A 57,671-nucleotide genomic window follows, 5' to 3' on the forward strand; every position below is an offset into this window, starting at 1 on the left:
ACAAAAGCGCCGCGCACGTCGGGTTGGCGGGGCAGAATAGTGGGCATGAGTGAATCTGAAAACAATGAGTCGAATCATGTGAAACCCGCGCTTCCCGAGAACGTGCGCGTGAGGTTCTGCCCGTCGCCAACCGGCATCCCGCACGTGGGCATGGTGCGCACCGCGCTGTTCAACTGGGCGGAGGCGCGGCACACCGGCGGCACGTTCGTGTTCCGCATCGAAGACACCGATGCGCAGCGCGACTCCGAGGAGAGCTTCAACCAGATCATCGAAGCGCTGCAGTGGCTCGGCATCGACTGGGACGAAGGCGTCGGCGTGGGCGGACCGGACGGTCCGTACCGCCAGAGCGAGCGCGGGCAAATCTACGCGGACGTCGCGCAGAAGCTGCTCGACGCAGGCTATGCGTACGAGTCATACTCCACGCCGGAGGAGATCGAGGCGCGCAACGAAGCGGCAGGGCGCCCGAAGGCGTTCGGCTACGACGGCTACGACCGCAATCTGAGCGAGGAACAGAAGGCAGCGTTCCGCGCGGAGGGGCGCAAGCCGGCACTGCGCATCAAGATGCCCGACGAAGACATCACCTTCAACGACCTCATTCGCGGCGAGATCACGTTCAAGGCGGGGTCTGTGCCGGATTACGTGATCGTGCGCCCGAACGGCGACCCGCTGTACACGCTCACGAACCCCGTGGACGACGCGCTCATGCGCATCAATGTCGTGTTGCGCGGCGAGGATCTGCTCAGCTCCACTCCGCGTCAGATTGTGCTCTACCGCTACCTTATGGAACTCGGCATTGCCAAGGAGATGCCGCTGTTCGGCCACTTGCCGTACGTGATGGGTCAGGGCAACAAGAAGCTTTCCAAACGCGACCCGGAGTCGAATCTGTTCCTGCATCGCGAGCATGGCTTCATTAAGGAGGGCCTGCTCAATTATCTGGCGTTGCTGGGCTGGTCGATCGCGCCGGACCGCGATATCTTCTCAATGGACGAGATGGTGGAGAAGTTCGACGTGCGCGATGTGAAGGCGAATCCGGCGCGCTTCGACATTGACAAGGCGATCTCGATCAACGCCGAGCACATTCGCATGCTCGAGCCTGCCGATTTCCTGGAGCGCTCGGTGCCCTACCTGTTCCGCGATGGCGTGGTCTCCGCGGATTCGTGGGATGCGCTGAACGAGCGCGAACGCGACATTCTCGCTGCCGCCGCGCCACTTGTGCAGCCGCGCGTGCGCCTGCTCGGCGAAGTCGCGGGCATGGTCGGCTCGCTGCTTTCGGACGCAGACTACATTCCGCCGGCAGATGATGCGAAGAAGCAGCTCAAGGATTCAGCCGGCGCCGTTCTGGATTTGGCGATTGCCGCGCTGGATTCCGTTCCGGAGTCTTCGTGGCGAACGGATACGCTGCATGAGACACTGAACAAGGCGCTCGTTGAAGATGGTGGCTACAAGCCGCGTCTCGCGTTCGGCCCGGTGCGCGTGGCGATGAGCGGCCGCCGTGTTTCGCCGCCGCTGTTCGAGTCGATGGAGATTGTTGGCAAGAAGATCACGCTGGAGCGCCTGCGTGGTCTGCGCGAGCATCTCGCTGAGATTCAGGGCTGAGCGATGAGGTCCGTTTAGTCGTGAGACCGTTAAGCAATGAAGTCGAGGTGGGAGCCTCGGCTTTTTGCGTTACGGAGTGAACAACCGGCGTTATGGCGTGAACAAGGCAAAAGTTGCAGTTGGTCGAACCACTGATATTCCAAGGAATCTGCGATTGGTGACCTTGACGATGTTCACGCCATAACATCACATTGTTCACGCCGTAGCGCGCGAGGGCGTGCGAGGGCGCGCGGGGGCGTGCAGGCTGGCTGAAAACTGGGGGCATGCGGGTGCGACACGCCGGAGTTGCGCACATTCGGGGTTTCGAGTATATTTTCTATCTGTTGCTTCACGGAAGCGACGAGATGATGCCCCCATCGTCTAGCGGTCTAGGACTACGCCCTCTCACGGCGCCAACACCGGTTCAAATCCGGTTGGGGGTACGAGTTCTTCGGGAAACCGAATGAACATGCCAAATTGGGATGTGGTGTAATTGGCAACACAGCTGATTCTGGTTCAGCCATTCTTGGTTCGAGTCCAGGCATCCCAGCGAATGAACCTCCACTCAGTGTGGAGGTTTTTTGTTTTGTCTGCCGCTTGTGAGCAGGGGTGAAGCAAGACGCGACTGGCGTGCGAACGCGCGGCGGATGGGTTAGAGTAGGCGGTATGAGTGAGCAGTCTGCGGAAATGAGCGAAGCCAAGCCGGTGTCGGTGTCGCGCCGGCTCGGGCGCTTGCAGTTCCACAAATCGGGGAAATTCCGTGTGCTGCAGCTGGCGGACGTGCAAGACGGTCCGAAGATCTCGAAAGACACGATTGCGCTCATCACGGCGGCGATCCGCGATGCGCGGCCCGATCTCGTGGTGTTCTCGGGCAATCAGATCGCAGGTTACGACCCCGCGTTCGCCGCGACGTTCACGAAACGCCGGTGGAAGACGGCGGTGGGTGCGGCGCCCAAATCTGCGGACCTCGCCCACACGCGCGAGCTCGTGCGCGGGCAGATCGAGCAGATGGTGCAGCCGATGGTTGACGCGGGCGTGCCGTGGGCGGTGACGTACGGCAACCACGACTTCCAGTGCGGGCTCACGAACGCGGAGCTCGACGGGATCTTCCGCGAATTCCCGCTGTGTGTGAATCCGTCGACGCGCGCGAAATTCGGTGCGGAGACGTGGTCGCGCGCGCTGCCGAAGGAGCGTGTGATCGCGAGCGGCGAGCCGGGCACGTTCTCGATGCCGGTGTGTGACGAATCTGGAAACACTGTTTTCGGAATAGTTCTTGTCGATTCCGGAGATTATTCGGAAACCGGCGGCTATGGCGCACCGTCGCAGACCGCGCTGCGATTCCTGCGCACCGTGCCGCAGTGGTTTGGCGAAGGCGTGGAATCCATAGTTTTCCAGCATATGCCGTTGCCGCAGTATTACCGTGTGCTGAAACCAGTGCCGAGAACGACGGATCGGTCTGTAGAGGGGTACAGAAATTATTCCGGTTCATACTTTGTGCTGGACGACGCGAAGACCGAGCGCGGCGGATATTTGGGCGAGGGCGTGAGCTGCCCGGACCTCGACTCGGGCGAGTTCGATATTCTGCGCGATTCGCACGCCTACTTCGCGGTGGCGGCCGGTCACGACCACCGTAACGCGTTCGCCGGCGAGTATGCGGGCGTGCAGATGATTGCGACGCCGACGTGCGGATTCGACTCGTACGGGCCGATTCCGGAACGGCGTGCGGCGCGTCTGTTCGAGTTCGACGAGCGGCACCCGTTCTCGCCGCGCACGCAGCTGCTGCAGTTCGGCGAGTTGGTGGGCAAGCCGAGCTCGAAGAAGGCGTATGTGTATGGCATGAGCAGCGCGTCGAAGCCGAAAAGCGAGGGCGTGAACCTGCTGCACAAGCCGAGCACGGTGAGCAGATTGTGGCATTCCGTGGGCAACTGGCTGTTCAATCACTGAGCGCGGAGGTTTTACGGTTTTGGTGTGACACATGCCGTTTTGGTGTGACGATGGCTCGGTGGCCTCGATTTGCAAAACGTTGGAATTCCAACATTGTTATGGTCATGGGTTTGTGGGTGCCGTCACACCAAAGCGGTTTGCGTCACACCAAAACCATGTGAGCGTGGGAGACGTTGCCGGCACGACGTTTGGCTCGTCTTGCCGTCGTCTCGTTGTGTGTTACGGCCTTTTGGCTTACGGGCTGGGATTTTCTGTTACGGGCTAAGGTAGCCGCTACGGGCCAAGATAACGCTTACGGGCTAGGATTTTTGGTTACGGGCTAAAAGGGGCGTTGTATTCGGCAACAACAATCGTTGGAAAATGGCGGTTTTGTGTTTTTGGGGAATTGCTGGATACTTGCCAGGTTGCAGATTTTCGCTAGCCCGTAACCGAAAGGCCTAGCCCGTAAGGAGTTGGCTGGCCCGTAAGGGGCCCCATAGCCCGTAACAGCTGGTGACATCCCGTAACGGATAAGGACATCCCGTAAGAGATTATGACATCCCGTAACAGAAAACCTTAGCCCGTAACGTTGTATGAGACGGAGACGCGAAAAGAGAAAGGCGGCCAACCGTGGGGCTGGCCGCCTACTTGCGGGGTTGCGGAATGTATGTAGGTCGGTTGCCTACTTATGGGGTTGCGGAATGTGCGTAGGTTAGTTGCCTACTTGAACGCGATGATATCGGATGCGTTGCGGTTCCGGGGGCATCGGATGGCCGCCGAAATCGGTCAGCGCGAGATGCTGGCCTTGATCAGCGCATCGGAAAGGTACTTGCCGGCGCCCATGACGAGCGGGGCGAAACGGTGGCCCGGATTCGAGCCCATGCGGCCCGAGGGTCCCGAGATCGAGATCGCGGCGATTACCTGGCCGGAGGCGTTGCGAATCGGCGCGGAGATGGAGCAGACGCCCTCATCGCGCTCGTTGATCGAGTCGGCCCAGCCGCGCTTGCGCACCGTGGCGAGCTTGGCGGCCGAGAACTTCGCGTGACGCAGGCCCTGGTGAAGGAGTTCGGTGTCTTCCCACGCCAGCAGGATCTGGGCCGCGGAACCGGCCTCCATCGAGAGCATGGCGCCGACCGGGATCGAATCGCGCAGTCCGCTCGCGCGCTCGACGGCGGCGATGCACACGCGCTGTTCGCCCTGACGACGGTAAATCTGCGCGCTCTCGCCAGTGCGGTCGAGCAGCGTCTGCAGAATCGGGCCGGCGGCGGCGAGCAAGCGATCCTCACCTGCGGCGGCGGCGAGCTCGGTGAAACGCGAGCCCAGTACGAAGCGGCCGTGCTGGTCGCGCACCACGAAGCGGTGGCGCTCCAGCGCGATCGCCAAGCGGTGCGCGGTCGGGCGCGCGAGGTGCGTCGCCGCGACGAGCTGACCGAGCGTTGCGGGGCCGGACTCGAGCGCATCGAGAATCTTTACGGTCTTGTCGAGCACGCCGACGCCGGAATGAATCTCGTTGTCGTCTGCAGGCACATCGTTGTGATTGGACGGATTGTTTGTGCTCGTCTCAGCAGACGGAGCAGATTTTGCGGCAAGCGTATCTGAAGTCATACTGAGATTATTGCATCTCAGTATTCGAAACGCAAAACGACAAACTGGGCATTTCTGTTGGATTAGTCTGCTTAAGCGCTCAAATTCCGCGGAAAATCAGGTGTTTTACAGTGCGAAAACAATCTGCAACATCTTTGAAAAAACCTTCACATCTCGCATTCTGACATAGTACGCGACCGGCGATTCGCCAACCTTTAGTCTGGACAGACAAGCTCGCGTGTGGTAAGCGAGCGGCGCGGGAAAAGCAAGGGAGAGCGCGCCCCGCACACGCGACAACACTAGGAGGAACAGGTTTATGGGAATGACATTGGCCGAAAAGGTTTGGGCCGATCATTTGGTGCGCAAGGGCAGCGACGGCGCTCCCGACTTGCTGTATATCGACCTCATGCTGATGCACGAAGTGACCAGTCCGCAGGCGTTTGAGGGGCTCCGCCTGGCCGGTCGCACACCGCGGCACCTCGACCAGCTCATCGCCACCGAAGACCACAACACGCCCACGGTCGACATAGACAAGCCGAACCCGGACGAGACGAGCGCCACGCAGCTGACGACGCTCGAGAAGAACTGCCGCGAATTCGGCGTGCGCTTGCACCCGCTCGGCGACGCGGACCAGGGCATCGTGCACGCGTTCGCGCCCATGCTCGGTCTCACGCAGCCCGGCATGACGATTGTGTGCGGCGATTCGCACACCTCCACGCACGGCGCGTTCGGCGCGCTCGCGTTCGGCATAGGCACGTCTGAAGTCGAGCATGTCATGGCAACGCAGACGCTCTCGCTCAAGCCATTCAAGACGATGGCGATCAACATCGAGGGCGACCTGCCGGCAGGTGTGAGCGCGAAAGACATCATTCTCGCGATCATTGCGAAGATCGGCACCGGCGGCGGCCAGGGATACGTGCTCGAATACCGCGGGCGCGCCATTGAGCAGCTGTCGATGGACGCGCGCATGACGATCTGCAACATGTCGATCGAAGCGGGTGCGCGCGCCGGCATGATCGCGCCCGACGAGACGACGTTCGCATACCTGAAGGGGCGGCCGCACGCGCCGAAGGGCGAGATGTGGGATCAAGCGGTTGAGTACTGGAAAACACTGCGCACCGACGACGACGCCGTGTTCGACGCCGAAGTGACGCTGCGCGCGGAAGACCTCGAGCCGTTCGTCACCTGGGGCACGAACCCGGGGCAGGGCGTCGCGATTTCGGGCGTCGTTCCCGCGCCGGACGATTTCGCGGACGCCACCGAACGCTCCGCCGCCGAGCGCGCGCTCGACTACATGGGACTCGAGCCGGGCACGCCGATCCGCGACATTCCGGTGGACACCGTGTTCATTGGCTCCTGCACGAACGGCCGCATTGAAGACCTGCGCATCGCCGCCGAGATTATGAAGGGGCACAAGAAGGCGGATTCGATTCACCGCGTTTTGGTCGTGCCCGCGTCGTCGCGCATTCGCCTGCAGGCCGAGCGCGAGGGGCTGGACCGGATCTTCAAGGATTTCGGCGCGGAATGGCGCAATGCCGGCTGTTCGATGTGCCTGGGCATGAATCCGGACAAACTCGTCGCCCACGAACGCTCGATCTCGACGTCGAACCGCAATTTCGAAGGGCGTCAGGGCAAGGGATCGCGCACGCATCTGGCATCGCCGGCCGTCGCCGCCGCCACTGCGATCCGCGGCACAATCTCGACGCCGGCGGATCTGTGAATCGGGAATCTGAAAACTTACGGAAATAGGGACTGTTATGGAAAAACTTACGACTATTACCGCTACCGGCGTGCCACTTCGCCGCTCGAATGTGGACACGGACCAGATTATCCCCGCCGTGTTCCTGAAGCGCGTAACCCGCACTGGTTTCGACGATGCGCTGTTCTACGCGTGGCGTCGCGACCCGAATTTCGTGCTGAATCAGCCGGAATATCGCGACGGAAGGATTCTTGTGGCCGGGCCCGACTTCGGCATCGGTTCGTCGCGCGAACACGCCGTGTGGGCATTGCATGACTACGGGTTCCGCGTGGTCATCGCGTCGCGTTTTGCGGACATCTTCTATGGCAACACTGCGAAGAACGGCGTGCTGGCTGCGATTATGCCGCAGGAGTCGATCGAGCTGATCTGGAAGATGCTCGAAGAGGAGCCCGGCCGGCAGATGACCGTCGATCTCGAGACGCGCACCGTGACCATCGACGACGTGGTGCTGCCGTTCGAGGTCAATGATTACGTGCGCTGGCGCCTGATGAACGGCTACGATGACATTGACCTCACGTTGCAGCACGAGGACGACATCGCCGCGTATGAGCGCATGCGAGCGGAAAAATTCCCGTTCAAACCGAAGACGCTGCCTGCGATCACGGAGGAGGCTGAAACGGTGGAGTCGGCACGCGAGCCTGAAGCGGTTGAGTGGGCGGGTCCGCTCGCCGATCGCTGAGGCGAGGCGCTCCGCGCGGGCGGCGTGCGGTCGTGCGTCGCGCGGCTTGAGTCGCGTGGCGTGAGTGCGTATGGCCAACATAATCGTTACGGGATGTCACAGTACCTACCGGCCAACAATGCTGTTACGGGATGTCACAGTGCTTATGGCCAGGGTGTTCGTTAGGGTGCTCTGCGTGCATCGCGGCGAGCGGCATGCGTCGGCGCTGCGCGGGGTATCGTTGAAGGAACGGGAAGTTGTTCTAAGGAGCCGAGATGGCAGATGCAATCGTTCTCATTACCACACAAGCCGACAAGGTGAGCGAGGCGGCGAAGAAAATCGTTGAGATTCCGGGCGTCAAGGACGTCTATTCGGTGGCGGGTGACGTCGATTTGGTGGCGATCGTCTCCGCCGACGATTTCGACGACCTCTCGACGATCATTCCCGACGGCATCGCCAAGGTTCCCGGCGTCGCCGGCACGCAGACGTTGATGGCCTTCCGCACTTACTCGCGCGAAGACGATCTCGCCGCATTCGATCTCGGTGGCGACTGAGCTCGCCGGTTTTGTCGTGTATTCCGCTGACGGCTCCTCCGCACGGAGGGGCCGTTTTTCTTTACGCGCCTATTGTCATCTCTTAATCTGCTATCTCTTACGGGCTAAGGTAATAACAGATTCGTGCTTAGGGGTACAGGTCTCTTCCTCGGTGGTACAGGCAGAGTGTTAAGGAGCACGGATTTATCTGTTAACAGATTTCATAAATCTTTGAAAAATAAGGATTTCTTGTAATCTGCATTCTTATAGCCCTGTACCCTCAAAACTCTGCCTGTACCCCCGAGGAAGAGCCTGTGTCAGCGGTGTCCCGATTGTTTCACAGTCGAAACTCACTCTGTACCTCTGAGCAGAAGACCTGTACCCCTGAGAACATCGTGGACCCTAAAGAGGTGGGTTGTGGTTTGACCAGTAAGTGAGATGAGGCGAGTTTAGATGAATGAGTTTGAATGAAAAAGAGTAGGAGAGGGGTTGTCTGCAGAGGTGGGGCTGGCCCGTAGCGTAATGTAGAGCCGAGAGGTATCTTTCCTCGCTTACGGGATGTCGGCAACTGTTGCGGGATGTCGTCATCTGTTGCGGGATGTCATGCATCAAGTAGACCTGTGCGAGAATGTGAACAATTGTATCGTGAATGTTCGCCCAGCCTGTCGTCATGTTTCTATTTGATAAGTTTTGGGCCATTTGAAATTCATGCCGAGAACAATAAAACATCCCGTAACAGGGTATGACATCCCGTAAGAATTGACGACATCCCGTAAGGGAAAGGAGAGGAGGAAGAGGAAGGAAGAGGAAGAGGAAGAAGAAGGGGAAGTGGGGGTCTCCTCTTGGGGTGTCTCCCCTGGAGGAGCTCCTGTTGGGGGGGGGGGGAAGTCCATGCTGGGGGACTCCCCCCCCCAACAGGAGGGCATGCAGGAGTCAGCGCTGCTCGGCGGCGGCCTTTGCGGCGACCGCGCCGACATAGTAGACGGGCTGGTCGAAGTTCGGCTGGAACAGGAAGTCCACGTTCGCCAGCATGTCGATGGTGAACTTCGCCTGAATCGCCACCGAGACCACGTTTGCGGCGCCGGCCACCTCATCGGTGGTCGAGCAGAACTGGGCGCCCTTGACCAGGCGGGTCTGCGGATCCCAGGTGAGCATGCACGAGACCGGCGCGGTGGAGAGCATGAATGCGGGACGGTAATCTTCAAGCAGCTCGGTGGAGCGGATGTCGAGACCGTGGTTGTTCGCGTAGGTCTGCGTCATGCCGGAAGCGGCGAGCGAGAGGTCGTAGAGCTGCACGGCCGACGTGGCCTGCGTGCCCATGTACTTGCGGGTCGGCTTCTCAATGTTCAGGCCGACGAGCTCGCCCTGACGCACCGCATTGGTGGCGAGCGGAATGTAGTCGAGCTTGCCGGTCGGGTTGAACAGCACGGTGGCGGAGTCGCCGGCCGCGAACACATCCGGCACCGAGGCGCGCATGAACTCGTCGACCACGATCGCGCCGTTGTCCAGCGTCTCCACCTGGCCGCGCACCAAGTCGGTGTTCGGGCGGAATCCGACGGCAAGCACCGCGTACGGCGCCGTGTACTCGCCCTTCGTCGTGACCACGGTGATGCTGTCGCCGTTGTCGCGGAACGCCTTGACCGCTTCACCAAGCGCCAGCGTCACGCCATGCTCGCGGTACTTCGCCTCAACCTGATCGGTGATGAACCTGTCGAAATTATTGGCGAGCACGCGGTCGGCGGCGTCGATCAGCGTCACCTGCGTGCCGCGCGTGGAGAACTGCTCGGCGAGCTCGGCGCCAATGTAGCCCGCGCCGATCACGATTACGTTCTTCAGATCGTGCGCGCGCTCCTTGATCTGCACCGCGTCATCCCAGTTCTTGCATAGCTGCACGCGCTTGGAATCGATGCCGGGCAGCGGCGGCACGATCGGGCGCGAACCGGTGGTTACGACGAGCTTGTCGTAGGGCAGGGTCTGGGTGTCGCCGGTCTGCAAATCGCGGAATTCCAACGTTTTCGCGGCAACGTCAACGTCAGTGACGTCGGTGTGCATATGCACGGTCGCGCCCGCCTGCTCGAGCGCTTGAGGGGAGGAGTAGAACATCTTCTTCGGGTCGGAGACGTGGCCGCCCACCCACAGCGCGATGCCGCAGGAGAGGAACGAGACGGTCTCGTTGCGCTCGAACACGTGCACCTGCCAATCAGGGTGTTCGCGAAGAATGGAATTGGCGGCGAAAACGCCGGCGTGGGTGCAGCCGACAACGGCGACAGTGGTGGTCATGATGCTCCTTTGAGTCCCGAAAACACTAGTGCTACCTGAGATGGTAGGTGTGGGGTGCGGGCGGTGGCGCGGGGTTTCGCGAATGGTGAGCGCGGGGGAATCTGCCCATATGAAGAACTACATGGTGTGTGGCAGAATGGTGGGGAATTGCGCTCGCGGGCGGTACCGAGGCGGTGCCGAAATAAAACGCGCGCGGGAACTGTTGGAAGCATTTAGGAATCTCGAATCGTGTGCTTGAAAGAGCTTGAAAGAGGTGGACGTGGAGAAAACTGACGACGTACTGCATGTGGTGGGCGGCAAGCCGCTCAACGGCACGATCAAGGTGCGCGGTGCGAAGAACTTCGTAAGCAAGGCCATGGTGGCGGCTCTGCTCGCGCCGGGGACGTCGGTGCTCAAAAACGTGCCCGAAATACGAGACGTGCATGTGGTTTCGGATCTGCTGCGTCTGCACGGCGTGAACGTGGACGTGAACGGCGACGAGGGCATTGTGACGATCGACGCGAAGAACGTGCAGCTGGCCGACGTGGCCGATGTAGACACGCTCTCCGGCTCGTCGCGCATTCCGATCCTGTTCTCGGGCCCGCTGCTGCACCGGCTGGGCGAGGCGTTCATCCCGGCGCTCGGCGGCTGCAACATTGGCGGCCGGCCGATCGACTTCCATTTGGAGACACTGCGCAAACTCGGCGCCACCGTTGACAAGGAACACAAGGACGGCATTCACATCACCGCGCCGAACGGTCTGCACGGCGCGAAGATCCACCTGCCGTACCCGTCGGTGGGCGCGACCGAGCAGACTCTGCTCGCCGCCGTGCTCGCAGATGGCAAGACCGAGCTGTCCGGCGCGGCGACCGAACCGGAGATCATGGACTTGGTGGCCGTGCTGCAGAAGATGGGCGCGATCATCTCGGTGGACGTGGACCGCACGTTCCGCATCGAGGGCGTGAAGGAGCTGAAGGGCTACACTCACACGGCTCTCACCGACCGCATTGAGGCGGCGTCGTGGGCGTCGGCCGCGCTCGCCACACACGGCGACGTGTTCGTGAAGGGCGCGACGCAGCCGGAGATGATGACGTTCCTCAATGTGTTCCGCAAAATCGGCGGCGAGTTCGACATCACCGACCGCGGCATCCGCTTCTGGCACCCGGGCGGCGACCTGAAGCCGGTGGCGATCGAGACCGACGTGCACCCCGGCTTCATGACCGACTGGCAGCAGCCGCTCGTCGTGGCGCTCACGCAGGCGAACGGGCTGAGCATTGTGCATGAGACCGTGTACGAGAACCGTTTCGGTTTCACGAAGCCGCTGGTGGAGATGGGCGCAACCGTGCAGCTCTACCGCGAATGCCTCGGCTCGTTGCCGTGCCGCTTCCAGCAGCGCAACTACAAGCATTCCGCTGTGATCTTCGGGCCGACGCCGCTCGAAGGGCGCGACATCGACGTGCCGGATCTGCGCGGTGGATTCAGCCACCTGATCGCGGCGCTGGCGGCGAAGGGACCGTCCGACGTGCGCGGCATCAGCCTGATCGACCGCGGGTACGCGGACTTCCGCGGCAAGCTCACGGCGCTCGGCGCGCAGATCGACTAGTTTGCGCCGTTCTGCTTGCTTGAACAGAACGCTTGAAGATGGTCACCCCTGCTGGGGGCGGCCGTCTTTTGCGTTATGGCGCTTCTTTTTCGTTACGGGATGTCGTCAACTCTTACAGGATGTCAGATTCTCGCGCCGCAGTTGATAAACACGACAATATAGCGGGAATTTCAATGTTTTTTGGTACCGATACTTGGGCCGTGACATCCCGTAAGGGTTGACGACATCCCGTAAGGAAATCTGGGCGCCTAGCGCGCGGCCGGTGAGTCCGCGCGTAGGCTGAATCTTGAATCTGCGCAAAAGGGGACATCTACCAGCATGTAGATGTCCCCTTTTACGCAGATTATTGTCGGCAGATTTTTGTTTGCATAATTTGGGACATTTTGGGGCTCTGCTTTGTCTCTTTTTACACAAAGGGGCGCTGGGTGCTGAGGGGGACCGGGGTGCCGAAGGTGCGGCAGAGGCGTGCAGAGGAGGGGGCGTGGCAGAATGGGGGCATGGTATCGAAAGGGAAGCCGTCGCCAAGGCGCGCCGTGAAGCCGCTCAGCGACGCGCAAGTGCGCAAACTCGCCGCAGAATATGCTCTCGTGGACCCGACGCGTCCGTTCCCGATCGGCAGAATGGAGCCGAATCAGCGGGAAATTGATGAGCTCAATCCGAAAATCACGCACCGCTTGGTGGAAGGCGCGGCGAAAGTTCTGCGCGCGAGCTGCAAAGTGCGCGCGTGGGGCTTGGAAAACGTGCCGGTGGAAGGCGCCTACATCACCTGCGCAACGCATGTCACGCAGTTCGACGTGTTCGTGCCCATGGTCGCGATGTTCCAAATGGGCCGTCGTCCGCGGTACATGGCCAAGGCGGAGATGGGCAAATGGCCGGTCATAGGCAAATGGTTCCGCGCGGTGGGCATGCAGCCGGTGCCGCGACGCAGCGGCAAGGCGCGCGAGATCGAGGAAGCGTCGGTACAGATTCTCACGAGCAATCATGCGCTGACGATCTGGCCCGAGGGAACGGTGACGCGCGACCCGAAAAAGTGGCCGATGAGCATGAAGAACGGCGCCGGATTCATCGCGCTCGAGGCGTCGCGCCGCGTCGGTCACCAGATTCCGCTGTTCTGCGCGGTGACGTGGGGTGCGGCGAGCATCAATCATTGGTGGCCGTGGCCGCGCAAGAACGTCGTCATGTGCTACGACACGCAGCTGGATTACTCCGACTTGCTCGCGAACATGGACTCGTGGGGCGACGACCCGCCCACCGAGCTCGCGAACGAACTCGTGCGGCGCGTGCGCGTGCGCATGAAGGAGGTCATGGCGAACATCCGCGGCACTGCGGCGCCCGACACGTTCTACGATTACCGTATCGAGAAGGAAGTGCCGGAAGTGCCGCCGTTCAGCGACCCGCATGAGATTGACAGGCGCGCGGAGGAAGCGGAGGTGCGCGTTGGGGAATCTGTGGAATCTGCAGATTCAGCAAGCTCGCATGCGCGCTAATGCTTACGGGATGTCGTTAATGCTTACGGGATGTCGTTAATGCTTACGGGATGTCATAAGTTCTTGCGGGATATTGGATTGTGACGCTCGCTCGAAAACGTGAAGTTTGAAAAGGGCCATTTTCCAAGGGTTTTGTCGCGTCGGCACTTTGCTTCCTGACCTTTCGTAAAGGTTTGTGACATCCCGTAGCGGTTTATGGCATCCCGTAAGAGATACGGAGAGGATAGAAGAGCGAGAGGGTGAGACGGAGAAATCGGCAAACAGCTCGCCGGATTTGCGCTAGCAACGCAATGCGGGGACGCGACGGCGAAAGCGAGCGACAATCGAGAATAGCTGTCTCAAGTAAGGAGTAGGCATGGCGAATGTCACAGTTTTGGGCGCCGGCGCGTGGGGAACCGCCTTCGGTCAGGTGCTTGCCGATGCGGGCAACGATGTGATGATGTGGGCGATCGAGCCGGAGATCGTGAAGGCAATCCAGACCGAGCACAGGAATCCGGTGCGTCTGCCGAGCGTGGAGAAACTGCCGGACAATATGAAGGCGACCGGCGACCGAGCCGAAGCGGTTGCGCATGCCGACGTGGTCGTCGTGGCCATCGCCGCGCAGTACGCACGCGGCGCGCTCGAGGAATTCAAAGGGCTCATTCCAGATTCCGCACTCATCGTCTCGCTGATGAAGGGCATTGAGAAGAGCACCGGCAAGCGCATGGACCAGGTGGTCTGCGAGGCGCTCGATCTGCCGACCCAGCGATTCGCCGCGGTCTCCGGACCGAATTTGAGCAAGCAGATCGCCGCGCGCCAGCCCGCCGCCACCGTGATCGGCTGCACCGACATCGACAACGCGCGCATGATGGCCAATCTGTGCACCACCGACTATTTCAAGGCGTTCATCACCGCCGACGTGATCGGCTTGGAGCTGTGCGGCTCGCTGAAGAACGTGGTCGCGCTCGCCGTCGGCATGAGCCACGGCGCGGGTTACGGCGAGAACACCGCCGCGATGATCGAGACGCGCGGTCTCGCCGAACTCACCGCCGTGGGCACTGCCGCCGGTGCCCTGCCGGAGACGTTCCACGGACTCGCCGGCGTGGGTGATCTCATCGCCACCTGCGGCTCGCCGCTCTCGCGCAACTACACGTTCGGCTTCAACCTCGGCAAGGGCATGAGTGTTGCCGAGGCGACGAAGGCGAGCGACGGCGTGGCGGAAGGCGTCGCCACGGCCAGCGCGGTCGTCGAGCTCGGCGAGAAGTACCACGTGGACACCCCGCTCGCCAAGGCCGTCACGCGCGTGCTCGACGACGGCATCTCCTTCAGCCAGATGGTCTCCGAGATGTTCCCGCAGGGCATCACCGTGGAGTGACCCGCCCGAATTCGCATATTTTTGTAGATTGGCGCGCCCGCATTTGGTTTGCGGGCGCGCTTTTGCGTTGGGGGCCTTGCCCGTAAGGGGTAGATTGGTCCGTGGCAGGTGACATCCCGTAACAGAAAAGGCTAGCCCGTAAGAAATAGTTTGGCCCGTAAGGGAAATGTTGGCCCGTAACAGTTATCTTGGCCGGTAAGAGCAGCCCGTAAAGTGGCCCGCAAGAGTGGAGGGCGGGGAGAGCGGCTAGTATTCTTGGGAGGCAGCGCGGGCGCCGCGTTCCGTTCATTGCGGAGGCGGCGGCTCACAAGGCATGGAGCAGAATCCCGGGCGCAATATGCCCGGGCATAAGGAGATGGCAATGGCGAAGACACGGGTGGCGGTTCTCTACGGCGGCAAGGCGGACGAACATTCGATTTCCTGCATCTCCGCAGCCTCATTCATGCGCGCGCTCGACCCTGAACTGTTCGAGGCCGTGCCGATCGGCATCACGAAGACCGGCACCTGGTTCGTAGACGGCCAGGATCCGCTCGGTTGGAATCTGGCCGAAGGACTCCCCGAGGCGGTTGAGACGCCCGATTCGCGCGAAGTGGTGCTCACCATTGGCGACGGTGGCGACGGGTTCCACGCCCGCAATGCTGACGGCTCGCTTGATTCGCTCGGTCACATTGATGTGGTGCTGCCCGCACTGCACGGCCCGTTTGGCGAGGATGGCACGATCCAAGGCCTGTTCGAGATGATGGGCGTGCCGTACGTGGGCTGCGGCGTGCTCGCCTCGGCCGCGTGCATGGACAAGCACTACACCAAGGTGCTGTTGCGCGCCGCCGGCATTCCGGTGGCGCCGGGCATCACGCTCGACACCCGTCACTACGACGCCTCCGACGAGTTCGCCACCGACGGCGAGGAATTCCTGCGGCAGGTGAACGAGGCCGGTTTGCAGTACCCGTTGTTCGTCAAACCCAGCCGTGCCGGCTCCAGCTTCGGTGTGACCAAGGTGGAGCAGATTGGCGACGCAGCCGCACTCGCCGCCGCTGTGTTCGAGGCGAGCCGGCATGATTGGCGCGTGCTGGTCGAGCAGGGCATTGACGCGCGCGAAATCGAGTGCGCTGTGGTGCGCATTCACCCGACCGACCCGACCCGTGCCGCGCTACCTGGCGAAGTGGTGCTCGACCGGCGCAGCGAAGGCGACGACCAGTTCTACGATTTCGACAGCAAATACATGGACTCCCAGGCGAGCCACACCGAGATTCCGGCGAAGATTGGCGATGACCTGATCGCGCGCGTCCGCGAGACCGCCGTACGCGCATTCGACGCGGTGGACGGCATGGGACTGAGCCGTGTGGACACCTTCGTGACCGCAGATGGCGATGTGCTTGTCAATGAGATCAACACACTGCCAGGTTGCACTTCGATTTCGATGTTCCCGCAAGCGTGGGAGGCCATGGGCATTCCGTTCCGCACCGTGGTCACCGACCTCATCGAAGGCGCGCTCGCCTGAGCCGCGGATGTACGTTGCCGCCAATCTGACGCAATGCCATGTTCTCAGTGCACTGGTGATGCTGTCGGGAGGCAAGACGATTTACGACAAGACCTCACCGGCAGCGACTAATCCCACCATTCTGAGCATCCACATGCATGGGTGGCGAGAAACAATCTTCAAGCGACACAATCTGAGAAAGCAAACTATAAAAACATGGAATGATTGACTAGACACCAAGTGCGAATTTGATAGGCTGTTGCTGTTTTTCGACAGAGGGAGAATAATGACACAGCCAGAAAATCCGTACACCGGTGGCGAACAGCCAGCACAGCCAATCACGCCGCCGGCGGATCCGTACGGGCTGAATCCGAATGCCAATCCGAACCCATACACGCAGCCGCAGGAACCGGCACAGCCATATGTACAGAACGCAGCGCCAGAGCAGGGGCGCGAGGCATACGGCAACTCGAATTACGGGCATGCCGAATCTGCGCCTCAGTTCACTGGCAACGAGCCGGCACAGCAGCCGTACGGCACCCCGTATGAGCCGGTGGGCACGCAGCCGACGACCCAGATCAACTACGGCGCCCCGCAGAACGCGGCACCGCAGTACGGCGAGCAGCCGGCATACGGAGCGCCCACGGGAGGAGCGCCGGTCTACGGTGAACCGGGTGGCCCCGCATACGGCGGCCCGGCACAGTTCCCGCCGCAGGGTGGCTATGATCAGTACCCGCCGCAGGGTCCCACCGACAAGTACAACACGATGGCAATCGTCGGTCTCATTCTGGCGATTCTGTTCCCGCTCATCGGTCTGATCGTGTCGATCATCGCAATGGTGAACATCAACAAGCACGGCGGCAGCAAAGCGAGCAAGAATCTTTCGCTCGCCGGTACGATTGTGGGCGGCGTGCTCACCGTGGTCTCCATCATCGTGTCGATCATCGTGTTCAACAGTGTTCTGGCGGCGACGAACGAGATCGTCAGCGATTCGAAGTCGCCGAGCGCCACGCATTCGCAGACCCAGAGCACCACGGACCCCGACGAAGACATTGATGAGGACATCGACGAGGATATCGACAACGACATCGACGACATCGGCGGCCAGCTCACCGGCGGCTCGATCACGCTCGAAGAGGCGCTCAAGAACCCGACCGTGAAGAGCGAGCTCGAAAAGCAGATTCAAGGTCTGCCGGACGGCATGAAGGGCAGCGTCTCCGCCGAGGGCAACACACTGATCCTCACCTTCGACCTGGATTCCTCGCTCGCGGAATACTCCGATTCGCTGGCCGAGAGCCTCAATTCGGTGGGCAAATCCGCGGCTTCGCAGCTCAATGAGGACGGCGGCAACACCTACTCGGTGCGCATTGTGATCACGTCGGAGGGCAAGACACTCTACGACAAGACCTCCACCAACGACTGATCCGCGGCAGATTTGCTTGCAGATTCGCGCGACAGGGCGGCATCCGGAATTTCGGGTGCCGCTTTTTCCGTGTTCCTTTACCGCGGCGGCACACTGCCGAGCGGAATCAAGTGCGGTCCACTTGGTTTGTTTCGCAAAACTGGGTAAGAGCGGGCGGATATGGAACAGGAGGACGGCAACAAGGCGGGTTTGGTAATCTGAGGCTATTTCATGGCAGATGAGCGCAAGGAGCACAATGACCGAACCGGGACGCCCGCAGAGTCCGCAACAGAACACACGGGCGGGTGAATTCCAGCAGGCGTGGCAGGGCGAGTTCCAGCAGCCGCAGTATTGGCAGGAACCGCAGCAGAATCCTTGGCAGGAACCGCCGATGAATCAGATGGGCGAACGGAATGCGGTGGAATCCGCGCGCAGGTCTTACTCGCGCATAGGGGCGTCGTTCAGCGTGATGATCGTGGTGTGGATGGCGCTCGTGTTCGTGCTCGGGATCGGCATTAGCATGCTGCACCGCGAAGCCGCGCACTGGATGTGGGTGTCGCTGCTCGTCTCCGACTGCTCGTTTTACCTGGTGGCCGTGCCGCTCGCCTACCTGATGCTCAGGAGCGTGCCCGAGGAGCCCACGCGCAAGTTCGGCATGACCTTCGGCGAACTGTTCGAATGGTTCCTCGTGAGCCTGGCCATCGTGTTCGTGGGCGGACTGCTCGGCAACGCGCTCGCCGCGCTGTTCTCGGGCGGCATGGCACAGAACCGTCTCGACAACATTGTCGGCGGAATCCCGGCATGGCTCAATATTCTCGCCGTGGTGGTCGTGGGCCCGATCGTGGAGGAGTGGCTGTGCCGCAAGCAGATCATCGCGCGCGTGCGCCGCTACGGCGAGCGGTTGGCAATAGTGGTGTCGGCGCTCGTCTTCGCGCTGTTCCACCTGAATCTGTACCAGTTCTTCTACGCGTTCGGACTCGGGCTCGTGCTCGGGTACATCTACATGCGCACAAGCCAGCTCAAATACACGATCGGATTGCACATGGCGATCAATTTCCTGGGCAGCGTGGTCGGTCCGTTCTTCAGTGACTGGAGCGACGCCCATTCCGCCGCGCTCGATGCCGGCGATGTGTCCGGACCGGAACTCGTCGTGGGCGTGGCCGCCATGCTGTACATTCTGCTGTATTTGGTGGCCGTGGTCGCGGGCGTGGTGCTGCTCATTGTGAAATGCCGCAGACTCGAGTTCTACGTCACGCCCGCGCAACTGCCGAAAGGCACTGCCTGCTCGTGCGCGTTCGTCAACGCCGGCATGGGCGTGTTCATCACGCTGACGGTGTTCGGCATGGTGTTGGCGCTTATGAACGTGATGTAGATTTGCCGGTGAGCGCACCGCTTTCGTCAATGCCGACCAATGAGGACGCCGTGAAGTTCAGATTGAGCTTGGAACTGTGCACTGCGCGCGCGATGGCGTCCGACAGCGCGGTGAGCGCGACGCCGTGCTTCGCGTAGGCCACGATGTTGCCGCTCACGCCGTCGCTCGTGAAGCCGGTGTAGCGTACGACCGCCTTGTATTTCGGGTTCATGAGCGAGCGCGCGTGCGTGTTCACCGTGCTCAGCAGATCCTGGGCGAGCTTGGCCGTGTCGACGTCAGGCTTGGCGGTGAACGGGATCGTGACCAGGCACTCGTTCGCCGGGTCGAGCTTCTCCAGCGCGGTGGTGTTGAGCACCGAGTTCGGGATCATCATCAGATTGCCATTGCGCTCGCGGACCACGGTCTGCCGCCAGTTGATGTCTTGCACCACGCCGGTCGTGTCGTTGATGCTCACCGTGTCGCCTGGCTGGATCACATGCGAGAACATGAGCGTGAATCCGCCGATCGTGTTCGCAATGGAGTCCTTCAGGCCGAGTGAGATGGCCAGGCCGCCTATGCCGAGCGCGGTGAACAGACTCGCCGGGCTCACGCCGAACACCGGGTGCAGCACGATGGTGAGCGCGACCACCCAGACGAGCACGCGCGCGATGTTGATGAAGATCGACGCCTGCGGGATCTTGTTGTGCTCGAGCACCTTGCGCAGGCCACGGCTCAGCAAACGCGTCACCACGAATGCTAACGCGATGACGATGGCGAGGAAGATGATCCTCCCACTGTTCGCCTTCAACCAGTCAAGCACATGTTCCATGCGTACCAGCGTAGCGTGCGGTGGTCACCACATGCGGAATCTGCGGACTAGCGCAGGGACTGCACAGGGCGGCGTTGCTCGCTCGAATCGAGTGCGGTGCGCAGATTCGCGGCGACGGTGGCGATGTCGGGATTCGTCAGATCGTTGGGCGACAGACGATGCTCGATGTTCGGCCAATCGCGCAGCACGCCGACGATGCCGCCGACCGTGAAATCGAGCAGGATGCGCGTGCTCAGGTCGATGCGATCGTAATCCAGATCGAAATTGCCGAGCAACGTCAGGCGAATGAAATCACGCAATGCCTCGGTGAGCTCGATCGTGCTATGCGGGCCGGCAAGCAGGGCAAGATGGTCGAACTGCTTGCGCATCTGCGGGTCGTTGAACGCCACGATGCATGTGCGCTGCCATTCCTGCCACAGATTCTCGGCAGTGGTGGCGTGGTCCATGATCGGTATGCTTTCAACGGCATGCATGATCGTGGCATCGGCAAGCTCAGGCAACCCGGAGAAATGGTAGTAGAACGAGTTACGGTTCACACCGGCCTCTCGAACGATGTCGGTCACCGTGATCTTCCCATACGGTCGTTCCCGCAGGAGCGCCCAGAACGCATTCTCCAAACGCTGCTGCGCCGGTAAAACTTCGGGGTCTCGACGCGGCCTTGGCATTAGAACTCCTCACCTATAAGGACATGCACGATATGGTGGTGGAATAATCTGCGCGATGCTCATCAACACTGCATATGTATGCACATCATGTGTACCTTCAGTCTAGTGTTCATGAGCTTCATATGGCCGGAAAATCAGCTTGTGGCAATGCTCTGGAGCACGTTTGGTCGAAGTCAGTGCGTGAAACGCGTCCCGGCCAGGAGCATAATGGCCTGATTTATGTAATGGCGGTCCTCACTGTCGAGCCCGACATAGGAGGAGAACAGCCCCGGAAGCGCTTTCATGCCATCCGTGCGCAGCTGGGTGATGGTGGAGTGTCCGCCGGAGGAGAGCACGCGGAACAGCGCCTCCACGCCATGCTCGCGTTGGCGTTGCGTCATGCCGTTCAGCCAGGTGTTCAACGCGCCGCGGAAATCTCGCGAGCTCTCGGACAGCGCGGGAACCGTGTCGAAGCGGTCGCCGTCCATAAGCCACGTGTAGCAGGAATGCTGCATGAGGCCGTCGGCGTTCGATTTGACGACGATCATATGTTCGCGCGGACTCGACTGCAACAGCATGCCGATGATGGAGAACTCCGGGACGAGCTTGGTGATGCGGTCGACGATCGTGCCGTATTCGTAACTGGAGACGACGTCCTGGTTGAATCCGGGTGAATCGAAAGCGTAGATGCGTTCGATGCGGTCTTTGATCTGGTCGCGCGCGTTCATGGCCGCGTAGATCGCGATATTGCCGCCCTTGGAGTGGCCGGTGAGCATGATGCGCGCGTTCGGCCAGAGTCTGCCCACCTTTTCGAGATAGTCGGCGGCCTGCTTTTGCGCGGGCACCGGGTAGGTGAACGCCATGTTGAAATCCTCGCGCCAGCCGGTGAGCGAATCATCGGTGCCGCGGAACGCGACGAGCAGCGTGCCGTCGGGCAGCTGGAACGTCTCGGCGGCGTACTGGGTCTGCTGCGAGATGTCGAAACGCTCCTCGGCGGCGCTCATGCGGGTGACGGCGAACCGCGGATTGCGTTTGATCGAGCGGTAGAAGCGGTGCGGGGTCTCATCGTCGTCGGAGAAGCCGGAATGATGCTCCCAATAGGGGTGGGTGAGCTCGTATTCGTGCAGTCTTTCCTCCACCTCGCGCAGCGTGGGTCCCGGGAATGGCGTGCGCCACAGTGCGGCGAGCGAACGGCTAGGGTGTTTGAGATTGAAGTTGCGCAGCTTGCTGGAGATGGAACCGAAGCATTCGAGCAGGGAGGAGAGCTGCGGGACCTCCTGCGGGATCTTGTCATAGCTCAGAATCGCGTAGACCAGCGCGTCGGCAACATGGAACGGGTATTCCGAGAAGTCGCGCGTCTCCTGCGCCACGTAGTCGATGATCGTTGCCATATTGCCCTCCGATTGATCACTTCCATAGTAGGCGATGAATAAGTCCGGCCGTATCGTTGCCAGCGCAACCGGGTATGGGAGCACGACATACGGGGCGTATGAGACAGTGAAGGTATGTGGCTTGCAGCAGTGGAAAAAACGTTTGTATGGTTCCTCCTCTACAGTTTCGTCGGATGGGTGTGGGAGACCGGGCTCAACATCGTGATGAAGAGACGGTTCGTGGACCGGGGCATATTGAATGGCCCGATCTGCCCGATCTACGGTTTCGGCGCGGCGCTCGCGATCTTCGTGCTGCACGACGAGCATTCGCTCATCGCCGTGTTCCTGAGCAGCGGCGTGCTCGCCTGCACGTTGGAATACATCACCTCATGGGGCATAGAGAAACTCTTCCACATGCGGCTGTGGGACTATTCGAACAAGCCGTTCAACATCAACGGCCGTGTCTATTTGAACGGCTTCCTGTTCTTCGCCGCGGGCTGCACCGTGGTGAAGGAATGGGTGCAGCCCGCCGTCATGCGCATGCTCGACCGCCTCGACCCGCTCTGGCTCAACATCGTGAGCATCACGCTGTTCGTGATCCTCATGGCGGACGTCGCCGTGACCCTCGCCGGCCTGATCAGCATGAACGGCAAACTCGGGCGTGCCGAGGAATATATCAAATCTGTGAAGAAAGAGCAGATTGCCAAAATGGACGTGCATATCACGGCCGCAGACGAGCGCATCGAACAGATCGAGCAGCATGCGGAAGGCGTGGCGAGCCGTGTGAAGGAATCTGTATACGAGCATGTGGGCGTGCATGTGGACGGCGCGCGCGAGCGGATGCGCGACGGCGAGCTCGCCGAGAAACTGCACGGCACCTTCAACTGGCAGCAGCGCAGGCTCCTCGACGCCTACCCAGAGATGAAACCGGAGCACGGCAGGTCGGTGATCGGCGAAATCCGCGCGCAACTTGCGAAATACGGCAGGAAACATAACGCGTGACGTGGGGGCATAGGATGGGTCTGGGAATCTACGGATAATCTACGGCATAGCGAAAGGCTTGGCATGATCAACGAGAAGTACAAGGCAATGTTGGGTGAGAAGTCGGTGATCCGCATGATCTCGGAGCGGGCGGCGGCGCGGCGCGCGGAGATCGGCGCCGACGAGGTGTTCGACTTCTCAATCGGCAACCCGAGCGTACCGTGCACGCCGGCGTTCACGAACGCGGTGATCGACCTGTACGAGAACGAGGCGCCGAGCGCGCTGCACGGCTATAGCCCGTCGGTGGGCATCACATCGTTCCGCGGCGCCGTGGCGGACTCGCTCAACCGCCGCTTCGGCATGGACTACACCGAGCAGCACATCTTCCCCACGTCGGGCGCCACCGGCTCGCTCGCGCACGCATTCCGCGCGGTGACCAAGCCGGGCGACGAAGTGCTCACGTTCGCGCCGTTCTTCCCCGAATACATCCCGTACGTGGAGGGCACGGGCGCCACACTCACCGTGGTGCCGCCCGACACCACTGCATTCCAGATTGATTTCGAGGCATTCGAGCGTGCGCTCAACCCGAACGTGGCGGTCGTGCTTATCAACACGCCGAACAATCCGTCGGGCGCGGCGTACTCGGCGGCCACGCTGGAGCGTCTGGCCGGCATTCTGCGCGACAAGCAGACCGAATACGGCCACGACATCTTCATCGTGAGCGACGAGCCATACCGCGAGATCATGTTCGACGGTGCTGCGCAGGCATACCCGGCGAAGTTCTACGACAATACGCTCACCTGCTACTCGTTCTCGAAATCACTCTCGCTGCCGGGCGAGCGCATCGGCTACGTGGCGGTGAACCCGCGTGCGACGGACGCGGACGTGCTCGTGCCGATGTTCGCGCAGATCAGCCGCACGATCGGACACAACTGCCCGAGCTCCACGATGCAGCTCGCGGTGGAGCGTGTGATCGACGACACCAGCGACCTCTCCATTTACGAAGCGAATATGAATCTGCTGTACGACGCGCTCGTCGACCTCGGATTCGAAGTGGTGCGGCCGAGCGGCACGTTCTACATATTCCCGAAGGCGCTCGAGGAGGATGCGAACGAGTTCGCACGCAAGGCGATGGAATACGACCTGTTCATGGTGCCGTCGGACTCGTTCGGCATGCCGGGCTATCTGCGCCTCTCGTACTGCGTGGAGACCGAGCATCTGAGAAAGGCGATCGTGCGCCTGCGGCAATTCGTGACGGAGGTGTACGGCGAGCGCGAGTGAGCGCGGATCTCGTGGATCTCGCGGATCTCCCGGATCTTGCGAATCTCGCTGCGTAACCTCTCCGCTGCCTACCACTCCGCTGCGTAATTTGGGACAGATTAGGGGGTGAAGATGTCCCTTTTTACGCAGGGCTACGCCGGGGGATGCGTGCAGGGCATTGGCTCGCTGTGATCCATGTGTTTCATTTGCGTAAAAAGGATCATTTGGGACGCGCGGATGTCCCTTTTTACGCAGGAAGGGGCGCAGATTGGGGATCAGTTGGCGGGACGCTCGGAGGCGAGCACGGCATCCTCGTCGAGCACACCGAAACGCAAGCTCTGGCGCAGTGCACCCAGTCGGTCGTCGTTGCTCAACGCGCCAAGCGCCCACACCGCCTCGTCGGCGGCGAGCGGGAAGCCGGCGTCGACGAGTCTGATCGCCGCCTTGGCGAGCAGCTCAGTCTGTGAGGTCAGCGGCGCCACCGGAATGCCATGCTTGTTGAGCGTGTGCGTCACCGCATCCATATCCGGCAGCGAATCCACGCCCATCTCCTGCATGAGCTCACGCACCTCGACCTCGGCAGCCTCCTCATACTGCGCGTGGAACCCCATGCCCAACATGAACGCGTAGCAGGCGAGCGCCGCCTCGCGATTGTTGGTCTGCCACAGCGAATAGGCAAGACGGTAATACATGAAGTTCACGTCGCCCGGCATCACCGCCACCGCAAGACCGCGGGTGAGCACGTCCGCGCCCTTCGCATGGTCGCCGGCGATGTCCACATAGGTGATCGACTCGTCGACGAACGGCTGCGCGGTGGTGGGCGCGAGCGCGAGCGCCTGCTGCAGCTGGGCGAGCGAACCGTCGAGGTCGCCGGAATCACGGTGGATGCGAGCCAGCGCGATATGCGAGTTGTACAGCGCGTCGGGAGCCTTGACGTAGCGGGTCTGCGGCGTGTGGTCGGGCAGATTCGCGACGAGCAGGCGCATGAGCGGATGCTCGCAGTACAGCGGCTTGCGCTCGCCGAGATCGGGCATCTCGCTTTGCAGTCCCATCAGCGCGGATTCAATCTCCAGCGAGGCGGACATGGGAGAGTCCTCGTTCTGCTCGGCAATCTGGAAAATCTCACCGCCCTTGATGCTCGCGCCGTCGTACATCACATCGAGGTCGCGGCCGAAATCGGCGCCCAGCAGCGCCTTCAGATCGTCGGGCAGCTCGCGGTCATCGCGCCACAGCGGCACACGATGCGCGAGGATCGCCTGTGGGATCGGCAGCGCGGTGATCGGCGTGAGTCCGCGGTCCGGGCCAAAGGAGATGACCTGTGCGGAAGGGCGCAGCATCTGCAGCACGGCAGCCGGGTCGCTGTCGAGCGCGGGATCGTTGAACTGGCCGGCCATGAACGCGGGCACCGTGCCCATCATGAACGGCGTGCGTGTGAACGCGAGCGAGAGCACGGGCGCGCCGGTGACCGATCCGAGCGTGCCGTTCACCGTGAGCGACGTGATGTTCGTGCCCGCGGTGAACGCGGCCTGCGCGATGATGCCGGCGAGCCGCAGCGCGTAGGAGGCGGCCTGGGCGGCGCGCTGCTCGCGAATGCCGACCCAGCCGGAGTCGGTGAGCACGCTGGCGGGCATCATCAGCGACGTGGGAACCGTGAAATTGACGACCATCTCGCCGGTGTCGGGATTCGCATCGCAGCGGTACTCCACGCGGTACGGCAGAATGAGGCGTTCGCAGATGTCTACGAACCGCGACATGACGTCCCACATGCCACCGCGTGCGGCCGTGGCGCCACGCACGGTGAGATTCGAATTGCGGGCGTCGGCGCGCGACTGGATGAACGAGGTGTGCGTGTCCCACTCATGCAACTCGTCGAAGCCGGCGCGGTAATCCTGCGCCTCGGTAAGCGTGGTGACCAAGCCCATGCCGTTGTCATACTTGGCGGCGATACGGCTGGCGGCGGCGAGACGATTCAGCGCGCCCTCCACCGAGAGCACGATGTCACGCTGCAGACCGGTGATCTCGTTGCGGTTGAAACGCATCCAGAACTGGCCGGTGCTGTCGAGTTGCACGACGTCGAGATTGTGCTCGGCGGTGATTTCGCGAATCTGGCCGGCTCCCGCCTCGATGAGCTGGCGTGCGGCGAACCGCTCGAACGGGCTCGCGGTGTTCGAATTCGTGGTGCCGCGCCAGATGATCTCGTCGAGCGCGTCGGCGAGCGGCTTGTTCTGCATATTTTGGAAGATTTCAACGATGCGGCCGGCGCCCATGCCCAGCTGTTCGCCGCGCAGCTTCGGGAAGTGGGCAGCGGCGAGCCAGAATGCGGCGAGCAGCGAATTGAGCGGGTGCCTGGCGGAGCCGGTGTTGGTTGCGTGTGCTGGGGCGGCTGAGTTGGTTGCGGCGGGGCCGTACGGGCCGAGATCGACAGAGGAGGCGGTGGCGATGCCGTTGAGCGAGCCGGTGGAATAGCCGCTACCCGAGAAGTCGAGCTGGAGCTCGCCGATCGTGATGGTGCGGTTCAGACCGTCGTTCGACTGGATGCGCACGGCGCCGAGGTTCTTCTGGTCGGTCCAGGCGTCGAAATGGAGTTCGCCTTCGACGTCGTTGGTGCTCGGGTCGTTGGTGAGCGGCACGGTGGTCGGGTAGACCTTGAGGCTCTTGGAGATCCAGGCGATGATCTGCACCTGTTTGTTGTTCTGCTTGCCGGTGGCGGGATCGTCGGCGAAACGCACGATGTAGCCGAGTCCGTTCTGTGGCTGCGAGACGTCTTTGAGCCGCATGACGATGCCATAGCGCGAATTCGTGGGGTCGCCCGGGATGGGCGCGAGCCTGGAAACCTTCGCCAGGAAGGGGAGCTGGTAGGTTTGCACTGACTGGTTCGTGGGAGCGGATTGCCCTTGGCCGCCGACGGAGACTGGGGTGACCGGCGAGAATGGATCGGTTCCAAGGCCGGCGGCGCTCTGCGCGCTTTGTGTGCTCTCGGGATTCTGGTACGGGTTGCCCAATGGTTCCTGCATGTTCCTCGTGTCCTCCGGCATCAGCGTCGGCATCGCGTGATGTGCTGCGTTTTCGGATTCGGTTTCCGTCGTCTGTGCGATATATCGCGTGATCTGGTGGAATCGTAGCATGTTCGGCACGGCGCATGCCGGATTGTTCCATATCCGTGAGCGTGCGCATTCGTGCGCACATGCCGCCGTCGGTGTGCTGAGTAATTGTGGAGACAATCTGCGTAATTTGGGACAGTTGGACGGCTATTTCTGTCTCTTTTTACGCAGATACGCAGAGTGGCGGCGCGCATATTCGAGTCTGCGTAATTCGGGACGGTTGGAGGGTTGGTTCTGTCTCTTTTTACGCAGAAGGAGAAGCAGAAGAAGAAGGAGAGGCTGGGAGGTGAGAAACAGGGGGAGGCTGCGGGGTGGGAAATCTGCAAATGCGGGCACGGAGATGTATGCCGCGGGGCGAGTGGTGCGTATACTGCGTGTCAGTGAAGCAATGCAAAGCAGGAGTAGGGGATATGGCAGAACAAGAGAGTGCGCTCGATTTCATTGAGGCGACGCATCTGTGGTCGCAGCACGCGCAGTTCGTAGGCAGGGCGGAGGGCGCGCCGAATCCGTTCCGCACAATCTACGGCGTCGAAGCGCAGCCGGGCGGCGTGTGGGATGTGATGACGCGGTTCCACACAATCTGCGAACGGTTGCAATTGCCGTTCCACGTGAGCACGAGCGTCGAGGTGAACCCGGCGACCGGCGACATGGCAGTGGCATTCGGCGCGCCCGAGCCGACGCAGTTCCCCACCGCGGTGCCGGATTCGCACGGTCGCGCGCGCGACTGCACCGGCAAGCGGGCGCAGTGGACGGCGGCATATGCGTTGCGCTTGGCGGCATTGCTCGCGAACATCGGATTCGCGGTGAACACGGGAATCATTGGTGTCACGGTGATCGCGCGCGCCGGCGAACCGGATGGCCAGACGCTGTTCTCGCTCGGGTTCAACCGCGTCGACTTCCATTTCACCACGGCCAAGCTGTTTGCGGACGGCACGATTGATGACGCCCAGTTCGACGTCGACCCCGCGCAGCTGCTCGCCGCGTTCGACGTGGACAGCGCGCGTGTGGAGTTCGACGCCGACGGATGGTTCGCGCCGACGGAGGATCCCGAGCTGCCGGAGTCGCTGTGTGAACTGCGCACGCCACTCGGCGAGGACGCGCGCGAGTTGCCGGATTCGCTGAAGAGCCTGCTGCGCGCCGACCGCGTGTGCGATCTGGACATTGCAGATCAGGCGAGCCTGAGCATTCGCGACATTCACCAGATCGCCCAGGAGAACGCGGATTCGCCGGTCACCGCCGTGGTCGAGCTCGGCGGGGCGCTCACGACGCTCAAACAGGAGCTTTCGGTGAGCACGTCCATTCGCCAGCCGCTGTACTGCGAGCGGGAGGCGTTGCGATTGCTGGTCTCCGAGGCGGCGGGTGATGCGGCGACGCGGTACCGCACGGTGCCGGGTGCAATCGCCGCAGTGCGCTCCGAGCTCGCGCGCTTTGACATGAAGCTTGGTCAACTGGATGACGCACTGCGCGAACTGCAGGAACTGCAGCGCATCTCGCCCACCAGCGTGCAGGGCGGCATCGCCGAGGCCATGGCGTATTCGATGGCCGGCGACACGGCCCGCGCGGTGGACGCCATCCGGCAGGCCCTCAAGCTCGCCGTGGTGCCCGACGAGGTGGCGTTCCTGTACTGCCTGCTCGGGCAGATGTTCGCGATGGCGGGCGAGACCGACACGGCGATCGACGCGTACTATGTGGCGTCCACCGTGGCCGCGCAGACCGCGTACACCGGCGTCGCGCGCCAGGCGATGGAGGCGTTGCTCGCGCAGATTGGCTCCGCGGACGACGACGGCGAGCGGGACGAGCGCAGTTTCACCGCGACGGTGGACGCGCGGCCCACCGCACCGTCACGCGGGCACGCGCTCGGCTCATTGCAGGCGGCCGGAATCCCGATCTCGCCGACCCAGCCGGTAATCCAGACGCTCACGCGGGCGGCCATGCTGCTCGCCGATGCCGGCGTTCCGCTCGCCGCCTACGACGGTGTGGAGATTCTCGCCGAGTATTCCGCGGAACCGACGCTGCTGTGGATGTGCCGCGCACTGCAGGAAGGCGCCGGCTGCGCGCGCTGACCGGCGTCAGTCGGCGTGCTCGGCGTCTTTGAGCGCCTTCGTGACCAAGGCGACCGCCTCGTCGTAGGTGGGGCATTGCGGCACGCCGTTGATGCCCTTCGTGATTGCGATCGACGCGGCGGCGTTGGCAATCTGCACGGCGCTTTCCAGATTCCACCCATTCGCCAGCAGCGCGCACAGCGCACCGGTGTGCGTGGGGCCGGCCGAGCGAATATGCGTGGCCTTCGTCTCGAATCCGTCGATGTGCTGCACCGGTTCGCCATGCCGACGCACCCACGCGCCGCGCGAACCGGCACGCAGCACAACGGGCGCGCGCAAGACATCGGCAAGCCCGTCGCACAGCGCGCTCATCGAATCGTCGAAGCCGCCGTCGACGCGCATGGTGGCCGTCTCATCCACCTCGATGCCGAGCCGGTCTGCAATCGCGCGCCCCTGCTGCCGATTGAGCACCCAGATCGGGTGCAGCAGCACGATGTCTTCAAGCAGACGCTCGTTCACCGTGGACATCATGCTCGTGGGCGTGAGCACAATGCGGAAGTCGCGCACATCCGGCGCGCATTCAGGCCGTGAGATGAACGATCCCACCGCCACCGCGCCCGTGTTCATCAACGATGCGCCGCTGATGTGCACGACGTCGCCGGACTTGGGGTGCATGTCGTCGAACGTGTGCGCGTCGGTGCGCACCTCCGCGCCGGGAGCAGAGATGAACGAGCGTTCCTGTCCGTCGTTGATCACCAGCCGCAGGCCATTGTCGAGCCCCTTGTTCGTGATGCCGGTATGCCTCACATTCACGCGTTTCAATGCGCGACGGATCATGTCGGACCACGGGCCGGTTCCGAGGATGCCCGCGAGCTCGGTCTGCGCGCCCATGCGGCTCGCCGCCTCGAGCACCGCGAAACTGCCGTTCACCGATCTCGCGATGCTCTCCGCGTTCATGAACGAGCCCGGTGCCGGGAACTCGGGAACCTTGATCATGGAATCCACCCACACCTGCCCAAGTGAGATCACGGTGGGCTCGTGGTCGCGTTTCGCCTGGATCGAGTGAAGAATATCGCTCAGCATAGCACCCCTTTTCTTGATTCTGCCGCTTCGCAGATCTCGTTATGCGCGATTCTACCCGACAATCTGAGAACTCGCTGAAAACGCGGCAGACCGCGGTGAAATGCCCGGTCTGTGCGCAGTGTGGTGCACAAAGAGAATCATGGGCTTGCGTTGTCGGCACGGTTCATGTAATATTGTGAAGTTGCGTGTTCGACTGTGCTTCGTGTATGCGGAGCATACGGGCATGCAGACTTGCAAGTCAATAGTAATATAGGGAGTCCATTATGGCAGCTCGTTGTGCAGTGTGCGGCAAGGGACCGCAGACCGGTTATACCGTTTCGCACTCGCATATTCGCAATAAGCGCCGCTTCCTCCCGAACCTCCAGCCGGTGCGTACCACCGTCGACGGCCAGAATGTGCGCCTGCGTGTGTGCACGAAATGCCTCAAGGCTGGCAAGGTTCAGCGAGTGAAGGTTGCGTGAGCGTAAGCGATACAGTGACAAGACCCCGGTGAGTTCGGCTCCCGGGGCCTTTTCGTATGTGCGCTCCTTTCTCTGCGTAAAAAGGGACAGGCAGGGGCGCTTAGATGTCTCTTTTTACGCAAAAATAGGACGTAATTGGGGACGTTTAGCGCACCTAATATGTCTCTTTTTACGCAGGGAAGGGGCGCGGGTTTCGCAATCTGCGGGCGTGGGATAGACTATGACAACAAGGAGGCGGCAATGGCACGGCAGGACGGTACGCGCGACGTGACGCTCGAGACGCCGCTGCACGCTCTGCTCGCCAACAAACGTCGCGTGAGCGCACTGAAGAAGCTCGGCGTGCTCGACGTGCGCGACGCGCTCACGTATTACCCGTTCCGCGTCACCGATCCCGTCCCCGTGCGCGCGCTCGTGCAGGCCCAGCCCGGTCTCAAGGAGAAGATGGCGTGCGCCGTGCGCGTGCGCAGCGTGCGTGTCAGCCCGATGAACGCGCGCGCCGGCTACCGTGTGGAAGTGCTCGTCGACGACGACGAGTTCGCCGCGACGCTCCATGTGCGCGGTTCGCTGGCCACGCTCGTGTTCTTCTCGCATCGCAAATCGTACGTGGACTGGCTCGCCGGCCGCTTGCGCGTCGACGGCCACGTGGTGATTGCCGGGGATCCGACCATGTATATGGACCGTCTGCAATTCACCCACCCCGAACTGCTCACCGTGGGCGGCGCGAATCTGCGGGCCGATGTGAGCACGGTGGCCGAGGGTCTGCAGCGCGTCTGCCGGCCGCGGCCCGTCTACCATGCGAATTCGCGCATCTCGAGCGAGCATATTCACGACACGATCCTCTATGTGTTGCGTCTGCTCGCCGGCGAGGACCCGGCGACCGCGATGCACGCCGACGACGAGACCGCGCAGCCGCACATGCGCACGCTGTATGCGGAAAATCCGCAGATTCGCGAGCATTTGGATGCCGCGATCCCGGACATTCTGCCGGGGAATCTGCTGGCCGAGCTGAATCTGATGCACCGCGCGCAGGCATTCTCGCAGATTCACGACCCGGACTCGGTGGGCGCGTTCACGCAGGCGATCACGACAATGCGCTACGAGGAGGCGTTCGTATGCCAGACCGCGCTGATCCGCGCCCGGCACGATGCGCGCGAGCACAACGCGTACGTGTGCTCCGACGTGCAACTGCGCGACGAATACATAGACACGCTGCCGTTCGTACTGACGAAAGGCCAGCGGGAGGTCGTCGACGAGATCAGCCACGACATGTGCCAGGACCACCCGATGCAGCGCCTGCTGCAAGGCGAAGTGGGCTCGGGCAAGACGGTGGTGGCGGTGAGCGCGATGCTGCAGGCGGTCGGATCTGGGCACCAGGCCGTGCTCGTCGCGCCCACGCAGGTGCTCGCCGAGCAGCATTACCAATCGATCTCGAACGTGTTCAACCGCGCGCCCGTGCTGCTGCTCACCGGCGGCATGAAGCTCGCCGAGCGACGCAAAGTGCTCGGCACGGCGGCAAGCGGGGAGCCGTGCATCGTCGTGGCCACGCACGCCGCGTTCTCGAAGTCGTTCCAGGCACCGAACCTCGCGCTCGCGGTGATCGACGAGCAGCACCGCTTCGGCGTGGAACAGCGTGAAACACTGCGTTCGAAGTCGGACGTGGACCCGCATCTGCTGGTGATGACGGCGACGCCGATTCCGCGCACGGCGGCGATGACCTGGTTCGGCGACCTCGACATCTCCTGGCTCACCGAGTTGCCGGGCGGGCGCAAGCCGATCCAGACCGTGGTGATTCCCGAAGAGAACGCGCCGCTCATGGCCGAGATGTTCTGGCATATTCGCCACCGCATAGACGCCGGCGAGCGCGCATACATTGTGTGCCCGCGCATCGAGGAGTCGACTGAAGACGCCGAGGGCGGGGAAAGCGGCGGCGATGCGCGCGCCGATTCCGACGACGGCATGCTGCTCAGCGACGAGGACCTCGGCGAGACGAACGCACGTGCGCCGCTACATTCAGTGCATGAGATCTCCGAGCGCCTGCAATCGCTGCCACAGTTCCAAGGCGTGCGATTCTGCGAACTGACCGGCCGCGACGACGACGAGACGAAGGAGCGCGTGATGGCCGAATTCGCCAGCGGGCAGACGCCGGTCATGGTGGCGACCACAGTAATCGAGGTGGGCGTGGACGTGCCACAGGCGAGCTGCATCGTGATCTTCGACGCCGACAGGTACGGGCTCTCCCAGCTGCATCAGCTGCGCGGGCGCGTTGGCCGTGGCGGCACGCACAGCTGGGCGTTCCTGGTGTCGCAGGCTGAGCCGAACAGCATTGCCGAGCAGCGGCTCGACGTGATCGCGCATTCGCTCGACGGCGCGTTGATTGCGCAAAAAGACCTCGAATTGCGCGGTGCCGGCGATGTGCTCGGCGATACACAGTCGGGCGGCCGCTCGAGCCTGAAACTGCTGCGCGTGGTCAAGGATGCCGCCATGATCACCGATGCGCGCAAGCGGGCCGAGCTGTTGCTGGATGCCGACCCGACGCTCGAGCACCATACGCAGCTCGCGGGCGCGGTGCTCGATTTCTCGCGCGGCAACGAGAAGTTCCTCACCAGCAACTAGTGCAGTTCGGCGCAGTTCGATGTAGTTCGACGCAGTTCGCAGATTCAGCTCGTGCGTAATTGGGGACAGTTATGGGCAATTTGATGACTCTTTTTACGCAGGATGGTGGGATATGGTCGTTTTGTTGTGCGCGTGTATAGGAATCGACCAAAGATTGACGATCTTTCGTCGATTGCCAGAAGGCACGCGGCAGATGACGAAAGTTGGGGGGATGGGTTTCGTCATCTGCGAGTGAGGGGTGGAGATGCGAAGAAGGTGGGGAGATTTGGTGGGGCGATGGGAAAATGTGGACACAGAAATGAGATGTCGGTGATTTGTATACGTTTCGCTGATAGCATGTATATTTATATATAAGTCAGGAAATCGTTGGTGACGCAGGGATTGTTTGCTTCGGGCGAATTCTTGACTGCCAGATCTCTGCGGGGAGGGGCTCATATTAGTGCTTTTCTTCTCAGGGAGATGCGAGAAGAAAGGCATTGCAATGGACATACGGCAGTTGCGCGAGTGGGGGAAGCGACTCTTCGGCTCCATAAGCGCAAATACGAAGAAGGCCATCGCCGGCGTGATCAGCGCGGCGATGATAGTGACCGTGGCGTTGGTGGCGATCCCGGCGCAGGCGGCGGGAAACATGATCGCCGACCCGACGACGTTCACCCAGTGGGAGCAGGGCATCGGCGAGCCGACCGACCCACGCTCCACCGGACGCGTGTGGACCGACAAGTCGGTGTCTACCCAAGAGGTGACGCTGAAGACATATGACGACAATCACGTGACTGTCGCACCAAAGGACGGTTCGTTCCTTGTCGGTCTTTCGGCGATGTCGAGCGCGCAGAAGCTCATCGGCGTCTCGAATGTGACGAAACCGTTGGATATCGTGCTCGTGCTCGACACCTCGGGGTCGATGGCATGGGGCATGGATGGCGATGATGAGTATGCATATGACCCCGTATATGCGGCCGACATCACCACCAGCAAACGGTACTACGTTCGTGTCAGTGGATCAATGACACGCGTTTATAGTTCAGCAAACGGCTGGTACTACGACGCAGGAGGCAGCAGGCATTATGTGACTCCGAAAACATCCGCCGCCGACAGTGACGCCGCGCATACGCAGTTCTACAGCCGGCGGAGGCTGACGACTCAAGACACGCGCATGTATGCGCTCAAGCAGGCGGTGAATGGCTTTATCGACCAGACGATTGCGGCGAACGCCAAGGTGAGCGACCCGAACAAGAAGAACCGCATCGGTCTCGTCACCTACGCGAGTGACGTAAATACGCGAAGCGGCCTGACCGATTCCCTGAGTGGCCTGAAGTCTACCGTGGACGACCTGAAGGCATCCGGCGCCACACGAGCGGATCTGGGCATGCAGACGGCTAACACCGTTCTTGGCAATGCGCGTGCCGATGCCTCGAAGATCGTCATTTTCTTCACCGATGGCCAGCCCACCAAATCAAATGGTTTTGAGAACGACGTGGCCAACGATGCCATCGGCGCAGCGAAAACGATGAAGACCAATGGCGCATCGGTTTATTCGGTAGGCATCTTCACGGGCGCTAATCCGGATGCCAATGTGTCGAGTGTGACCGGCAAGAGCGATATTGAGCTCAAGTCGAATGCGTTCATGCAGGGCGTCTCCAGCAACTACCCGAACGCCACCACCTATACCAATCTGGGTGCCAAAGCCCCGAATTCAAACTACTACCTTGCCGCATCCGACGCCGATACGCTCAATGCCGTGTTCAACACAATCTGGAGCGAGGTCTCGAGCAACCCGACCTCACCGATCCAGGCCGAATCGCAAGATGGCACGACCGGTGAGCGGAAAGGTGCGGTGACGTTCACCGATCAGCTCGGCGACTATATGACCGTCACATCGATGAACAGCGTGATCTTCGCAGGAACGAAGTTCGCGTTCGATCCCGACGCCGAGAACGCGGTGGTCAAGAACGGCAACACGACCACCTACACGTTCCACGGCGAAGTCGCCGGCAATGAGGTCTACAAGGCCGCGAATCTGCAGGACCTGAAGATCACCGTCACCGACAACGGCGAGAAGACCGGCGACACCGTGAGGGTGGAAGTGCCGGCGGATCTGCTACCGCTGCGCCTGTACACGGCGAAGGTGGACAAAGACGGCAACGTGACGACGAGCATCGCACGCACGCACCCGATCCGCCTGTTCTACGACGTTGCGCTGAAAGACGGTGTGCGAGACAAGGTGGCCAAGCCGGATGCGGCGATGAGTCAGTACATCGCACAGCATACCGACGCGAGCGGCGATGTGTACTTCCTGACGAACGCCTACGACACGTCGGCACAACCGGCGGCGGCGAACGGTACGACGACCGCCGTGTTCACGCCGGCGACGACGAACGACTTCTACTACTTCACGCAGGACACGCCGCTGTACAATTCCAAGAATCTGGAAGACCCGGCGAAGTCCATCGAAAACAGCGTGACGAAGACCTACTACTACCAGCGCACGTACTACGCGAACAATGCGAAGCACGAGCAGTGGATCGACGTGCTCGGCAGCAACGCGTACGGCAAGGCGGTTGCGGATAGCAAGGGGAATTACTATGCTCCCGCAGGCACCGAGCGTACCGGACTGTCGCGTCTATACACGGCTCCGAAGAAACCGAACACGACCAACACCGCGTCGAATGCGATCGCGCCGGAATGGCAGATGAACAATGTCACCGTGCGCCTCGGCAACAACGGCAAGCAGACGCTTGCCGGAGTTGGCACGCTGCATGTGACGGAGAAGGTTGTGTGGCCGCAGGGCGCAAAGCGTGACCCGAACAAATCGTTCCCGTTCACACTGCAGCTCGAAGGCACGGGTGCGGATGGCGAATTCCAGGCCGTCATTGCCGGGGAAGGCATGACCGTGACGAATGGACAGACGTTCGAGCTCAAGGACGGCGAAAGCGTCACCGTGTATGGTCTGACGCCGGGGCTCAAAGCCACGGTGGAGCAAACCAACCATGGCGGAGCAGGCTGGAGTGTCAATCATGCCAATGATTCCGGCACGATCGAAAAGAACAAGACGACCAATCTGGACTTCGTGAACACCTATGCGCTCACGCCGACGACGCTTGCAACTGGTTCAATCAAGGGTGAGAAAGTGCTTGCCAATCGCGATTGGCAGCCGGGTGAGGAATTCACGTTCACCATTTCGCCGCTTGGGGAGAATTCGAAGAATCCTCTGCCCAACCCAGCAACCGTGTCGGTGAAGAACAATGGCAGCTATAAGGCCGGCCAACCATACCCGTTCTCGTTTGGTGGGATTGAGTATTCCAATCCCGGTACATACCAATATGTGATAAGCGAGAATCCGGGTGACAAGGCAGGCATGCAGTACTCCGGTGCAAGCTACACCGCCACCGTGACCGTCGAGGACAACGGTAATGGCACAATGACCGCTTCGGTCAACATGAAGAAGACCTACAACGACCAGTATGAAGCAGTCAACCCGGCAGAGCCTACGGATTACGCCAGGTTCACGAACAGGTTCCTCGGCAAGAACGAGTCCGCACCAATTGTTAACGGCTACAAGAACTACACCGACCAAACGGGAGGCAATCCGAATGAGGACGGCAAGTTCAAGGTGATTATTACTGCTGGTAATAACCCGGACAATGGTCCAGCCGTTCCCACCCAGCCCGTCGACGTGAAAGCAGATGGCACTTGGAGCTGGAACCCGACATTCACGAATGCCGCACTCAACGGCCAGACCAGCCAGACCTTCACGTACCATGTGCGCGAGGATGTGCCGACAGGTGCAAGCCCGACGCTCAATGGCATGACGTATGACCTCAACACGTATGATGTGACGATCACGGTGAGCCGCGATTCAAACCAGGATCTCATCACCACGGTTGGGTACCCGAACGGCGCGAAGCGCATCGAGTTCACGAACACGTATAAGGCAACGCCAACGCAGCCTCAGACGTTGCAGGTGGAAAAGAAAGTCACCGGACGCGATGCCGAAGCCCGTAAGTTCACCTTCGAGGCCAAGCTCGATTCGGGTGATGCCAATAATGTCAAGATCAATAACAACGACACCCTCACCAATTGGGACACCATGACGGTGAAGACGCCCGAGATCAAGAACGGCAACACCACCGACATCAACTTCGAAGGCATTGTATTCACGAAGCCGGGAACCTATACGTTCGGCATCTCCGAGCAGATCCCGAACCCGGTGCCTGCCGGCTGGACCTACGACACGCACACGCATACCGTGACGTACGAGGTGACCGACAATAACGGCCAACTCGAAGCCAGGCGCAACACTGACGGCAACGACCTGTTCACGAACGCGTACGCCGCATCGGTGGATTACGGTGCCGAAGGCACTGCCGACGGATTCCGCATTGGCAAGACGCTCACCGGACGTTCGATGAACGCCGGCGAGTTCGGGTTCATCATCGAGCCACAGAATGGCGCCCCGATGCCAGGCGGTGCGGCGCATGCGACGACGACCAACCCGTTCTCCGCAGTCAGCGGGCAGGAGCTCGTCTGGCCGGCGAATGGCACACTGCTCGCCGGACTGCGGTTCACGCAAGACGACGCAGGCAAGACCTACGAGTACACAGTCCGCGAAGTGCCGCCGGAAGACGTGACACAGGAATCGCCGACGAAGAACGGCGTGACCTACGACTTCGCCGCGCATAAGGTCAGCATCAAGGTCATCGACAACAACGGTGACGGTACGATGAGTACCGAAACGACTGTGGATGGCTCCACTGACGCTATCGCGCACTTCACGAACGAGTACGCAGCCGCGGCAGGCAGTCAGTCGTTCAAGCTCGCGAAGACGGTGACCGGTCGTGACTGGAAGGACGGCGAATCGTTCACCTTCGATCTGACGGCGAATCCGGACCAGTCCAATGTGCCGGAGGACGTGTTGACGAAGGCGATGCCCGAACGGAAGTCGGTGACGGTGGGCAAGCCGGAGAACGGCAACACCGCCCAGTTCCACTTCGACGACTTCACCTTCAGTCAGGCCGGCACCTATGTGTACAATGTGCGCGAACGGAACGCCGGCACAACGACGGACGGCATGACGCATGACGGACGTACGGCGATCGCCTCGTTCACCGTCGTCGACAACGGCCTCGGCCGGTATGTCGCCGGCAAACCGCTTATCACCGGCATCGGCGAGTCGAACACCTTCACGAATGCCTACGAGGCTCAGTCGTTCGACGGCGTGCCAGACGGTATGGAATTCTCGAAGCAGCTGACGGGCGTCGAATGGACAGCTGATCGCGAGTTCGAGTTCACGCTGACCGGCAAGGACGGCGCTCCGATGCCGGATGGCGCGAAGGATGGCGTGTTGACGAAGACCGTCGGCAAGCCGGATTCCGGTGATACCCAGACCTTCGACTTCGGCAACATCAAGTACGAGTCCGCCGGTAAGTATGAGTACGAGGTGAAGGAGACGAAGGGCGATATGCCCGGAGTCACCTACGACGAGCACCCAGCGACGGTGACCGTGACAGTGACCGACAACGGCAAGGGACAGCTCGAAGCGAAGGCCGAAGTGACCGATGCCGCATTCGTCAACACATACAAGGCGAATCAGGTGACGGTCGGTTCGACCGATCTGAAGCTGTCGAAGCAATTGACGGGCATTGCGTGGCCGAAGGACCGCACGTTCGAGTTCACGCTGACCGGCAAGGACGGCGCTCCGATGCCGGAAGGCGCGAAGGATGGCGTGCTGACGAAGGCGGTGCACAAGCCTGCCGAAGGTGATACGGCGGACGTCATATTCGGCGATATCACCTATGACAAGGTGGGCACGTACGAGTACACGGTCAAGGAGACGAAGGGCGACATGCCCGGCGTCGCCTACGACGGCCACACGGCGAAGATCACCGTCACCGTGACCGACAATGGCAGAGGCAATCTGCAAGCAGAAGCCAAGGTGAGCGAATCTCAGTTCGTGAACAAGTACTCTGCGCAGCCGGCGACCGGTGTGCCCACCGACTTCACGCTGCACAAGCGCGTCGACGGCATGGCATGGAACGAGAACCAGCAGTTCGAGTTCACGATCCAGGGCCAGGACGGCGCCCCGATGCCGAAGAACGCCACCGTCACCGTTGGCAAGCCGACCGACGGCGACACCGCGAGCTTCGACTTCGGAGAGATCGTGTACACACGTTCGGGCGTCTACCGTTACACCGTCACCGAAATCGCCGGCAACCAGCCGGGTATGGCGTACGACGGGCACACCGCGACGATCACCGTGGAGGTGGCAGACGACGGGCAAGGCCATCTCGTCACCGCCACCACCGTGGAGAACGGCCTGTTCACGAACAAGTACACCACGCAGAACGTGGCGTATCCGGGCGTCGACGTGACCGAGGAGCTCACCGGACGTGCGCAGGCACAGGGTGAATTCCAGTTCGTGGTGCGCGGCAGCGACGAAGACATGCAGCGCGCCGGATACACGGCACGGGCACGCGCGGTGTCGGGCGTCTACGAATTCGACGCGGCGGCCAGCGGCGAGACTGTCACCGTGCCGGGGCTGTTCACCGGACTCGAACTCACGCACGACGACGTTCGTTCGGGCAGGAAGTTCAACTTCGAGGTCGACCAGATTGGCGCGCAGTCCGGCAACGGACTGACCGTGGACGAGCAGGTCTACGCCGTGCAGATCTGGGCCACCGACAACGGCGACGGCACAATGCGCGTGCACACGAGTGTCAATGGCACTGAAACCAGCGAGAAGACGCCGGTGCTGCCGTTCCACAACGTGTACGCGACGGCGCCGGTAACGATTGGCGGTGAAGCGCCGGTGCGCATCAACGCACACAAGACGCTGCACGGACGCGACCTTGCCGACGGCGAATTCCACTTCGCCGTGCGCGACGCCAAGGGCAACGTGATCGCCACCGCCTCTAACGATGCGAACGGGAATGTGGACTTCACTCCAATCGAGTTCACTGCCGAGCGCCTTGCCAACGACGTGCAGAACGGCATCGCCATTCGCAATGTCGATTACACGAAGACGCCGCCGGTGACTACGTACAGCTACGAAGCCACCGTCACGGAGGACGAGCCCGACCCGACGAGCGGCGTGACCGTGCTGAATGGCGAGTTCAGCATCAAACTGATCGTCACCGACGAAGGCAACGGCACTCTCAGTGCCCGCGTAGAGTACCCGGCCGGAACCGACCGTCTTGGTTTCTCCAACCAGTACGGCGCCTCTTCGAAGCTCAGCAAGCCGATCATCGGAGCCAAGAAGCTCGACGTGAAGTCTGGCGACAACGCTCCGGAGATTGCAGGCAAGTACACGTTCACAATCAGCGGTTCGGAAGGCGCACCAATGCCGAAGAACATGCAGACCACGAACGACGAAGCCGGCAACGTCAACTTTGGTGACATCGAATACACCATGGAGAACGTATTCGGAACCGACAAGGTGCGTGAGAAGACGTTCACATACACCGTCACAGAGGAAGGCAATGTGCCAGGCGTGACCAACGACAGTGCCAAGACCTTCAACGTGAAAGTCAGGGACAACGGAGATGGCACCCTCGCCGTGGAGGACAGCGAAGGCATGCCCTTCACGTTCACCAACATCTACGCCGTGTCGCCGACCGACCCGGTGTCGCCGACCGACCCGGACAGGGAAGGTGTCGTGACCGGTGGCGTGCCGATGACGAAGACCATCGCCGGTCGTGACTTGAAGGACGGCGAGTTCGAATTCGCCCTCACCAAGGCGGACGGCACGCTTGTTGGCACCGCGAAGAACGCGGCAGACGGCTCTGTGAAGCTGCCGGCAGTCACGTTCGACGCCCCTGGCAACTACGCCTACCTGGTCCGCGAGAACGCCGCTGACGCCGACAACGGCGTGACCTATGACAACCGCACCTATGCGGTGGTCGCTCAAGTTACCGACAAAGGTGACGGAACCCTTGCAGTGCAGTGGCAGATTGCCGATTCCGATGGCAACGCCGTGAAGGCAATGGCTTTCGAGAACACGTACGCCGCAGTTCCAACTGCCGTTCAGTTCGGCGTGGGCAAGTTGCTCGACGGTCGCGCTCCGCGTGAAGGCGAGTTCAGGTTCAGTCTGCGTGGAGCCGATGAATCCACCCCGATGCCGCTTGCGGCAGTTGACGGTGTGCAGACGGTGACCAATGACGCAACCGGTAGCGCCTTGTTCGGCACCATTGGCTACGAGAAGGCTGGGGAATACCACTATGTGGTAAACGAGGTCAAGGGCGATGACAAGACCATCACCTACGACGACCACGAGTACGACGTGACCGTGCGAGTGACTGATGACCTCAAGGGCAGCCTCGTGGCCGCGGTCGAGTATCCAGAAGGCGTGGAAGGCATTGTGTTCCATAACGTCTACACCAAGCCCGTTGAGCCGAGCAAGCCTGCCGAACCGGCCCAGCCGGCTAAGCCTGGGGCCAAGCCGGAAGCCAAGGAACCGGCGAAGGAAGTGCAACAGGTGGCCGACACCGGTGCGGACATCGCTCTCGCCGTGGCTGCAGCGGCCGCGCTCATCTTGGCAGGAGCCGGTTTGCTGATTGCCCGTCGCCGCAACGAGTGAGCTGCTGACCGGGAATAGCTAGTCCGAGCCAACACTGAGGCCCGCAACGCCATTCGTTGCGGGCCTCAGTGTTTTTGGGCTGTCTGTGGGGTCTATCGGTTTGCCAAGCTGGTTCGGCATGGTTGCGCGTGCAGGTTCAGGTACAAGGGCGTGCTTCGCATTGCTGGTGGCGCTATGGCGTTCAGGTTGCTTGGTGGTTGTGGCTCGTAGCGGCATGCACAGCTTGATGCTCGCGACGTCGTGGGACGAGCTGCTGCTGGACGCCGATCCGATGCTCGATCACCATGCGCAATTCGCGGGCGCGGTGCTCGATTTCTCGCGCGGCAACGAGAGGTTCCTCACCAGCAACTAGTGCAGTTCGGCGCAGTTCGATGTAGTTCGACGCAGTTCGCAGATTCAGCTCGTGCGTAATTGGGGACATCTTTGGTGGCCGATCTGTCCCTTTTTACGCAGATACAGACAGATCAGATATAGCTGTACATACGCAACGGATGCAGATGCTGTGCGTAAAACGGGACATGTGGACGCTGAATTTGTCTCTTTTCACGCAAAGAACATCATGCAGAATGCTTGGAAAAATAAGACGTACAAGGGGCGTGGGAGGCACGCATGCACGCCTGCGGCGAGAGGGCGGGATAATCTGAAGACATGCGTGTGATTACAGGACGATTCAAGGGCGTGCCGCTCACCACGCCGCGCTCGGAGACGCGGCCGACCACCGACCGCACGAAGGAGGCCATGTTCTCGCGCCTCGACAGCACCGGCATTCTCTCGGGTGCGCGCGTGCTCGATCTGTTCGGCGGAACCGGCGCGCTCGGCATCGAGGCGCTGAGCCGTGGCGCGAACGAATTGGTGGTGGTGGAGGCATCTGGCCCCGCTGCCAAGCTCATAGCGCATACGCTGACAGCACTGCGGCACAATCCCGCGTGGGAGGAGTCGATGAACGCGCGCATCGTGCACGCGAAAGCCGAGCGGTACGCGGCGAAGGCGAAGGTGGGCGAGCCGTTCGACGTGGTGCTCATCGACCCGCCGTATGCGTTCTCCACTGCCGATTGCGAACGTCTGCTCGGCGATCTCACCGCGCGCGGCTTGGTGGCGCGCGACGGCATGATCGTGCTCGAGCGGTCGGTGCGCACCGAGCGACCCGAAGCGCCCGTCGGATGGCAGATCACCGACGCGCGCGACTACGGCGAGACCGCCGTGTACACCTACCGCGCGCAGTGAGAGTGCAGTGAGGGCGCGGGTGGGCGTCAGTCTTCGAGTTTGCGCGGATGCTCGCCGGAGACCTCCCAGCCGAGCGACATGAGCGTCTTGCGGTCCTGCTTGTCGAGCGCGTGGCAGTCGAGCCGCGCAATGAGGTCGGGGCGCAGTCGGGACGTTTTCTCGAGGGCCTCGTCGCGGCGGAATCTGTTCACCCTGCCGTGATCGCCGGAGATGAGCACCGGCGGCACGTCGATTCCGCGCCAGCTCGCCGGTTTCGTGTACTGATTGTGCTCGAGCAGTGCGTTCTCGCCGGTGTATGATTCCTCGACAATCGAGTCGGCGTTTCCCATGAAACCGGGCAGCAGGCGCGTGATCGCCTCGAGCATCACCGAGACGGCGACCTCGCCGCCGTTGAGCACATAGTCGCCGATCGAATATTCGCGCACGTCGACGCCGCGTTCGCGATAATACTGCGGGATGCGCGCGTCGTAGCCCTCGTAGCGGCCGCAGCCGAACACGAGGTGTTCGGCGTGCGACAGCGCGGTCGCGTCCTGCTGCGTGAACAGCGGGGCGGACGGGTTCGGGAAGATCAGCACGGGGGAGTCGGCGGCCGGGGCGGCGTGCGCGTTCGCGGGAGCGTCGGCCGGGATGCCGAGCAGCTCGTCGAGGCATTCCGCCCACACCTCGGGTTTCATCACCATGCCCGCGCCACCGCCCACCGGGGTGTCGTCGACGGACTGATGCACATCGTGCGTCCACTGCCGCAGATTATGCGAGCGCACGGCGAGCAGACCCCTCTCCTGCGCTTTGCCGAGCAGACTGAGATTGAGCACGTCGAAATACTCGGGGAAGACGGAAACGATGTCGATGTCCAAACGAACTCCTTTGAAATGGGCAGTGGGTGGGAGAGCGGGATGCGGTGGGCTTCCCCTCTGCGTAAAAGGAGACAGATAGGTGCTGGTAGATGTCCCTTTTTACGCAGAGAATAGGGACGTAAAAAGGGACGGATAGCGGTTGCAAATGTCTCTTTTTACGCAGAAGGAGGGGCCGCGCCGACCGAGTCTGCCGTGTCCGCGATGTCTGGCTCGCCGATGCCGGGGACGAGGCCGCCGGGCGGATCCACGGTGAGGTAGCCCTCCTCGAGATTGACCTCGGGAACCAGCGCCTCCACGAAGGGCAGCAGGAAGGCCTCGCGGTTCGGCATGCGGATCTTGAGCAGCCATTGGGCGCCCTCGATCACGTCGACCACCTTGCCGAGATCGGTGAACTCGAATTCGGCGCCTTCCGGGGCGTCGTCGGCATTCGCCGCGGACACCTCGGATTCCAGGTACACTTCCAGGCCGAGCAGATCCTTCGGGTAGAACTCGTCGTCATCGAGCTCCTGCGGCTCGCCGTACAGCACGGTGTTGCGCAGCGCCTCGGCGGCATTGCGGTCATCCACGCCTTCGAAGCGCACATACCAACGGTTCTTGAATGTGCGCGCGGCGGCCACGGTGTAGGGGCGTAGTGCGTCCGCAGCGGATTCGCGCGCATAGAGCACCTCGCCGGGTGCGAAACGGGCATGCGGGTCGTCCGTATACAGTTCCACGGAGACCTCGCCCTTGAGTCCCTGAGCCTTGCCAATACGACAGACCCGCAACAACTCTTGGGGCTGTTGCGGGTCTGGCACGCTGTTCGTGTGCATGTTCACTTGCGTACGTCCATGATGTCCACGCGAACCTTGTGATCGGAGATCGCCTGGATCACCGTGCGAACCGCGTTCGCAGTGCGTCCGTTGCGACCGATCACACGCCCGATATCCTCCGGATTCACGCGGACGCGAATCAGTTCACCGCGGGCGTTCTCATGGGACTTGACTGAAACGTCGTCGGGAAAATCGACGATGTTCTTGATCAGATGTTCCACGGCTTGAGCAAGCATGGTCTCACACGCTTTCCGGTGCGGATTCTTCGACGTCGGCGAGCTCGACCTTCTCGTCATCGTGCTGGACCTCGGCCGGGGTCTCGGCTTCGGCTGCCTTGGCGGCGGCTTCGGCCTTGGCGGCCTTGAGCTTCTGCGCCTTGTTCTCAGCCTCTTCGACGAGCACGGCGGCTTCCGGCTTGGCGGCGGCGGTCTTCAGCGTGCCCTCGGCACCCTTGAGGCCCTTGAACTTCTGCCAATCGCCGGTGATCTTGAGCAGGTTAAGCACCTGGTCGGTCGGCTGTGCGCCGACGCCGAGCCAGTACTGTGCGCGATCGCTCTTGATCTCGATGGTGGAAGGCTGCGTGTTCGGGTTGTACAGGCCGATCTCCTCGATGGCGCGGCCGTCGCGCTTCGTGCGCGAATCCATGACCACGACGCGGTACACCGCATAGAACTTCTTGCCCATACGCTTCAAACGAATCTTGGTTGCCAAAGTGGCTCTCCTTGTTAACTAGGGTGTGTGTTTCGCCGGTCGTGTGGGGACAGGACCCGCTCACACACGTGTTCCTTGCACATGGGGCATGAGAGGGCTCCCCGTGCACAAATAACTTCACTAGTATAGCGTGCGGGGGTAGATAATCTGCACATGGGCGTAACCCGCGGAAATACCGTGCTCCCCATACCATGTTCTCATAACAGCGGTGGAGGCAAAGGAGACGGCCGTGTTCATTCCGCGGTATTTCGAGGATCTTGATACGTTGCATGTGGGGTGCGAGCCGAATCGCGCGTATTTCGTGCCGGCGTCGGCGCCCACCGATACGCGGTTCGCCGCGCGCGAGCAATCCGATCGATTCCGTCTGCTCAACGGCGAGTGGGATTTCAAATACTATGCGAGCGTCTACGATTTGGACGCGGAGGTGGACGCAAGCGCTCAAGCTCACGAGCCGGTGTTCACCGAACCGATGTTCGACGCGGACTCCTATGACCAGATCGCCGTGCCGAGCGTGTGGCAGACGCACGGCTACGACCACAACCAGTACACGAACACGCGCTACCCGTTCCCGCTCGACCCGCCGTTCGTGCCGCACGATAACCCGTGCGCGGTGTACCGCACGACCTTCGGCTATGACGTGGATCCCGCCTGCCCGCGCGCCTTCCTGAATTTCGAGGGTGTGGACAGCTGCTTCTACGTGTGGCTCAACGGCGACTTCGTAGGCTATTCGCAGGTCTCGCATTCGACGAGCGAGTTCGAGGTGACTGACGCGCTTGACGACGGCGAGAACACGCTCGTCGTGCTCGTGCTCAAATGGTGCGACGGCAGTTACCTGGAGGATCAGGACAAGTTCCGCATGAGCGGCATCTTCCGCGATGTGTACTTGCTCACGCGCCCCGAACATGCGATTCGTGATTTCTATGTGCGCACCGATATCCGGTTTGCAGATTCCGGCACGCGTGCGGCGGCCGCGCCGCAGGCCGTGAGCGCGGACGTGACCGTCGACTTCGACTTCCTCGACGGCGTGCCGGTGGAGGGCATCGACGTCGTGATCGGCGACGCGGCGGGCAATGTGGTTGCGCAGGGCGTGACGGAAGCGGTTCAGTCTGAAACGGGCACGGTGGGGGAGTCTGCCCACCGAAGGCAAGCGGTTGAGAACGGCAGCGCATTCCCGGCGAAGGCGCGCGTGAAACTCACCGTGGAACAACCCGTGCTGTGGAATCCGGAGGTGCCGACCTGCTACACGCTGATGATTCTGAGCGACGGCGAAAGCATCACGCAACCGCTTGCGCTGCGCGACATCGCCGTCGTGGCGCCCGACGGCCGCCACCAGACCGTGCTGCTCAATCGCAGGCCGATTGTGATCCACGGCATGAACCGGCACGACAGCGACCCGGTGACCGGTTATACGATCTCGCCGGAGCAGTTCCGAACCGATCTGCTGCTCATGAAGAGCCACAACGTGAACGGCGTGCGCACCAGCCACTACCCGAACGCGCCGCATTACTACGATCTGTTCGACGAGCTCGGGTTCCTCGTGATCGACGAGGCCGACATCGAGGCGCATGGTGTGGCCGACGCCGTGTTGCCGAAGCCCGGCGCGGAATCTGCGAATATGGAGGAATGGCAGCGCGCGCAGCTCATGTGGAACGGCCTCATCGCGAACAATCCGCGGTTCGTGCCGGCCATTCTCGACCGCATTCAGCGCCTCGTGGAACGCGACAAGAACCGTGGATGCGTGATCTTCTGGTCGATGGGCAACGAGTCCGCCTACGGCATCGGGTTCGAAAAAGCGCTTGAGTGGGTGAAAACACTGGATTCGCAGCGGCTCACCCATTACGAGAGCGCGCGGTATGTCGAAGAAGGCGGAACGCTTCAGCATGACTACGGCAACATAGACGTGCACAGCCGCATGTACCCGAGCATCGCCGAGATCGACGCGTATTTCAGTGAATCCGGGCCGAACGGGGACGGTGCGAATGGGGAGGACGGCACCGCGGAAAACGGGCAGGTGAAGCCCTACATCATGTGCGAGTACTGCCATGCCATGGGCAACGGGCCGGGCGATCTCGAGGACTACTTCCAGTGCATCGAGCGGCACGAGGGGCTGCTCGGCGGGTACATATGGGAATGGTGCGACCACGCGATCTACGCCGGCAGGAACGCGCGCGGGCGGCAGGAATACCTGTACGGCGGCGACTTCGGCGAATGGCCGAACGACGGCAATTTCTGCGTGGACGGCATGGTTTCGCCGGACCGCACGCCGCACAGCGGCCTCGACGAGTTCAAGAACGTGTTCCGGCCGGCGCGCGTGGTGAGCGTGGATGCCGAGCGCGGCGTGGTGAATCTGCGGAACCATTACGACTTCCGCGAGCTTGGTGAAGCGGTTATCGTGATGTGGGAAGTGTATGTGGACGGCGTGATGCAGACGTACAGCCTCGTCGAGCCGGGCACGTTCGCGATTGAGCCGCATGCGGTGGGCGAAGTGCGCTTAAGCGGTTGGGAGAGCGTGTGGCCGGTCGCGCAGCCCGGGCGAGTCACCCTCGTGCTGCGGTACTTGGCGCGCGAGGCGCAGTGGGGGCAGGAGCAGCTGTTCGAACTCGGCTTCGACGAGGTGGAGTTGCCGAATCCGACCGGAGATAACAGTTCGCAGTGGGTGCGTCACCAGGTGGAAGACATGCTCGCCGGCGACGAGATAGGCGAGTCGGTGACGTTGGAGGAATCCGATGCGCGCATTGTGATCAACGGCGCGAACTGGCGGTACGTGTTCGACAAGTGCACCGGTTTGTTCAGCGAGCTCGTGTACGCGAACCGCACGATTCTCGCGACGCCGATGACCCTCGACATCTGGCGTGCGCCCACCGACAACGACCGCAATGTGCGGCATGAGTGGGAGCGCTGCGGGTACGACCGCGCATATGCGCGCGCGTACGACGTGCAGACGCGCACCGTGGTCTCCAGCGGCATTGGCGAAGCGGCGCTCGGCGTGGACGGCGGCGCGTACGGCGAAGAGACGGCCGTGGAGGACGCCGAGGGGCCGATGGCGGTGAACGCGGTGGAAATCAAGTGCTCGATGGGGGCGGTCGCGCCCACGGTGCAGCCGATCGCCCGCATGGACACCACGTGGACGGTGCATGCAGACGGTTCCGTAGCGCTTCACATGAACGTGCGCAAGGATCCGGCGTTCCCGTTCCTGCCGAGATTTGGCATTCACATGCAACTGCTGAAATCCATGAGCAACGTCACCTATTGCGGCCTCGGGCCGAACGAAAGCTATGTGGACAAGCGGCGCGCCAGCTGGCACGGCGTCTTCAGCGCTTCAGTGAGCCAGATGGGCGAACGCGAGATCAAACCGCAGGAGAACGGCAACCACCACGATTGCAGCTGGGCGAGAGTGCAGGGTGACGGGGTGGCGTTGATGATTGTGCAGGGCGACGGCTCGCAGCCCGAGAGTCCCGCGGAACTGTTGCGCGGGTTCGATTTCCAGGCGTTGGAATACACGGCGGCCGAGATGACGCGCGCACGGCACGATTTCGAGCTGCAGCCGAGCGGGTTCACCGAAGTGAGTGTGGACTACATGCAGTCCGGCATCGGTTCGAACAGCTGCGGGCCGGAGCTGCTGCCGCAATACCGCCTCGATGCGCCGGAATTCGACTTCGCCATCACACTGCGTCCGCAGCTCGCCTGAGTCCTGTGTGCCAAGCGTTCGTTGTGCCGAGCGCGGTGGTTGCGCCAGGGTGCCGGTGGTTGCGCCAGGGTGCCGGTGGTTGCGCCAGGGTGCCGGTGGTTGCGCCAGAAGCTGTAATCGTGAGTCGTTAATCCTCTGCGTAAAAAGAGACGCATGCATGCCGCCATCTGTCTCTTTTTCCGCAGAAGATTGCGAATAAGAGACGTAAAAAGGGACGTGTGGATATGCCTATTTGTCTCTTTTTACGCAAGAAGGGGGAGGCGCTGAACGCGTGGGCAGCTAGTCGGCGGTCTTTCGACGCGACTTCGCGGGGAGCGGCGGCAGTGAACTCGGCCAGGATTCGCGAGCGGCGGCATTCGCCTGCGTGCGCGTGTCTCGAATGGTGAGCGTGGCGGTGAGACCAAGGTGGTCAGTGCCATCTATGAACACGGCGCGCACGTTGGAGGCGGTCATGAAATCGGTGAACAGAATGTGGTCGATCACAATGCGCGGCCATTTGAGCCAGCTCGGGTAGGTCGGGTGTTCCCCGCGCGCCTCGACCAGGGCGGCGTCGTGGAAGCCGCTCGCGAGCAGCTCGCGGAAGCTCGGGTGCACGATGCTCGAGTTGAGATCGCCCATGAGCACGGCAATTTCGCGATTGTTGCACGAGTCGTCTGCGTTCCGGTCCCGGTCCTTGTTCGCAGATTTCGCCAGCGCGCCAAGCCCGATGATGCCGGCGGACCAATCCTTGCAGCTGCGTTGCGGCGATTTCGGGTGGGCGCTCGCGAACGTGATGTTGAACGTCGACGTGACCGGCAGTGTGACCGTGGGGACGTCGGCGGCGGGAATCGGCACGCCAGTGGGCGTCTGCTCGGCCGGTTCCACGCGCAGCCACAGGCCGTTGAAGCCGCCGTTGTCGGAGCTGCTGGGGTCGCCGAATTGGTGGAATGGCAGCAGATCGTCGAGTCCGGCATCGTGCAGCTCGGTGACGAGGTCGGGGCTCATTTCCTGCAGGGCGAGCACGGCGATGTCGTTCGTGCGCACCGTGTTCACGATTTCATGGGCGTTGGCTTCGCCGTATCTGCAGTTCAGGGTGAACACGTTGAAATGGCCGTTTGCAAGATTTTCAACGGCAGCCGAGTTGGATGAAATGGTTAAGTTCTCCGATTCCCTCTTTTCGGCGAGCTTGCGGGCGATGAGTTCGCCGGTGTTGGGAGTCTTCAGGTCATTCATGTAATACGCGGTTTTGCGTAGGAGTGAAGCGATCAAGCCAACGATTGCACACGCCATAAGCGGCCATTCGCGCAGGCAGCCGGACCAGATGGCGACGGCGGTGATGCCGATCCACGCGAACGGCGAGAGCGCGATGAGGTAGGGCAGCGGCGCGTGGCCATCCCAGCCGGCGGGCAACTCGCTCAGCGAGATCCAGACCAGCAGCAGTACCAGAATCACCCACAGTGCAATGATCATGCGTTCTCCTCGTTGCTCGGGCATGCCGGGCCCACGCCCCGCAGCTGAGCATATTGTACGCGAGATGCCTCAAAGGCGCGCTCAGAGGGGATTGCGTCCGGCCATCCTTCCCTGCTTTCCGTCTCACGGAGCACCTGAACGGTTACGGGATGCCTTCTAGCAGTTACGGGATGTCTTTAACGGCTACGGGATGTTTTCTTTCTTTGGAGATGTATTTGCAATGGCGCAAAACTTACCAAATCGGCGTGTTAACCGTACTGAGACGAACATTAATAATATGATTTCGAACATTTCCTCGCAGGTCTATTTGGGCTGTGACATCCCGTAACCGTTAAAGACATCCCGTAAGAGTTGGTGACATCCTGTAAGGGGTAGAGGGGGGTAGAGAGGGGTAGAGGGGGTCGAGGGGGATGGAATATGGGGATGGAATAGGGGGTGGAGAATGGAGGAGTCTCGGTTGTCTCAGTCGAAGACGAAATCGACGTTCACGAGGTGCAGCTTCGGCTCGAGCGCGCGCTCCATCCGCTTGCGCGCCTCGACGAGATCCTCGACCCGCACGACATCGCCGGTGCCGTTGACAATGATGTCGATGTCGAAATTCATGCCCGTCTTGAATACGTGGATCGTCTGCACTTTCACGCCGGCCGGCAGATGCGCGGACGCTTCGCGGGAGACGAGTTCGGAGACCTCCTCGTCGTCGTGCGTGCCGCCGATGAGCTCCACAAACGCATCGCGCAGCACGGTCACCGGTTCCTTGATCGTCAGCGCGACGATGATCGTCGTGATGAAGAAATCTCCGGTGTAATGCAGGAAGTCGAGCGGCGTGCCGTTGGGCAGAAAATACAGCAGCACGGCGACGATGCCGATGCCGAGCGAGATCATGCCGTCGATCCACGTGCCGTTCGCCTCCGCCTTGAGCATGAGGCTCGCGTTGCCGAGCGTGCGGTTGCGTGCGCGGTAATACGCGACGAGCGCGATGCAGACGGCGACGGCGAGAATCTGGTAGATGATCACCGGGCCGAATTCGAGACGCTCGCCCTCGCCGTGCACGAAGTAGGCGATGGCAATCTGCGCGACGTCGAGGAACGAGAACAGCAGCAGGCAGATCGTGAAAATCGATTTGCAGATCGCATAGATCGGCTCGAGCGCGAACATGCCGTTCGGGAAGCGGTCGCTCACGCGCACCGTCTTCTTCGACAGGTATGCCGCGACGCCGCCCGAGATTACCGAGATCACCGTGAACGAGGCGTCGAGGAACATGGACTTGAGTCCGGTGAGGAAGAACACGAAGAAGCCCGCGAGCACCATGACGATATTGACGACGATGCCCACCTTGAGCGCCTGCTGTTCGATCTTCTTCTGATGCATGCTTCCTCCCGTCGCGCAGACCGTGTGCGTATTCCCGGATTCCAGCTTATCGAATTTGCGCAGCGGCGTGGCAAGTGTGTGGCCAAGCTCCACGATTTCCCCTCTGCAAGCTAGAATTGTGGACATTATGGCAGCATTTAGTTCGTTAACAGATCGTCTCTCGAATGCATTCAAGCATCTCAAGAGCAAAGGCAAGCTTTCCGACGCGGATATCGACGGTACAATCCGCGAAATCCGCCGCGCGTTGCTCGACGCCGACGTCTCGCTCGACGTGGTGCGCTCGTTCACCGCGCGCGTACGCGACCGCGCACTGAGCACCGAGGTTTCCGAAGCGCTGAATCCGGCGCAGCAGGTGGTGAGGATCGTCAACGACGAGCTCACCGACATTCTCGGGCAGGGAGTCGATCGCCCGCTCAACTTCGCGAAGAATCCGCCGACGATCATCATGCTCGCCGGTCTGCAAGGCGCCGGCAAGACCACGCTCGCCGGCAAACTCGGCTACTGGCTCAAGGATTCCGGCCACACGCCGCTGCTCGTGGCGGCAGATTTGCAGCGCCCGAACGCGGTGACGCAGCTCGAGGTGGTGGGCGAGCGCGCCGGCGTGCCCGTGTATGCGCCGGAGAAGGGCGTGCAGTCCGCGGGCGGCGATGCGGTGTCGGCACCTGGCGAGACCACCGGCGACCCGGTGAAGGTGGCGCGCGACTCGATTGAATACGCGCGGCAGAAAATGTACGACACGGTGATCATCGATACCGCCGGCCGTTTGGGTGTTGATGAGACGCTCATGCAGCAGGCGCGCGATATTCGCGACGCCGTGCAGCCGAACGAAGTGCTGTTCGTGATCGACGCGATGACCGGTCAGGACGCGGTGCGTACTGCGCAGGCCTTCGACGAGGGCGTGAACTTCACCGGCGTCGTGCTGTCGAAACTCGACGGCGACACCCGCGGCGGCGCGGCGCTCTCGGTTGCCTCGGTGACCGGCAAGCCGATCCTGTTCGCGTCGAACGGCGAGGGGCTCAAGGACTTCGAGGTGTTCCACCCGGACCGCATGGCCTCGCGAATCCTCGACATGGGCGACATTCTCACGCTCATCGAGCAGGCACAGCGCGAGTTCGACGAGGAGGAGACCCGCAAGGCCGCCGCGAAGATGGCGGAAGGCGAGTTCGGGCTCGACGACTTCCTCGCCCAGCTGCAGCAGGTGCGCAAGCTCGGCTCGATGAAGTCGCTGCTCGGTATGATCCCCGGCATGGCACAGCATCGCAAGGAACTGGAGATGTTCGACGAGCGCGAGGTGGACCGTACCGAGGCGATCATCCGCTCGATGACGCCCGAGGAACGCCGCAATCCGAAGATCATCGACGGGTCGCGCCGCGCACGCATCGCCTACGGTTCCGGCGTCTCGGTCTCGGCCGTGAACGCGTTGCTGCAGCGGTTCGAGCAGGCGTCGAAGATGATGAAGCGCATGACCAACCGCGCCGGCATGGGCGGCGGCATGGCAGGCGGATTCGGAGGATTTGGCGGTCCCGGCGGCTCGAAGAAAGGCAAGAAAGGCAAGAAAGGCAAGAAGGGCGGCAAGTCCGGCAACCCGATGAAGCGCGAGGCCGAGGAGAAGGCATTGCGCGCCAAGCTCGCCGGCAAGTCGAACCCGGGCGGCTCGGCGTTCGCGAAGAAACCGCAGGCCAACGAACTGCCGGCCGGTTTGCAGGACATGCTCGGTGGCGCTGACGTTCCGTCGAACCTGGGCGGCGGACTCTCCGGTCTGCTCGGGTGAGCTCGGGCGGTTGGCGCGGCTGGGCGTGGCTGGGCGCCAGGTTCTTCACCAGGTTTTCCTCTGCGTAATTGGGGACAGATAGCGGGTCTATCTGTCCCTTTTTACGTCCCTTCTTGAGTTCATCGTGGCGCATTTGAATTGAGGTATCGCATAAGGCAACCATTGGCGGCTTCGCTGGTTGGGGTGAGGTTGGGATTGCAATGGCGACACGTGTAGCTTCCATATGGTGGTCGTCGTGAGATTGACGCTGCAAGTGTGGCATGCGGATCTGTCTGTAGTAGTCGTCGCGAGATTGAATTTGCAAGTGTGGCACGTCTGCGGGTCTCTTGGGTTGTCTGTTTTGCATTCCGAATCTCAGTAAGGTTCGTTGAGGCGCGCTCGGTGGTTTGGGTGAGGCTCGGCGTGCAAAGGTGGCGCGTGAATCTGTGCTGCGATGGTCGGTGTGAGGTCGAATCTGCAAACATGGCATGTTAGATGTCGCTTACTGGCTGGGTTGAGATTCGAGTTACAAACACGACATGTTTGCGAAGGGCCGAACATGCCGATCTGAGACCGCAATTGCAAACGCGACACGTGCAATGTCAAAAGTAAGACGACGTAAATAGGAATAGACAGAAAGATGTATCCGCCTCAATCTCCATGTGAAGATGGGCGGGCAGAGAAGAGAGAAATTTAGTATAAATAAGGGTGATGTTAGCGTAAAAAGAGATAGATGGAAGCGCGCAATGACCCTTTTTACTCAGGGAATGGGGCATGGGAGGGCATAGGGAATGGGTGCGTGGAGATTGGATGTAAATGGGGACAGATTGGCTCGCTATCTGTCCTTTTTTATGCAGAAATAAGATGCATGAGATGGCATCGGTATTAGCGTAAAAGGAGACATCTATAGGCTTCCTGCTGTCCCTTTTTGCAAAGAAGGCAAAGAAGTCCGCGCCCCCGGTGGGACTCGAACCCACACTGGGTGATCTGTCCCTTTTTACGCAGGAAATAGAACGCTGAATTTTTATACCGGGGATAGAGCGCTGAATTGGACGTAAATGGGGACAGTTAGAACCGCTATCTGTCCCCATTTACGCAAAGAAGTCCCTTTCGCAAAGGAACTTCATGTACGCAGAGGGGCTTTCCAGAGGGAGGGATGCGCAATCAGCGGGAGGGGGCGAGGGTCCAGGTGGAACCGGTGGGGCCGTCTTCGATTGTGATGCCGGCGGCGGCGAGAGCGTCGCGAATCTGGTCTGCCTTTGCGAAATCCTTGTTTTTACGGGCTTCGGCGCGGGCGGCGAGCTGCGCGTCGACGAGTTCGCCGAGTGTTTTGAGCGCGCTGGAGTCGCCGCCGGCCTCGTCGCCGCCGTCAATCCACGGACTGGCAAGCGGGTCGAGACCGAGCGTGTCGAGCATCGCGCGCACATTGACGAGCGCGGCACGCAATGCGGTGCGGTCCGCGTCGTCGGCGTTGCCCGCGAGGCGCGCAAGCAATGTGTTGCCCTCGCGAATCTGCGTGAAGATCGCTGCGGTGGCGCGCGACACATTCACGTCGTCGTTCATGGCGGCGACGAAATCCACGGGCAGATTGTCGGCCGAGACGCCGGTGATCTCGTCACGCGACGGCTGCTCACCGAGCGCGTCCGCGGCATGCCCGATGAAGTTCATGATGCGCTCGTATGCGGCCTCGGCTTCGGCGAGCGTCTGGTCGCTCCACTCGAGCATCGAGCGGTACTGCACGGAGCCGAGCGCATAGCGCACCACCCACGCGGAATGCTCGGCGAGCACGACCGGCACCGACAGGCCATTGCCGAGCGACTTGCTCATCTTCTCGCCCTTGGCGGTCACCCATGCCGAATGCATCCATCGGTTCGCCGTGCGGTAGCCGGCCGCGCGGGTCTGCGCCATCTCGTTCTCGTGATGTGGGAAACGCAGATCGAGACCGCCGCCGTGAATGTCGAACATGCCATCGAGATAGCGGTAGCTCATCGCCGAGCATTCGATATGCCAGCCCGGGCGGCCCGTGCCGAACGGAGTCTTCCAGCGGGCGTCGGCGGGATCGGTGCTCTTCGGGCGCTTCCACAGCGCGAAGTCGCGCGGGTCGCGCTTGTTCTCGGAAAGGTCGGCCGGGTCGGCGGGATTGTATTTGTCGTCTCCGGAGGCGTCGACCGACGGGCCCATGCGATCGGCCACGGCGGCGGCCTCGTCAACCTCGGCGGTCTGCTTCTGGTGCGTGAGCTCGCCGTAGTGCGGCCAGGAGGCGACGTCGAAATACACGTCGCCGGTCAGTTCGCCGTGCTCGTCGCGGATCACATAGGCGTGGCCGTTGTCGATGATGCGCTCGATCAAGTGGACCATGTCGATGATATGCCCGGTCGCGCGCGGCTCGTACGTGGGTGCGAGCACGCCGAGCTCGTTGTACGCGTGCGTGAACTCGCGCTCGTAATGGTATGCGCGTGCCCACCAATCCTCGCCCGCTGCGGCGGCCTTGTCGAGAATCTTGTCGTCGATGTCGGTCACATTGCGAATGAACGTGACCTTGTAGCCGAGCCGCTCAAACCAGCGGCGAATGATGTCGAACGCGACGGCCGCGCGAATATGGCCGATATGCGGGGCGCTCTGCACGGTCGCGCCACACACGTACATGCCCACTTCGCCGGGTTTGATCGGCTCGAAACGCGAGACCGCATGCGTCGCCGTGTCGTAGAGCTTCAAATCGACGGCCGCATTGGCAACGCCGTGATTGCCGGCGGCGAGCGTTTCGTCAAATTGGTCTGTAGTGTGTGATTGCGCGTGTGTCATAGTCTGAGCGTATTGCTCTTCGGCGACAAGCCGCGCCCGCACGCATACTCACTTGCCGAGTTGCTCGGACAGATCGAACCACTCGGTCTCCAGCTCGCCCTGCTGCGTCTCCAGTTCGGCGATCTGCGCGCTCAGTTTGCCGAGCCCCTCGTAATCGGTGGGGTCGTGCGCGTTCATCTGGGATTCCAGCTCGCCTTTCTGCTGCTCGATCTTCTCCAGTTTGCGCTCGATCGCCGAAACGCGGCGCGATGCCTGCGCATATTCCTTGCCGGAGAGCTTCGGCTGGTCTGCAGACTGCTCGTCGGCAGTTCGCACGTTCTCGGATTGCGCAGTGTGCGCAGATTGCGCAGCATCCGCGGAATCCGCCTGCGGGAGCGCCTTGCCGCGCTTGAGATCGTCCACCATATCGAGATAGTCCTGCACGCCGCCCGGCAGATGCCGCACCTTGCCGCCGATCAGCGCGAACTGCTCGTCGGTGACGCGTTCGAGCAGGTAGCGGTCGTGGCTCACCACGATGAGCGTGCCCGGCCAGGTGTCGAGCAGGTCTTCCATCACGGCGAGCATGTCGGTGTCGAGGTCGTTGCCCGGCTCGTCCATGATGAGCACGTTCGGTTCGTCGAGCAGAATGAGCAGTAGCTGCATGCGGCGCTTCTGGCCACCGGAGAGGTCGCGGATCGGCGTCATTAACTGGGCTCCCTCGAATCCGAGACGTTCCATAAGCTGGCCGGGCGTCACCTCCTTGCCGTCGACGATGTAGGTGGGCTTGTAGCGGCTCAGCACCTCCTTCACCTTGTAGTTGCCGAGCTTCTCCAATTCGTCGAGCCGCTGCGAGAGCACCGCGAACTTCACCGTCTTGCCGATGTTCACACGGCCGGCGGTGGGGGCGAGCGAGCCGTCGAGAATCTTCAGCAGTGTGGATTTGCCGGCGCCGTTCGCCCCGACGATGCCGAAACGGTCGCCGGGGCCGATGAGCCAGGTCACGTCGTCGAGAATCTCGCGGCCGCTTACCTCGATATGCGCGGCGGCACTCGTGGCGTCGGCGCCGGTGTTCGCGGCTTCGTTGGCAGCGAGCTCGTTCTCGGTCATGCCACGCAG

Annotated in this window: 35 protein-coding genes, 2 tRNA genes and 1 pseudogene (1 of these 38 only partly in view); 23 read left to right on the plus strand and 15 right to left on the minus strand. The window is 61.7% G+C overall.

Annotated elements, in window-relative coordinates; all coding sequences use genetic code 11:
• Positions 1 to 45: 45 nt before the first annotated feature.
• The 4 genes from gltX to OGI63_RS01855 all read left to right on the plus strand — a co-directional run bounded on the left by gltX (position 46) and on the right by OGI63_RS01855 (position 3,519).
• Positions 46 to 1,596: a glutamate--tRNA ligase gene (gene gltX / locus OGI63_RS01840; protein ID WP_012619672.1), complete on the plus strand. Its 1,551-nt coding sequence runs from the start codon at positions 46 to 48 to the stop codon at positions 1,594 to 1,596.
• A 349-nt stretch (positions 1,597 to 1,945) separates the two neighbouring features.
• Positions 1,946 to 2,018 (plus strand) — tRNA-Glu (locus OGI63_RS01845).
• Between the two features lie 35 nt (positions 2,019 to 2,053).
• A tRNA-Gln gene (locus OGI63_RS01850) sits at positions 2,054 to 2,125 on the plus strand.
• 116 nt (positions 2,126 to 2,241) lie between these two features.
• Complete coding sequence (locus OGI63_RS01855) at positions 2,242 to 3,519, plus strand: metallophosphoesterase (protein WP_012619673.1); 1,278 nt, start codon at positions 2,242 to 2,244, stop codon at positions 3,517 to 3,519.
• Between the two features lie 765 nt (positions 3,520 to 4,284).
• Here the strand turns inward: OGI63_RS01855 and OGI63_RS01860 are convergent.
• Entirely contained in the window at positions 4,285 to 5,103 is an 819-nt protein-coding gene (locus tag OGI63_RS01860; protein WP_004268993.1) for an IclR family transcriptional regulator, read from the minus strand.
• A 295-nt stretch (positions 5,104 to 5,398) separates the two neighbouring features.
• Between OGI63_RS01860 and leuC the strand changes: the two genes are divergently transcribed.
• The 3 genes from leuC to OGI63_RS01875 all read left to right on the plus strand — a co-directional run bounded on the left by leuC (position 5,399) and on the right by OGI63_RS01875 (position 8,053).
• A complete protein-coding gene (leuC, locus tag OGI63_RS01865) occupies positions 5,399 to 6,802 on the plus strand; it encodes a 3-isopropylmalate dehydratase large subunit (protein WP_004218170.1) in 1,404 nt (467 codons plus the stop codon).
• Positions 6,803 to 6,839: 37 nt separating this feature from the next.
• Positions 6,840 to 7,520 (plus strand): 3-isopropylmalate dehydratase small subunit, encoded by a 681-nt coding sequence (gene leuD / locus OGI63_RS01870; RefSeq protein WP_004218172.1) that lies wholly within the window; start codon positions 6,840 to 6,842, stop codon positions 7,518 to 7,520.
• A gap of 254 nt (positions 7,521 to 7,774) precedes the next feature.
• Positions 7,775 to 8,053, plus strand: coding sequence for an Lrp/AsnC ligand binding domain-containing protein (locus tag OGI63_RS01875; protein WP_004268308.1), 279 nt, complete (start codon positions 7,775 to 7,777; stop codon positions 8,051 to 8,053).
• A 912-nt stretch (positions 8,054 to 8,965) separates the two neighbouring features.
• Here OGI63_RS01875 and OGI63_RS01880 read toward each other — a convergent pair.
• A complete protein-coding gene (locus OGI63_RS01880) occupies positions 8,966 to 10,312 on the minus strand; it encodes an FAD/NAD(P)-binding oxidoreductase (RefSeq protein WP_004268313.1) in 1,347 nt (448 codons plus the stop codon).
• A gap of 253 nt (positions 10,313 to 10,565) precedes the next feature.
• Between OGI63_RS01880 and murA the strand changes: the two genes are divergently transcribed.
• The 6 genes from murA (at position 10,566) to OGI63_RS01910 (ending at position 18,986) form a co-directional block, all read left to right on the plus strand.
• Positions 10,566 to 11,894 (plus strand): UDP-N-acetylglucosamine 1-carboxyvinyltransferase, encoded by a 1,329-nt coding sequence (gene murA, locus OGI63_RS01885; protein WP_004268315.1) that lies wholly within the window; start codon positions 10,566 to 10,568, stop codon positions 11,892 to 11,894.
• 497 nt (positions 11,895 to 12,391) lie between these two features.
• Complete coding sequence (locus tag OGI63_RS01890; protein ID WP_004268317.1) at positions 12,392 to 13,381, plus strand: lysophospholipid acyltransferase family protein; 990 nt, start codon at positions 12,392 to 12,394, stop codon at positions 13,379 to 13,381.
• Positions 13,382 to 13,736: 355 nt separating this feature from the next.
• A complete protein-coding gene (locus tag OGI63_RS01895) occupies positions 13,737 to 14,735 on the plus strand; it encodes an NAD(P)H-dependent glycerol-3-phosphate dehydrogenase (protein WP_004268319.1) in 999 nt (332 codons plus the stop codon).
• Positions 14,736 to 15,096: 361 nt separating this feature from the next.
• Positions 15,097 to 16,233 (plus strand): D-alanine--D-alanine ligase family protein, encoded by a 1,137-nt coding sequence (locus tag OGI63_RS01900; RefSeq protein WP_004268324.1) that lies wholly within the window; start codon positions 15,097 to 15,099, stop codon positions 16,231 to 16,233.
• A 265-nt stretch (positions 16,234 to 16,498) separates the two neighbouring features.
• A complete protein-coding gene (locus OGI63_RS01905; protein ID WP_004268325.1) occupies positions 16,499 to 17,635 on the plus strand; it encodes a DUF4854 domain-containing protein in 1,137 nt (378 codons plus the stop codon).
• Between the two features lie 235 nt (positions 17,636 to 17,870).
• Entirely contained in the window at positions 17,871 to 18,986 is a 1,116-nt protein-coding gene (locus OGI63_RS01910) for a CPBP family intramembrane glutamic endopeptidase (RefSeq protein ID WP_004268326.1), read from the plus strand.
• Here the strand turns inward: OGI63_RS01910 and OGI63_RS01915 are convergent.
• From OGI63_RS01915 to OGI63_RS01925, 3 genes are all read right to left on the minus strand, one after another.
• On the minus strand, positions 18,970 to 19,794 hold the full coding sequence (locus tag OGI63_RS01915; RefSeq protein WP_004268327.1) for a mechanosensitive ion channel family protein: 825 nt from the start codon (positions 19,792 to 19,794) through the stop codon (positions 18,970 to 18,972). The two genes, OGI63_RS01910 and OGI63_RS01915, sit on opposite strands and share 17 nt — an antisense overlap.
• Before the next feature lie 47 nt (positions 19,795 to 19,841).
• Complete coding sequence (locus tag OGI63_RS01920) at positions 19,842 to 20,459, minus strand: TetR/AcrR family transcriptional regulator (protein WP_012619675.1); 618 nt, start codon at positions 20,457 to 20,459, stop codon at positions 19,842 to 19,844.
• 173 nt (positions 20,460 to 20,632) lie between these two features.
• Positions 20,633 to 21,829 carry a DUF2974 domain-containing protein gene (locus tag OGI63_RS01925; protein ID WP_004268329.1) on the minus strand — a complete coding sequence of 399 codons (1,197 nt, stop codon included), beginning with the start codon at positions 21,827 to 21,829 and terminating at the stop codon, positions 20,633 to 20,635.
• Positions 21,830 to 21,943: 114 nt separating this feature from the next.
• Here OGI63_RS01925 and OGI63_RS01930 point away from each other — a divergent pair, with 114 nt between their 5' ends.
• Both OGI63_RS01930 and OGI63_RS01935 read left to right on the plus strand, forming a co-directional pair.
• Positions 21,944 to 22,810, plus strand: a complete 867-nt coding sequence (locus tag OGI63_RS01930) for a putative ABC transporter permease (RefSeq protein WP_004268997.1) — start codon at positions 21,944 to 21,946, stop codon at positions 22,808 to 22,810.
• Positions 22,811 to 22,873: 63 nt separating this feature from the next.
• A complete protein-coding gene (locus tag OGI63_RS01935) occupies positions 22,874 to 24,070 on the plus strand; it encodes a pyridoxal phosphate-dependent aminotransferase (protein ID WP_004268336.1) in 1,197 nt (398 codons plus the stop codon).
• A gap of 254 nt (positions 24,071 to 24,324) precedes the next feature.
• Here OGI63_RS01935 and OGI63_RS01940 read toward each other — a convergent pair whose 3' ends face one another.
• On the minus strand, positions 24,325 to 27,183 hold the full coding sequence (locus OGI63_RS01940) for a hypothetical protein (RefSeq protein WP_004268338.1): 2,859 nt from the start codon (positions 27,181 to 27,183) through the stop codon (positions 24,325 to 24,327).
• A 377-nt stretch (positions 27,184 to 27,560) separates the two neighbouring features.
• Between OGI63_RS01940 and OGI63_RS01945 the strand changes: the two genes are divergently transcribed.
• Positions 27,561 to 29,213, plus strand: coding sequence for a tetratricopeptide repeat protein (locus OGI63_RS01945; protein WP_004268340.1), 1,653 nt, complete (start codon positions 27,561 to 27,563; stop codon positions 29,211 to 29,213).
• Positions 29,214 to 29,219: 6 nt separating this feature from the next.
• On the opposite strand, the gene OGI63_RS01950 is transcribed toward OGI63_RS01945, so the two are convergent.
• Positions 29,220 to 30,275, minus strand: coding sequence for a PfkB family carbohydrate kinase (locus OGI63_RS01950; RefSeq protein ID WP_004268342.1), 1,056 nt, complete (start codon positions 30,273 to 30,275; stop codon positions 29,220 to 29,222).
• Between the two features lie 263 nt (positions 30,276 to 30,538).
• Here OGI63_RS01950 and rpmB point away from each other — a divergent pair, with 263 nt between their 5' ends.
• The 5 genes and pseudogenes from rpmB to rsmD all read left to right on the plus strand — a co-directional run bounded on the left by rpmB (position 30,539) and on the right by rsmD (position 43,145).
• Positions 30,539 to 30,736, plus strand: coding sequence for a 50S ribosomal protein L28 (rpmB, locus tag OGI63_RS01955; RefSeq protein WP_004268348.1), 198 nt, complete (start codon positions 30,539 to 30,541; stop codon positions 30,734 to 30,736).
• A 240-nt stretch (positions 30,737 to 30,976) separates the two neighbouring features.
• Positions 30,977 to 33,349 (plus strand): ATP-dependent DNA helicase RecG, encoded by a 2,373-nt coding sequence (locus OGI63_RS01960; RefSeq protein ID WP_004268350.1) that lies wholly within the window; start codon positions 30,977 to 30,979, stop codon positions 33,347 to 33,349.
• Between the two features lie 481 nt (positions 33,350 to 33,830).
• Positions 33,831 to 41,921: a Spy0128 family protein gene (locus OGI63_RS01965; RefSeq protein WP_004268352.1), complete on the plus strand. Its 8,091-nt coding sequence runs from the start codon at positions 33,831 to 33,833 to the stop codon at positions 41,919 to 41,921.
• Positions 41,922 to 42,168: 247 nt separating this feature from the next.
• A pseudogene (locus OGI63_RS01970) lies at positions 42,169 to 42,273 on the plus strand (ATP-dependent DNA helicase); the annotation flags it as partial.
• A gap of 296 nt (positions 42,274 to 42,569) precedes the next feature.
• Positions 42,570 to 43,145 (plus strand): 16S rRNA (guanine(966)-N(2))-methyltransferase RsmD, encoded by a 576-nt coding sequence (gene rsmD, locus OGI63_RS01975; protein WP_004268356.1) that lies wholly within the window; start codon positions 42,570 to 42,572, stop codon positions 43,143 to 43,145.
• A 26-nt stretch (positions 43,146 to 43,171) separates the two neighbouring features.
• Here the strand turns inward: rsmD and trmD are convergent, their stop codons facing one another.
• From trmD to rpsP, 4 genes are all read right to left on the minus strand, one after another.
• Positions 43,172 to 43,999: a tRNA (guanosine(37)-N1)-methyltransferase TrmD gene (trmD, locus tag OGI63_RS01980; RefSeq protein WP_004268357.1), complete on the minus strand. Its 828-nt coding sequence runs from the start codon at positions 43,997 to 43,999 to the stop codon at positions 43,172 to 43,174.
• A 155-nt stretch (positions 44,000 to 44,154) separates the two neighbouring features.
• Entirely contained in the window at positions 44,155 to 44,808 is a 654-nt protein-coding gene (rimM, locus tag OGI63_RS01985) for a ribosome maturation factor RimM (protein WP_012619680.1), read from the minus strand.
• A gap of 2 nt (positions 44,809 to 44,810) precedes the next feature.
• Positions 44,811 to 45,044 carry an RNA-binding protein gene (locus OGI63_RS01990; RefSeq protein WP_004268359.1) on the minus strand — a complete coding sequence of 78 codons (234 nt, stop codon included), beginning with the start codon at positions 45,042 to 45,044 and terminating at the stop codon, positions 44,811 to 44,813.
• A 4-nt stretch (positions 45,045 to 45,048) separates the two neighbouring features.
• Positions 45,049 to 45,519, minus strand: a complete 471-nt coding sequence (gene rpsP, locus OGI63_RS01995; protein WP_004268360.1) for a 30S ribosomal protein S16 — start codon at positions 45,517 to 45,519, stop codon at positions 45,049 to 45,051.
• Between the two features lie 229 nt (positions 45,520 to 45,748).
• Between rpsP and OGI63_RS02000 the strand changes: the two genes are divergently transcribed.
• The gene (locus OGI63_RS02000) at positions 45,749 to 49,207 is read left to right on the plus strand and encodes a glycoside hydrolase family 2 TIM barrel-domain containing protein (RefSeq protein WP_004268361.1); all 3,459 of its coding nucleotides are present in this window, start codon (positions 45,749 to 45,751) and stop codon (positions 49,205 to 49,207) included.
• Between the two features lie 279 nt (positions 49,208 to 49,486).
• Here OGI63_RS02000 and OGI63_RS02005 read toward each other — a convergent pair whose 3' ends face one another.
• Together OGI63_RS02005 and OGI63_RS02010 are read right to left on the minus strand one after the other, a co-directional pair.
• Positions 49,487 to 50,656 (minus strand): endonuclease/exonuclease/phosphatase family protein, encoded by a 1,170-nt coding sequence (locus tag OGI63_RS02005; RefSeq protein WP_004268364.1) that lies wholly within the window; start codon positions 50,654 to 50,656, stop codon positions 49,487 to 49,489.
• 462 nt (positions 50,657 to 51,118) lie between these two features.
• Entirely contained in the window at positions 51,119 to 52,117 is a 999-nt protein-coding gene (locus OGI63_RS02010; RefSeq protein WP_004268365.1) for a cation transporter, read from the minus strand.
• Positions 52,118 to 52,151: 34 nt separating this feature from the next.
• Here OGI63_RS02010 and ffh point away from each other — a divergent pair, with 34 nt between their 5' ends.
• Positions 52,152 to 53,795, plus strand: a complete 1,644-nt coding sequence (gene ffh, locus OGI63_RS02015) for a signal recognition particle protein (protein ID WP_004268367.1) — start codon at positions 52,152 to 52,154, stop codon at positions 53,793 to 53,795.
• Between the two features lie 1,143 nt (positions 53,796 to 54,938).
• On the opposite strand, the gene cysS is transcribed toward ffh, so the two are convergent.
• Together cysS and OGI63_RS14240 are read right to left on the minus strand one after the other, a co-directional pair.
• Entirely contained in the window at positions 54,939 to 56,576 is a 1,638-nt protein-coding gene (cysS, locus tag OGI63_RS02020) for a cysteine--tRNA ligase (RefSeq protein ID WP_004268374.1), read from the minus strand.
• Between the two features lie 48 nt (positions 56,577 to 56,624).
• Positions 56,625 to 57,671, minus strand: the final stretch of a protein-coding gene (locus tag OGI63_RS14240; RefSeq protein WP_004268375.1) for an ABC-F family ATP-binding cassette domain-containing protein. 1,155 nt of this gene lie beyond the right edge of the window; the window shows 1,047 of its 2,202 coding nt (coding positions 1,156-2,202); its start codon lies off the right edge, out of view; it ends in the stop codon at positions 56,625 to 56,627.

Source organism: Bifidobacterium sp. KRGSERBCFTRI (genome assembly GCF_025908335.1).

Bases quoted from the DNA above. Each gene is read 5' to 3' on its own strand.
- OGI63_RS01920 (WP_012619675.1), bottom strand. From the start codon at position 20,459: ATGCCAAGGCCGCGTCGAGACCCCGAAGTTTTACCGGCGCAGCAGCGT.
- OGI63_RS01945 (WP_004268340.1), top strand. From the start codon at position 27,561: ATGGCAGAACAAGAGAGTGCGCTCGATTTCATTGAGGCGACGCATCTG.
- OGI63_RS01915 (WP_004268327.1), bottom strand. From the start codon at position 19,794: ATGGAACATGTGCTTGACTGGTTGAAGGCGAACAGTGGGAGGATCATC.
- OGI63_RS01890 (WP_004268317.1), top strand. From the start codon at position 12,392: ATGGTATCGAAAGGGAAGCCGTCGCCAAGGCGCGCCGTGAAGCCGCTC.
- OGI63_RS01930 (WP_004268997.1), top strand. From the start codon at position 21,944: ATGTGGCTTGCAGCAGTGGAAAAAACGTTTGTATGGTTCCTCCTCTAC.
- rimM (WP_012619680.1), bottom strand. From the start codon at position 44,808: ATGCACACGAACAGCGTGCCAGACCCGCAACAGCCCCAAGAGTTGTTG.
- OGI63_RS01875 (WP_004268308.1), top strand. From the start codon at position 7,775: ATGGCAGATGCAATCGTTCTCATTACCACACAAGCCGACAAGGTGAGC.
- OGI63_RS01925 (WP_004268329.1), bottom strand. From the start codon at position 21,829: ATGGCAACGATCATCGACTACGTGGCGCAGGAGACGCGCGACTTCTCG.
- OGI63_RS01900 (WP_004268324.1), top strand. From the start codon at position 15,097: ATGGCGAAGACACGGGTGGCGGTTCTCTACGGCGGCAAGGCGGACGAA.
- OGI63_RS01935 (WP_004268336.1), top strand. From the start codon at position 22,874: ATGATCAACGAGAAGTACAAGGCAATGTTGGGTGAGAAGTCGGTGATC.
- OGI63_RS02005 (WP_004268364.1), bottom strand. From the start codon at position 50,656: ATGATCATTGCACTGTGGGTGATTCTGGTACTGCTGCTGGTCTGGATC.
- OGI63_RS01860 (WP_004268993.1), bottom strand. From the start codon at position 5,103: ATGACTTCAGATACGCTTGCCGCAAAATCTGCTCCGTCTGCTGAGACG.
- cysS (WP_004268374.1), bottom strand. From the start codon at position 56,576: ATGACACACGCGCAATCACACACTACAGACCAATTTGACGAAACGCTC.
- leuD (WP_004218172.1), top strand. From the start codon at position 6,840: ATGGAAAAACTTACGACTATTACCGCTACCGGCGTGCCACTTCGCCGC.
- OGI63_RS01910 (WP_004268326.1), top strand. From the start codon at position 17,871: ATGACCGAACCGGGACGCCCGCAGAGTCCGCAACAGAACACACGGGCG.
- leuC (WP_004218170.1), top strand. From the start codon at position 5,399: ATGGGAATGACATTGGCCGAAAAGGTTTGGGCCGATCATTTGGTGCGC.
- rpmB (WP_004268348.1), top strand. From the start codon at position 30,539: ATGGCAGCTCGTTGTGCAGTGTGCGGCAAGGGACCGCAGACCGGTTAT.
- OGI63_RS01950 (WP_004268342.1), bottom strand. From the start codon at position 30,275: ATGCTGAGCGATATTCTTCACTCGATCCAGGCGAAACGCGACCACGAG.
- OGI63_RS01990 (WP_004268359.1), bottom strand. From the start codon at position 45,044: ATGCTTGCTCAAGCCGTGGAACATCTGATCAAGAACATCGTCGATTTT.
- OGI63_RS01895 (WP_004268319.1), top strand. From the start codon at position 13,737: ATGGCGAATGTCACAGTTTTGGGCGCCGGCGCGTGGGGAACCGCCTTC.
- OGI63_RS01880 (WP_004268313.1), bottom strand. From the start codon at position 10,312: ATGACCACCACTGTCGCCGTTGTCGGCTGCACCCACGCCGGCGTTTTC.
- OGI63_RS01960 (WP_004268350.1), top strand. From the start codon at position 30,977: ATGGCACGGCAGGACGGTACGCGCGACGTGACGCTCGAGACGCCGCTG.
- rsmD (WP_004268356.1), top strand. From the start codon at position 42,570: ATGCGTGTGATTACAGGACGATTCAAGGGCGTGCCGCTCACCACGCCG.
- OGI63_RS01855 (WP_012619673.1), top strand. From the start codon at position 2,242: ATGAGTGAGCAGTCTGCGGAAATGAGCGAAGCCAAGCCGGTGTCGGTG.
- OGI63_RS01905 (WP_004268325.1), top strand. From the start codon at position 16,499: ATGACACAGCCAGAAAATCCGTACACCGGTGGCGAACAGCCAGCACAG.
- gltX (WP_012619672.1), top strand. From the start codon at position 46: ATGAGTGAATCTGAAAACAATGAGTCGAATCATGTGAAACCCGCGCTT.
- OGI63_RS01965 (WP_004268352.1), top strand. From the start codon at position 33,831: ATGGACATACGGCAGTTGCGCGAGTGGGGGAAGCGACTCTTCGGCTCC.
- ffh (WP_004268367.1), top strand. From the start codon at position 52,152: ATGGCAGCATTTAGTTCGTTAACAGATCGTCTCTCGAATGCATTCAAG.